Origin of the sequence: Haloactinopolyspora sp., from assembly GCF_027324685.1 — a bacterium.
In the GTDB taxonomy this organism is placed as follows: Bacteria; Actinomycetota; Actinomycetes; order Jiangellales; family Jiangellaceae; genus Haloactinopolyspora.
Genome location: NZ_DAHVSH010000122.1, coordinates 1 through 57,671, shown reverse-complemented (window position 1 = coordinate 57,671; position 57,671 = coordinate 1). Strand labels below are relative to the sequence as shown.

Annotated in this window: 51 protein-coding genes and 1 tRNA gene (1 of these 52 running past the window's edge); 37 read left to right on the top strand and 15 right to left on the bottom strand. The window is 68.7% G+C overall.

The window, feature by feature from the left end; genetic code table 11:
• On the top strand, positions 1-441 hold the 3' end of the coding sequence (locus M6444_RS14060; protein WP_298328504.1) for a (Fe-S)-binding protein. 720 nt of this gene lie to the left of the window's left edge; 441 of the gene's 1,161 nt are visible here — the last part of the coding sequence; its start codon lies beyond the left edge, outside the window; its stop codon occupies positions 439-441.
• 487 nt (positions 442-928) lie between these two features.
• Here M6444_RS14060 and M6444_RS14055 read toward each other — a convergent pair whose 3' ends face one another.
• The 5 genes from M6444_RS14055 to M6444_RS14035 form a co-directional block, all read right to left on the bottom strand.
• Positions 929-3,199, bottom strand: a complete 2,271-nt coding sequence (locus M6444_RS14055; protein ID WP_298328501.1) for an Ig-like domain-containing protein — start codon at positions 3,197-3,199, stop codon at positions 929-931.
• A 272-nt stretch (positions 3,200-3,471) separates the two neighbouring features.
• Entirely contained in the window at positions 3,472-5,781 is a 2,310-nt protein-coding gene (locus M6444_RS14050) for a S1 family peptidase (protein ID WP_298328498.1), read from the bottom strand.
• 152 nt (positions 5,782-5,933) lie between these two features.
• The gene (locus M6444_RS14045; protein WP_298328496.1) at positions 5,934-8,063 is read right to left on the bottom strand and encodes an MMPL family transporter; all 2,130 of its coding nucleotides are present in this window, start codon (positions 8,061-8,063) and stop codon (positions 5,934-5,936) included.
• 230 nt (positions 8,064-8,293) lie between these two features.
• Positions 8,294-8,369 (bottom strand) — tRNA-Arg (locus M6444_RS14040).
• A gap of 91 nt (positions 8,370-8,460) precedes the next feature.
• A complete protein-coding gene (locus M6444_RS14035; protein ID WP_363326372.1) occupies positions 8,461-9,579 on the bottom strand; it encodes a sigma-70 family RNA polymerase sigma factor in 1,119 nt (372 codons plus the stop codon).
• Here M6444_RS14035 and M6444_RS14030 point away from each other — a divergent pair.
• Positions 9,578-10,408 (top strand): alpha/beta hydrolase, encoded by an 831-nt coding sequence (locus tag M6444_RS14030; RefSeq protein WP_298328492.1) that lies wholly within the window; start codon positions 9,578-9,580, stop codon positions 10,406-10,408. The two genes, M6444_RS14035 and M6444_RS14030, sit on opposite strands and share 2 nt — an antisense overlap.
• Positions 10,409-10,434: 26 nt before the next feature.
• On the opposite strand, the gene map is transcribed toward M6444_RS14030, so the two are convergent.
• Positions 10,435-11,202, bottom strand: a complete 768-nt coding sequence (gene map, locus M6444_RS14025; protein WP_298328490.1) for a type I methionyl aminopeptidase — start codon at positions 11,200-11,202, stop codon at positions 10,435-10,437.
• 54 nt (positions 11,203-11,256) lie between these two features.
• Between map and M6444_RS14020 the strand changes: the two genes are divergently transcribed.
• From M6444_RS14020 to lysA, 3 genes are read left to right on the top strand one after another with little or no spacing between them, the layout of a single operon-like run.
• The gene (locus M6444_RS14020; RefSeq protein WP_298328487.1) at positions 11,257-11,550 is read left to right on the top strand and encodes a helix-turn-helix transcriptional regulator; all 294 of its coding nucleotides are present in this window, start codon (positions 11,257-11,259) and stop codon (positions 11,548-11,550) included.
• Positions 11,547-13,205, top strand: a complete 1,659-nt coding sequence (argS, locus tag M6444_RS14015) for an arginine--tRNA ligase (protein ID WP_298328485.1) — start codon at positions 11,547-11,549, stop codon at positions 13,203-13,205. Before M6444_RS14020 ends, argS begins: the two co-directional genes overlap by 4 nt.
• Before the next feature lie 5 nt (positions 13,206-13,210).
• Positions 13,211-14,620 (top strand): diaminopimelate decarboxylase, encoded by a 1,410-nt coding sequence (lysA, locus tag M6444_RS14010; protein ID WP_298328483.1) that lies wholly within the window; start codon positions 13,211-13,213, stop codon positions 14,618-14,620.
• A gap of 352 nt (positions 14,621-14,972) precedes the next feature.
• On the opposite strand, the gene M6444_RS14005 is transcribed toward lysA, so the two are convergent.
• Positions 14,973-15,917 carry a serine/threonine dehydratase gene (locus M6444_RS14005; protein WP_298328480.1) on the bottom strand — a complete coding sequence of 315 codons (945 nt, stop codon included), beginning with the start codon at positions 15,915-15,917 and terminating at the stop codon, positions 14,973-14,975.
• 129 nt (positions 15,918-16,046) lie between these two features.
• On the opposite strand from M6444_RS14005, the gene M6444_RS14000 reads away from it, so the two are divergent.
• The 24 genes from M6444_RS14000 to M6444_RS13885 all read left to right on the top strand — a co-directional run bounded on the left by M6444_RS14000 (position 16,047) and on the right by M6444_RS13885 (position 39,432).
• Positions 16,047-17,024: a trypsin-like peptidase domain-containing protein gene (locus tag M6444_RS14000; RefSeq protein ID WP_298328478.1), complete on the top strand. Its 978-nt coding sequence runs from the start codon at positions 16,047-16,049 to the stop codon at positions 17,022-17,024.
• Between the two features lie 312 nt (positions 17,025-17,336).
• The gene (locus M6444_RS13995; protein WP_363326371.1) at positions 17,337-18,629 is read left to right on the top strand and encodes a homoserine dehydrogenase; all 1,293 of its coding nucleotides are present in this window, start codon (positions 17,337-17,339) and stop codon (positions 18,627-18,629) included.
• 16 nt (positions 18,630-18,645) lie between these two features.
• Positions 18,646-19,716, top strand: a complete 1,071-nt coding sequence (gene thrC, locus M6444_RS13990; RefSeq protein ID WP_298328471.1) for a threonine synthase — start codon at positions 18,646-18,648, stop codon at positions 19,714-19,716.
• Positions 19,713-20,627: a homoserine kinase gene (thrB, locus tag M6444_RS13985; RefSeq protein WP_298328468.1), complete on the top strand. Its 915-nt coding sequence runs from the start codon at positions 19,713-19,715 to the stop codon at positions 20,625-20,627. The genes thrC and thrB overlap by 4 nt, the downstream gene beginning before the upstream one ends.
• Positions 20,628-20,896: 269 nt before the next feature.
• Positions 20,897-23,032 carry a transcription termination factor Rho gene (rho, locus tag M6444_RS13980; RefSeq protein ID WP_298328465.1) on the top strand — a complete coding sequence of 712 codons (2,136 nt, stop codon included), beginning with the start codon at positions 20,897-20,899 and terminating at the stop codon, positions 23,030-23,032.
• 170 nt (positions 23,033-23,202) lie between these two features.
• Positions 23,203-23,424, top strand: a complete 222-nt coding sequence (gene rpmE / locus M6444_RS13975) for a 50S ribosomal protein L31 (protein ID WP_298328461.1) — start codon at positions 23,203-23,205, stop codon at positions 23,422-23,424.
• A 168-nt stretch (positions 23,425-23,592) separates the two neighbouring features.
• Positions 23,593-24,681 carry a peptide chain release factor 1 gene (gene prfA / locus M6444_RS13970; RefSeq protein ID WP_298328459.1) on the top strand — a complete coding sequence of 363 codons (1,089 nt, stop codon included), beginning with the start codon at positions 23,593-23,595 and terminating at the stop codon, positions 24,679-24,681.
• Positions 24,678-25,559, top strand: a complete 882-nt coding sequence (prmC, locus tag M6444_RS13965) for a peptide chain release factor N(5)-glutamine methyltransferase (protein WP_298328456.1) — start codon at positions 24,678-24,680, stop codon at positions 25,557-25,559. Before prfA ends, prmC begins: the two co-directional genes overlap by 4 nt.
• Positions 25,560-25,724: 165 nt before the next feature.
• Positions 25,725-26,561 (top strand): L-threonylcarbamoyladenylate synthase, encoded by an 837-nt coding sequence (locus M6444_RS13960; RefSeq protein ID WP_298328453.1) that lies wholly within the window; start codon positions 25,725-25,727, stop codon positions 26,559-26,561.
• A gap of 15 nt (positions 26,562-26,576) precedes the next feature.
• A complete protein-coding gene (locus M6444_RS13955) occupies positions 26,577-27,686 on the top strand; it encodes an MraY family glycosyltransferase (protein ID WP_298328451.1) in 1,110 nt (369 codons plus the stop codon).
• Between the two features lie 130 nt (positions 27,687-27,816).
• Positions 27,817-28,299 (top strand): hypothetical protein, encoded by a 483-nt coding sequence (locus tag M6444_RS13950; protein ID WP_298328448.1) that lies wholly within the window; start codon positions 27,817-27,819, stop codon positions 28,297-28,299.
• 13 nt (positions 28,300-28,312) lie between these two features.
• Complete coding sequence (locus M6444_RS13945) at positions 28,313-28,525, top strand: hypothetical protein (protein WP_298328446.1); 213 nt, start codon at positions 28,313-28,315, stop codon at positions 28,523-28,525.
• 52 nt (positions 28,526-28,577) lie between these two features.
• Positions 28,578-29,369, top strand: coding sequence for a F0F1 ATP synthase subunit A (gene atpB, locus M6444_RS13940; protein WP_298328444.1), 792 nt, complete (start codon positions 28,578-28,580; stop codon positions 29,367-29,369).
• A 45-nt stretch (positions 29,370-29,414) separates the two neighbouring features.
• A complete protein-coding gene (atpE, locus tag M6444_RS13935) occupies positions 29,415-29,618 on the top strand; it encodes an ATP synthase F0 subunit C (protein ID WP_106535736.1) in 204 nt (67 codons plus the stop codon).
• Between the two features lie 15 nt (positions 29,619-29,633).
• Positions 29,634-30,206 carry a F0F1 ATP synthase subunit B gene (locus tag M6444_RS13930; protein ID WP_298328436.1) on the top strand — a complete coding sequence of 191 codons (573 nt, stop codon included), beginning with the start codon at positions 29,634-29,636 and terminating at the stop codon, positions 30,204-30,206.
• Complete coding sequence (locus M6444_RS13925) at positions 30,206-31,030, top strand: F0F1 ATP synthase subunit delta (protein WP_298328433.1); 825 nt, start codon at positions 30,206-30,208, stop codon at positions 31,028-31,030. Before M6444_RS13930 ends, M6444_RS13925 begins: the two co-directional genes overlap by 1 nt.
• A gap of 67 nt (positions 31,031-31,097) precedes the next feature.
• Complete coding sequence (atpA, locus tag M6444_RS13920) at positions 31,098-32,780, top strand: F0F1 ATP synthase subunit alpha (protein WP_298328430.1); 1,683 nt, start codon at positions 31,098-31,100, stop codon at positions 32,778-32,780.
• Between the two features lie 48 nt (positions 32,781-32,828).
• Positions 32,829-33,794 (top strand): F0F1 ATP synthase subunit gamma, encoded by a 966-nt coding sequence (locus M6444_RS13915; protein WP_298328427.1) that lies wholly within the window; start codon positions 32,829-32,831, stop codon positions 33,792-33,794.
• A 5-nt stretch (positions 33,795-33,799) separates the two neighbouring features.
• On the top strand, positions 33,800-35,257 hold the full coding sequence (gene atpD, locus M6444_RS13910) for a F0F1 ATP synthase subunit beta (protein WP_298328424.1): 1,458 nt from the start codon (positions 33,800-33,802) through the stop codon (positions 35,255-35,257).
• 83 nt (positions 35,258-35,340) lie between these two features.
• On the top strand, positions 35,341-35,715 hold the full coding sequence (locus M6444_RS13905) for a F0F1 ATP synthase subunit epsilon (protein WP_298328421.1): 375 nt from the start codon (positions 35,341-35,343) through the stop codon (positions 35,713-35,715).
• Between the two features lie 38 nt (positions 35,716-35,753).
• Entirely contained in the window at positions 35,754-36,194 is a 441-nt protein-coding gene (locus M6444_RS13900) for a DUF2550 domain-containing protein (RefSeq protein WP_298328419.1), read from the top strand.
• 87 nt (positions 36,195-36,281) lie between these two features.
• Positions 36,282-37,556: a UDP-N-acetylglucosamine 1-carboxyvinyltransferase gene (murA, locus tag M6444_RS13895; RefSeq protein WP_298328417.1), complete on the top strand. Its 1,275-nt coding sequence runs from the start codon at positions 36,282-36,284 to the stop codon at positions 37,554-37,556.
• A complete protein-coding gene (locus M6444_RS13890; protein ID WP_298328414.1) occupies positions 37,549-38,559 on the top strand; it encodes a phosphatase PAP2 family protein in 1,011 nt (336 codons plus the stop codon). The genes murA and M6444_RS13890 overlap by 8 nt, the downstream gene beginning before the upstream one ends.
• 24 nt (positions 38,560-38,583) lie before the next feature.
• Positions 38,584-39,432, top strand: coding sequence for a 3-hydroxyacyl-CoA dehydrogenase family protein (locus M6444_RS13885; protein WP_298328413.1), 849 nt, complete (start codon positions 38,584-38,586; stop codon positions 39,430-39,432).
• Positions 39,433-39,448: 16 nt separating this feature from the next.
• On the opposite strand, the gene M6444_RS13880 is transcribed toward M6444_RS13885, so the two are convergent.
• Genes M6444_RS13880 through M6444_RS13860 form a run of 5 tightly spaced genes read right to left on the bottom strand, consistent with a single transcriptional unit; the run spans position 39,449 to position 44,395 of the window.
• Complete coding sequence (locus tag M6444_RS13880; protein WP_298328410.1) at positions 39,449-40,618, bottom strand: ROK family glucokinase; 1,170 nt, start codon at positions 40,616-40,618, stop codon at positions 39,449-39,451.
• 30 nt (positions 40,619-40,648) lie between these two features.
• Positions 40,649-41,290, bottom strand: coding sequence for a response regulator transcription factor (locus tag M6444_RS13875; RefSeq protein ID WP_298328407.1), 642 nt, complete (start codon positions 41,288-41,290; stop codon positions 40,649-40,651).
• Positions 41,291-41,301: 11 nt separating this feature from the next.
• Complete coding sequence (locus M6444_RS13870; RefSeq protein ID WP_298328404.1) at positions 41,302-42,669, bottom strand: sensor histidine kinase; 1,368 nt, start codon at positions 42,667-42,669, stop codon at positions 41,302-41,304.
• Positions 42,603-43,454 carry an ABC transporter permease gene (locus M6444_RS13865; protein ID WP_298328401.1) on the bottom strand — a complete coding sequence of 284 codons (852 nt, stop codon included), beginning with the start codon at positions 43,452-43,454 and terminating at the stop codon, positions 42,603-42,605. Before M6444_RS13865 ends, M6444_RS13870 begins: the two co-directional genes overlap by 67 nt.
• On the bottom strand, positions 43,451-44,395 hold the full coding sequence (locus M6444_RS13860) for an ABC transporter ATP-binding protein (RefSeq protein ID WP_298328399.1): 945 nt from the start codon (positions 44,393-44,395) through the stop codon (positions 43,451-43,453). The genes M6444_RS13865 and M6444_RS13860 overlap by 4 nt, the downstream gene beginning before the upstream one ends.
• Before the next feature lie 520 nt (positions 44,396-44,915).
• On the opposite strand from M6444_RS13860, the gene M6444_RS13855 reads away from it, so the two are divergent.
• A complete protein-coding gene (locus M6444_RS13855; RefSeq protein ID WP_298328396.1) occupies positions 44,916-45,092 on the top strand; it encodes a hypothetical protein in 177 nt (58 codons plus the stop codon).
• 80 nt (positions 45,093-45,172) lie between these two features.
• Complete coding sequence (locus tag M6444_RS13850; RefSeq protein WP_298328393.1) at positions 45,173-48,115, top strand: helix-turn-helix transcriptional regulator; 2,943 nt, start codon at positions 45,173-45,175, stop codon at positions 48,113-48,115.
• Between the two features lie 25 nt (positions 48,116-48,140).
• On the opposite strand, the gene M6444_RS13845 is transcribed toward M6444_RS13850, so the two are convergent.
• Positions 48,141-48,896, bottom strand: coding sequence for an NAD(P)-dependent oxidoreductase (locus M6444_RS13845; protein ID WP_298328390.1), 756 nt, complete (start codon positions 48,894-48,896; stop codon positions 48,141-48,143).
• Between the two features lie 229 nt (positions 48,897-49,125).
• Between M6444_RS13845 and M6444_RS13840 the strand changes: the two genes are divergently transcribed.
• From M6444_RS13840 to M6444_RS13830, 3 genes are read left to right on the top strand one after another with little or no spacing between them, the layout of a single operon-like run.
• Positions 49,126-50,295, top strand: a complete 1,170-nt coding sequence (locus tag M6444_RS13840) for a mandelate racemase/muconate lactonizing enzyme family protein (RefSeq protein ID WP_298328386.1) — start codon at positions 49,126-49,128, stop codon at positions 50,293-50,295.
• Positions 50,292-51,242, top strand: coding sequence for a dihydrodipicolinate synthase family protein (locus M6444_RS13835; protein ID WP_298328381.1), 951 nt, complete (start codon positions 50,292-50,294; stop codon positions 51,240-51,242). The genes M6444_RS13840 and M6444_RS13835 overlap by 4 nt, the downstream gene beginning before the upstream one ends.
• Entirely contained in the window at positions 51,239-51,967 is a 729-nt protein-coding gene (locus M6444_RS13830) for an SDR family oxidoreductase (RefSeq protein WP_298328378.1), read from the top strand. The genes M6444_RS13835 and M6444_RS13830 overlap by 4 nt, the downstream gene beginning before the upstream one ends.
• A gap of 33 nt (positions 51,968-52,000) precedes the next feature.
• On the opposite strand, the gene M6444_RS13825 is transcribed toward M6444_RS13830, so the two are convergent.
• Positions 52,001-53,062, bottom strand: coding sequence for a 3-deoxy-7-phosphoheptulonate synthase (locus M6444_RS13825; RefSeq protein WP_298328375.1), 1,062 nt, complete (start codon positions 53,060-53,062; stop codon positions 52,001-52,003).
• A 201-nt stretch (positions 53,063-53,263) separates the two neighbouring features.
• On the bottom strand, positions 53,264-54,079 hold the full coding sequence (locus tag M6444_RS13820; protein WP_298328372.1) for an IclR family transcriptional regulator: 816 nt from the start codon (positions 54,077-54,079) through the stop codon (positions 53,264-53,266).
• A gap of 273 nt (positions 54,080-54,352) precedes the next feature.
• On the opposite strand from M6444_RS13820, the gene M6444_RS13815 reads away from it, so the two are divergent.
• Genes M6444_RS13815 through M6444_RS13805 form a run of 3 tightly spaced genes read left to right on the top strand, consistent with a single transcriptional unit; the run spans position 54,353 to position 57,519 of the window.
• Positions 54,353-55,249 carry a sugar ABC transporter permease gene (locus tag M6444_RS13815; protein WP_363326374.1) on the top strand — a complete coding sequence of 299 codons (897 nt, stop codon included), beginning with the start codon at positions 54,353-54,355 and terminating at the stop codon, positions 55,247-55,249.
• Complete coding sequence (locus M6444_RS13810) at positions 55,246-56,154, top strand: carbohydrate ABC transporter permease (RefSeq protein WP_298328366.1); 909 nt, start codon at positions 55,246-55,248, stop codon at positions 56,152-56,154. The genes M6444_RS13815 and M6444_RS13810 overlap by 4 nt, the downstream gene beginning before the upstream one ends.
• A gap of 33 nt (positions 56,155-56,187) precedes the next feature.
• On the top strand, positions 56,188-57,519 hold the full coding sequence (locus M6444_RS13805; protein WP_298328363.1) for an extracellular solute-binding protein: 1,332 nt from the start codon (positions 56,188-56,190) through the stop codon (positions 57,517-57,519).
• The last annotated feature ends 152 nt before the right edge of the window (positions 57,520-57,671 follow it).

Below are 57,671 nucleotides of genomic sequence, written 5' to 3'. Positions count from 1 at the left end.
CTGGTCGAGATCAGCGATTACCTCGTTCGAACCGGATGGAAGCCCGCGGGCCGGCTGATGACGAGGGGTGCGGATGGCCGCCCCCGGCCGATCCGGGTGACCCTGCAGGACTCGTGCCACCTGCGTAACGGCCTCGGCGTGCACCGGCAGCCGCGCGAACTGCTCGAACAGATCGCGGAGTACGTGGAACTGCCGTCGGCGGCGTCGTGCTGCGGGGCGGCCGGGTCGTACTCCATCCTCCGCCCGCGAGACTCCAAACGGGTCCTGGCGCCCAAGCTCGACGAGATCATGGCCGCCGAGGTCGACTACGTGGTTGCTGTGAACCCTGGTTGTCTGCTGCAGCTCAAGCAGGGACTGCTCCCGCGTCGCGCTCGAGGTGCCAAGGTCAAGGCCGTGCACCTGGTCGAACTGCTCGTGCGCGCCGGCTCGCGCGCCGAGTGACCTCGTTCAGTGATTCGTTCGGTGGTTCGTTGGGTGGTGCCGATGGTTGGTTGGTTTCAGGCGCTATAGCGCCCAAAACCAACCAACCATGAGTCGTAGCGGGGAGTGCGTGGGTCCGCTGGGACCGGGTCGTGTAGGTGTCAGGGGCCGGGCGCTGCAGCCGTGGCCGGTCGTGATGATCGTCGTGGTGGGGAGTGCTGATCTGGGCGGTCGTGATGATCGTCGTGGTGGAAAATGCCGCCATAGCCCGGACTTTTGCGCACGACGATCTTCACGACGCGGGGGATCGGCTGTGGGGCGCACGACGATCTTCACGACCCGGGTCGGCGGCCCGATTTTCGTTGCTGGACCGTCACGCCCACAGCCGGCACTGGACCAGCGCGCCCCAAAGCCGGCACGGGCGAGAACGCACATCGGCCCCGGTCCCGCGTGGTGCGGGGGCCGGGGCCGATGTCAGTTGGTGCTCAGCGGCTCACCTGAGGGTGATTCAGGCGGCGCTGCCCTTGCTACGGGCGCGGATGGCCACAGCGGCGCCACCAGCCAGGAGCAGGGCGATGCCGACGTAGATCATCCAGGTGTTGGACGAACCGGTGTCCGGCAGGTCCTCGTCGTCGCCGTCCTCGTCGCCACCGTTGTCACCGCCGCCGCTGGCGACCGTGAACGACGAGCTCGCCTCCGAGTCGGACAGCTGCGGGTCGCCACCGTCGAGCGTGGCCGTGGCGGTGACGGTGTAGTCGCCGTCCTCCAGGGCCTCGTCCGGGGTGAACGTCCAGTTGCCGTCGTCGTCGATGTCGAACTCACCGGCCCACGCCGCGGCGTCGTCGTCCGAGTCGTCCTGGAGACGAAGCCCCTCGTCGGCGCTGTCCGCACCGGCCGGAACGAGCAGCAGCTCGACCGAGGCGCCGGCGAAGGAGGTGCCTTCGAAGGTGACGTCACCGGAGACGGTCGAGCCGTCCTCGGGAACGGAGATCGTCACGTCGTCGGCCTCGATGCCGAGGTCGGCAACGGTGGCCTTCTGCGTGTCGTCCTCGAACTGCTGCGTGATGACGGCGTCGAAGCGAACGCCCACCGGCAGGTCGGAGTCCGGCGTGATGGTCCAGGTGCCGTCCTCGGCGACCTCGGCCTCACCGTAGGTCTTGTCGCCGACGGTCAGCGTGACCGTGGCGCCGGGCTCGCCGGTGCCGGAGAAGTCCGGACGGGCGTTACCGGTGGTCTGGCCGTCAGTGGGGGAGTCGACGACCAGCTCGGTGACCTGGGCCTCTTCGCTGACCACGAACGAACCGCTGTCGGAGTCGGCGGACGTGGTCGCCTGCGAGGCGCCCCGGGCGGTGTGCGACGCCGTGGCGGTGTAGGTGTACTCACCCGGCTCCAGAGCCTCGGTGACCTCGGCGCTGAACGAGCCGTCAGCGGCGACCGTGCCCTCGACCGTCGGGCCACCGTCGATCTCGATGGTGACCGTGGCGCCCTGACCAGCCTGGACGGTGCCCTCGAGCGTCGGGGTCTGGCCCACCGTGGCGCCCTCTTCGGGGGAGCGGACGGTCGGCGTACCGACGTGAATCGAGAGGTTGAAGTCGTCACCGAACAGCGTCTCGGCGTTCGCCGAGCCGCTGGTGACCGCGAAACCACCGCCGGTGTTGACCGAGGGGTCCCAGTTGGACGAGCCGCAGGTGTCGTTGCTCGCAGCGTTGGAGAACGAGTTCACACCCAGGGCGTAGTTACCCGAGACGATCGAGCCACCGCTGTCGCCAGAGAGCATGCAGGCGTTGAAGATGAACGCGGTGACCGCCGCGGTCTCGCCGTCGCCGACGTTGATCTCGACGGTCTCTTCGGCGGACAGGATCTCACCGCAGGTCCAGCCGGACGTGGCGCCGGACTTGCAGGCGGGCTGGCCGACGATGGCGTCGGTGGAGTCGTAGACGTTGACCGACTCGCCGTCGTCCGGCGCGCCGGTGCCGCCGCCCCAGTACGCCACCTGCGGCGGCTGGGTCCAGCCGCCCTCGGTGACGTGCACCAGGCCACCGTCGTTACCGTCGCCCAGGAGCATGGCGCCGTTCTCGCCCAGCGGGCGGTCGGTGATCTCCGGGCCGGCCCAGTTCTGGTCGTCGAACAGCGGGCTGTCGACGTCGAGGTGGAACCACGGGTGGCCCTCCTCGTAGTCCGAGCCGCAGTGACCGGCGGTGTAGAACAGCGGCGAGCCGTCCGCGCCGGTGCCGTTGAAGCCAGCCGAGCAGCGGTTGGCGTACATCGGGTTCTCGATGTCGTCGAGGGTGGCGTAGCCGTAGCCGCCCTTGAAGTCGTCCTTGAACTCGTACTCCTGCGAGTCCAGGTCGGGGAGGTCCAGTTCGGGGACACCGACCTCGGCGGTCGCGCCGGTCGACTCCACGAGCGGGATGTCAGCCTCGGCCTCGACGTAGACCGTGAGTTCCTGGCCGGACATCACCGAGCCGTTGATCGACACGCCAGCGGCCTCGAGTTCAGCCACGACCTCGGTGGCCGACTTGGCAGCGGCGGCGTTGGCGAGGTATTCGGCGGCGGAGAGGCCGAGGTCGCGCTTGACGGCTTCGACCAGGCCGGAGGGGAGTTCCTCGGCCTGGGAGGCGAACGCGTCGGCTGCGTACGTTTGCAGGGTCTGGGTGATCGACTCTTCCGCGGTCGCGGTCGACGTGGCGGCGATCATGCCCACGCACGCGACTGCCGAAGAGGTCAGTACACCCGTGACCCGTGCAACGCCGCGACGGCGCAGCAGGGCTGTGCTCACGTTTACTCCAAGAAAAATGTCATCGACATGGAATGACTCCGGTTCCCCGGACGTCGATCGAGCTGACCCCGAGGGCCGGAACCGTGAGTCACCCTACAGCACCGTTCGCGCGAATATACAAGTACTCGCCGCCCATTGGGCGGAATGTCGACCTCGTACTGGATGTCCGCATTCGACCGCATGTGAGAGATATCACAAAGCAACGAGAACTTGCAGGTGAAAGTTATTGACAGGGAATCAACACGAGCTCGACTTGTTGTCGCGTCAGCGAATTATCCAGAAGTGCGGCGACGTCGCCATGCGGTGCCCGCCACAACCGCCGCGGCGATGAGCAGCACTGCCACGCCCCAGGCCCACAGCAGCGAGGACGTAGCCGAACCGGTGCCCGTCACGCTGTCGCGCCCGGCGAAGCCCTTCAACGTCCCGCCCGAGCGAGTCGTCCCCACGCGCTGATCGACGGCGAACGACACCGCGGCGGACGGCTCGGACCTCAGGCCGTCGACGGACTGGGTGGCCACGACCGTCTGTGAACCGTCCGGCATGGGGCCGGCCAGTTCGACTGCCCAGGCGCCGTCGTCACCGGCCCGAACTCGCGCGTCGCCGCCGTCGGCCTCCGCGGCAGTCTCGTCGCTGGGGTTCAGGTGCAGCGAAACCGTCGCGCCGGGTGCGGCCAGACCACTGATGCGGTGGGTGGCGTCGAGCGCTTCACCGGGACGCGGGCTGGTGATGACCGGAGCGCCTGGCTTGAGCCCGACCTGGCGAACGGTGACCGAACTGGACTCCTCGTCGACTTGCTGTGTCAGCACGACGTCGAAGCGCCCGGCGGCCAGGTGGCTCTCCGGCGTGATCGCCCACGAGCCGTCCTTCGACACCGTCGTGGTGGCACGTACGTCGGAACCGACCCGCAGCTCGACCGTGGCGCCGGGTTGGCCGGTGCCGGTGAAGGTAGGCCGCTTGGTCGTGGTGGTGTCGCCCGCGCGGGGCCAGGTGGGATTCAAGCTGGCCACGGGGGCGACGGTGAACGTACCGGTCACCGTGTCGCCGGTGGCGGCGGTGTCGCTGGTTACGGCGGTGTGCGAGGCGGTGGCCTCGAAGCTGTGTGAACCCGGCTCCAGCGGCTCGGTGACCGGGACGGACCAGCGGCCTTCCGGCCCGACCGTGGTCTCGAGCGGGGCTGCCCCGTCGATCGAGATCTCGACGGTGGCGCCGGCCGCTGCGGCGACCGTGCCGGACATCGTCGGCGTGGCTCCTACGGTCGCCTGGTCATCGGGAGACGTGATCGTGGGCGCACCGACGTGGACCAGCAGGTCCCACTCGTCACCGTAGAGCTTCTCGATGGAGTCGGTGCCACCGGAGACGGCGTAGCCCAGGCTGACATCGGTGCCGGTACTGGCCGGGGACACCGCGCCGGTCGAGCAGTCGGCGGATTGCCAGGTGGAACCGGAGTTGATGCCGAGTGCGTACGGTCCGGTCATGATGGCGCCGCCGCTGTCGCCGGGAAGCACACACGCGTCGAACAGGAAGCCCGTCACGTCGCTGCCGCTGACCTTCGCGCTGGTGTTGGCGGCCAGCACGTGCCCGCACGTCCAACCGGAGGTCGTGCCGGACGAACAGGCGACGGCTCCGGCGATCGGATCGATGGAGTCCAGAACCTGAACCCCGGCGGCGTCGCCGGAGGCCGCCGGTGAGGTGACCTCGGGGCGTACGTCCCAGTCCTCGGCTGTGACGTCGATCAGCCCGGCGTCTTTGCCGTCACCGAAAGCGAAGGAGTCGGTGACGAACTCGCCGACCGGGTCGCCGATGTGCTCGGCCCAGGTGTCGCCGAGCTCTGGCGAAGTGACCACGGCCTGCGGCAAGTCCAAGGCGCGCACGGGGGAGGTGAACAGTCCGTCCTCGGCCGAGCCGCAATGCCCGGCGGTGAGGATCCGAGTCGCTCCGTCCGCGCTGGTGCCGGCGAACCCGGTCGAGCAGCGGTAGTCCATCAGCAGGTCGCTGACCGCGAAGCCGTCGCCGCCGCGCCAGCTGGACTGCGCGGTCAGGCCCGAACGACCAACGGGCTCGCCCTCCAGGTCGGCATCGATCGGCACGACCCGTCCGGCCTCACGATCGATGTAGGCGAGCTTGTCCTGCGCCTGAGCGGCGGCGAGCGCGTCGGTCAGGCCGTCACCCACGTGGACCTCGGCGCCTGCAGCACGGGCGGCGGTGGCATCGGCCTGGGTGTCCACGGCGACGTGCAAGTCGTCTTCGACGAGCCACGCTGACCGTACGGCCGAGCCCAGAGAATCGACGACGGCCGCAGCCCGGTGTGCGGTGGCGGCCCGGGCCAAGTACTCCTGTGCCGACAGGCCCAGGTCGCGGCGGACCGCGGCGACGAGATCCTCGGGCAACAGGCCGGCCCGGTCGACGAAGTCGTCAGGCGAAAAGTCCTGCATCTGCACGGCCGGTGTCTCAGCCGGCTCAGCGGCGGTCGCGCTGTCTGCGGAGTGAACACCGGCGACCGTGAAAGCGCTGGTCAGAAGCGAGATGAGCGAAACGCGGGCGAGGCGGGCGTGAGCGCGATGCCCGTACGATGAACCGCTCACGGGGCGTCTCCTGTTTCCTCTCGGCCGGGTCACACGCAGTCGGCACGGTAGTCGATGTTTCCTCGACGACGGTACCGAGGGCGCGCGCAGACGGTACAGGGTTGTGCCGAAGCTCACCCATATGGCCGGTGGGGTGTCGTCCGTGTGTGAGCTCACCCGAGCGCCGGGCGACGCGGCGGCACCGGCTGCGGAGCGCGCTCCGGGTCGAGATGCGGCAGCAGGCGGTCGAGCCAGCGGGGCAGCCACCAGCAACGCCGGCCGAGAATGAACATCGCGCTCGGCACGACGAGCAACCGGATGATCGTCGCGTCGATCAGCACGCTGATCCCGAGGCCGAGCGCGAGGATCTTGATGACCGCCACGTCGGAGACCAGGAAGGCGAAGAACACGCTCATCATGATCAGCGCGGCCGAGGAGATGACGCGGGCGGTGACAGCGATCCCGGTGGCCACGCTCTCCTGGGTGTCTCCGGTGGCGGTCCAGGCCTCACGGATCCGCGACAGCAGGAACACTTCGTAGTCCATCGACAGGCCGAACACGATCGCGAACATGATCACGGGCACGTACGACTCGATCGGGACGGTCTCGTCCAGCCCCAGCAGGTTGCTGCCCCAACCCCACTGGAACACCGCGACGATCACGCCGTAGGCGGCCGTGATGGACAACAGGTTGAGAATGGCGGCCTTGAGCGCCAGGACCGGGCTTCGGAACGTCACGAGGAGCAGGAGGAAGGCCGCGGTGACGACGACGCCGATGACCTGTGGCAGCCGTTCGGAGACGATGTCGCGGAAGTCCAGCGCCGTTGCCATGGCGCCGGTGACATACGAGGTCGCTCCGGAGCCGGACAGCACAGTGGGCAGCGTGTCGTCGCGGAGCCGGTTCAGCAGGTCGTCGGTCGCCGCTGCCTGCGGGCGTGAGCTCGGCGTCACCGTGGACACCAGTACGGCACCGTCCTGACTGGGCACGGCGGGTGTGGCGGATGCGACGCCCGTGGTGTTCTCGAGTGCGCGGTGCACATCGGTGGACAGCTCGTGGGTCTGGTCCTGGGTGGCCGACGAGGACGGCTGGACCACGACGGTGAACTGGCCGTTGGTGCCCACGCCGAAACCGGAGGTGATGTCGTCGTAGGCGGAGCGGGTCGTCGTGCCGCGCGCGCTCGCGCCGTCGTCGATGTGCCCGAGTTCCATCCAGAACACCGGCACGGCCAACAAGCCGGCCACCGCAACCCCGGCGGCGAGGAACCGCCAGGGGTGACGGGCCAGCAGGTCCGCGTACCGGCGCCACGTGTCCGACGAGGTGTCCGTGGAGTGTTCGGCGACCGGCTCGCGAACCCGCCATCGGTCGATGCGGCGCCCGATCAGCCCCAACAACGCTGGAGCCACGGTGATGGCGGTGATCACCGCGACGGCGACGCCCAGAGCCGCGGCGAGGCCGAGCTTGCCGATGAACGTGATGCCGACCGTGTACAGCCCCATCAGGGCGATGATCACGGTGCACGCTGCGATGATGACCGATCGCCCGCTGGTCGACACGGTGCGGCCCGCGGCGTCGACCCGGTCCACGCCTTCGAGCATCAGCTGGCGGAAGCGAGTGGTGATGAACAGCGCGTAGTCGATCCCGACGCCCAGGCCGATCATGACGGCGATGGTGGTGGCGGTGGTGCCGAAGGTGACCTGGGTGGCCAGCAGACCCAGCAGGCCGAGCCCGGTGACGACCCCGAGCCCCGAGGTGACGATGGGCAGCCCGGCGGCCAGGACGCTGCCGAAGGCGGCGAGCAGGACCAGCACCGCGACGCCGATACCGATCAGCTCCGAGCGGCGGTCGTCCGGTGCCGGTTCGGCCGCCTGCCCCAGCGAGCCGGTGTAGTTGACGTCCACATCTGCGGCCCGCGCAGGCTGTACCGCGTCGTCGATGTCGTCGACGAAGGTCTCGCCCAGCGAGCCTGGATTGTGGTCGAACTGGACGGTGGAGTAGGCGACGCGACCGTTGCTCGACGTCGTGGCGTCGGACAGGGGGTCGGAGGCTGTGATGACGTGATCGACGGCGTCGAGGTTCTTGACGGCCTGCTCTATCGCATCGTGATGCGAGCTCAGTTGCCCGGAGTCGACGGCGAAGACGATCCAGGCCGAATTTCCGCTACGGATGACGTCGTGCTGTTCGAGCAACGTGGTGCCCTCGGCAGACTCGGTGCCGGTGAGGTCGAAATCGTCGCTGTAGGTGCCACCGGCGATCTGGTTGGCGACAGTGACACCGATCATGATCAGCACGGCGACCACGATCACTGGCCAAGGATGCGCGGCACATCTGCGTCCGATGCGTTCGAGTAGCGCGGGCCGTGGGTCCGACGTAGGCGTCGGCGTGGGTCCGTTGCCCTCGGTCGACATCGTGTGAGCGTCGCAGTGCAGACACCGTGGGCACAGGGCCGAAGGTCCCAGCGGCTGGAGCGCCGGGGGTGACGGCAACCGGATGGAGATCAAACCGCGAAAGGATGCAGGTTCGAACACGGCCTAGCTGGTGCCCTCGGCAGGATTCGAACCTGCGACTTTCTGCTCCGGAGGCAGACGCTCTATCCCCTGAGCTACGAGGGCTCGGGCTGGAAAAGGCTACCAGCATGCCCGCGCGCCGGGCGAACCAGCCGGCAGCTACCGGCTCGCCTCGGACGTCGGCGATGTGGCGGGCTCAGGGCAGCGAGTCGGGCAGTCCGAACGGCTGGAAGTGCTCGGCGCCGATGAACGAGGTGATGGCGGCGATCCGGTCGCCGCGCAGGGTCAGCACGTTGATCGACCACGCGCGGTGCAGGCCGGTGGGGTCGTCCCAGAGGTAGGCCCCGATAGCTGGCTGGCCGTTCGCGCTGGTCGCTCGATGCCGCCACGAGCCGCAGCTGGTCAGTGGTACGCGAACGGCGAACTCGGTGACCGTGTCCAGCCCGTGGTACCAGTGCGGCAGCGGAGGCATCGACCACGTGACGTCGTCGGTGAGCATCGCCACCAGCAGGTCCGCGTCGCCGTGTTCCAGCGCTGTCATGTAACCGGTGACGATCCGGCGCACCCGTTGGTCGTCGATCTCGCGCAAGGTCTGCTGCTGCGTGGCCTGCGGGATCCGGTCGGACACGATGCGGCGGGCTCGTTGTAGCGCGCTGTTGATCGAGGCGACGGTGGTGTCCATCATGGCGGCGATCTCGGCGGCAGTGAAGCCGAGAACCTCGAACAGCAGCAATGCCGCACGCTGGTTGCCGGGCAGATGCTGGAGCGCGGCGACGAAGGCGACCTCGACGGCTTCGCGTTGCTCGTATCGCGCGCCGGGACTGGCGGGACTGTCGGTGAGCCCTGCGTCGGGGTACGGGCTCAGCCAGGCGACATCGTTCGACGGCACGTCATGGACGACGACGTGACTGCTTGCCGGGCCGAGGTCCATGGGCACTGCGTGCCGTTCTCGGCTCTTGAGGAGGTCGAGGCAGGTCCGGGTCGCCACCGTGTACAACCACGAGCGCAGCGAACTGCGTCCCTCGAACCGGCCAAGGCCCTGCCAAGCCCGCAGCAAGGCGTCTTGGAGCGCGTCGTCAGCGTCGTGGGTCGAGCCGAGCATGCGGTAGCAGTGCGCGTGCAGCTCCGCCCGTAACGGCGCGACCAGCCGATTGAAGGCGGCGTCGTCGCCGGCGCGCGCCCGGGCCAGCTCGCCAGCCTGTTCGCCCTGGCCGCGAGCCGCAGAAGAAATTCTGCCCACAACCGATGATTCTGCCGCACCACCGGAGTCTTCATTGCGGACAGAACCCACCGATGCTCCCGAGGAGACTCCCATGAACCAGACGTCCGCCGTTCCCGTCGTCGCCTCTATTCTCGAGGTTCCGGGCGCGCGGCTGCACTACGAGCTGCGCGGCACCGGTCCGCTGGTGCTGCTGGTCGGAGCGCCGATGCACGCCGCGCAGTTCGCGCCCCTGGCCGACCTCCTCGCCGTCGACCACATGGTTCTCACGACCGATCCGCGTGGGGTGAATCGCAGTCTCGTCGAAGACCCGGACGCCGACTCAACGCCACAGATGCGCGCCGACGACCTGGCTCGTCTCATCGCCCACGTTGGTGCCGGGCGCGCGGCGGTGTTCGGCTCCAGCGGCGGCGCGGTGAGCGCGCTGGCATTGGCCCAGGCCCACCCCGAGCACGTGCACACCGTCGTCGCGCACGAGCCGCCGCTGATCGAGCTGCTCGACGATCGCGAACGGCGGCGGGAACTGACCGAGGATTACGTCGCCACCTACCTGTCCGGCGACGTGGTGGGGGCGTGGCGGAAGTTCCTGGCTCACGCCAACATCGACCTACCCGACGAGGCGTTCGAGCAGATGTTCGCCGAGCAACGCGATCCGCAACAGGTGGCCGACGAGCACTTCTGGTTCGCGCACGAACTGCGTCCGTCGGCCTATTGGCGCCCGGACGTCGCGGCCTTGCGGGCCGGACCGACGCGGATCGTCGTCGGTATCGGAGCGGACTCGACGGGGGAGGTGTGCGACCTGACTGCTACCGCCCTGGCTGGCGCTCTGGGTATCGAGCCCACCATGTTCCCCGGCGGGCACATCGCTTTCGTCGACGATCCCGCCGGATTCGTCCCCCGGCTGCGCGCGGTACTGGATAGCTGACGCAGGAACGTGCCGGCGGGCCCGGCTTACTGGACGGTCAGGATGCGCGGGCCGTCCTCGGTGATGGCGACGGTGTGCTCGACGTGGGCGGAGCGGCTGCCGTCGGTGGTGCACAGCGACCAGCCGTCGTCGGCCATCCGGTAGTCGTCTCGCCCGCCGGCCATCAGGCTCGGTTCGATGGCGATGACCAGGCCAGGGGTAAGCTTCAGCCCACGCCCGGGCACGCCCTCGTTGGGGACGAAGGGCTCCTCGTGCATGGCGCGCCCGATGCCGTGCCCGCCGAAGTCGTTCTGCATGCCGTAGCCGGCTGCCCGGCCCACCGTGGACATCGCGTGCGCGATGTCGCCCATCCGGGCGCCTGGCCGGGCGGCTTCGATTCCGGCGGCCAGGCACCGTTCGGTGGCCTCGATGAGCGCCAGGTCCTCCGGCTTCGGCTCGCCGACGACGAAACTGACCGCAGCGTCGGCATGCCACCCGTCGACGTAGGCGCCGCAGTCGACGCTGAGCAGGTCACCGTCGCGGAGGCGATAGTCGGTGGGCAGGCCGTGGAGCATGACCTCGTTGACCGAGGTGCAGATGACCCCTGGGAACGGTGTCGCGCCGAATCGGGGGTGGTAGCCGAGGAAGGACGAGCCGGCACCGGCGCTGTCGATGACCTTGCGCGCAACCTCGTCGAGCTCGCGCAGTGTGACGCCGGCGACCGCGTGTGCCTTGACTTCGGCGTGCACCGTCGCGACGACGCGCCCGGCCGCGCGGATCATCTCGATCTCGGCAGGTGACTTGAGTTCGATCACGTTGGATTCCCAGGAGTAGCAGACGATAACTATACCGGTATTAGTATCACATCCATGGTACGAGTTCCGTTGACGATCTCCGAACGCGAACGCGGTGAGCGGCTGGGCAGCGTGCTGCGCCGGGCACGCGGTTCGCGCAGCATCGTGGACGTGGCGACCGAGGCCGGCATCTCGCCGGAGACCCTGCGCAAGATCGAGCGTGGGCGCATCCCGACCCCCGCATTCTTCACTGTCGTCGCGGTCGCGGACATCCTCGGCATGTCTGTGGACGCCTTGCTGGCCGAGGTTGCTCAGGTTCCGGACGCACGTCACGACGGCGAGCAGGTCGTAGCTACGCTGGCCCGGTGACCCCCGAGCAACTGTCCACCGCCGTGCGCGACGTCCTCGCGGCGGCTGTCGAGGCCGGCGACGTCTCCCTGCCCGACGGCGTGCCCGCCACCGTCGTCATCGAGCGCCCGCGCAACCGCGATCACGGCGACTACGCCACCAACGTCGCCATGCAGCTGGCCAAGAAGGCCGGCACGAATCCGCGTGCGCTGGCCGAGCTCCTCGCCGTCCGGCTGCGTGAGAGTGACGGCATCGAAGCCGTCGACGTCGCCGGTCCGGGGTTCCTCAACTTCCGGGTCGCCGCGGCCACCCAGGGTGAGCTCGCCCGCACCATCGTCGAGGCCGCGGCGTCGTACGGCCGCAGCGACGTGCTCGCCGGAACTCGCGTGAACGTCGAGTTCATCTCCGCCAACCCCACTGGTCCGTTGCACCTGGGGCATGTCCGGTGGGCGGCGGTCGGCGACGCCATGGCCCGCGTCATCGACGCGGCTGGGGCCGAGGTCACGCGCGAGTTCTACATCAACGACCGCGGCGGACAGATGGACAAGTTCGGCATGTCCATCATGGCCCGCGCCCACGGCCGCGACGTGCCCGACGACGGCTACCACGGGGATTACATCACCGAGCTCGCCCAGGCCATCGTGGCCGAGCAGCCCGACATCCTGGACCTCCCCGAGGCCGAGCAGCTCGTGGCGTTTCGCGAGGCCGGATACCGGCTGCAGTTGGCCGAGCAGCAACGCCAGCTCGAGGAGTTCCGCACCCGGTTCGACGTCTGGTACTCCGAGCGAGACCTGCACGAGCAGGGTCGCGTCGAACACGCCCTGGACGTGCTGCGCAGCAAGGGCCACGTCTTCGAAGCCGATGGCGCGGTGTGGATGCGCACCACCGACTTCGGCGACGACAAGGACCGCGTGCTCGTCCGGTCCGACGGCACCTACACCTACTTCGCCTCGGATGCCGCGTATTACGTCGACAAGCGCGAGCGGGGCTTCGACGTCTGCATCTACCTGCTCGGCGCCGATCATCACGGCTACGTCGCCCGGCTCAAGGCGCTGGCGGCGTGCGCCGGCGACGACCCCGACGCCAACATCGAGGTTCCCATCGGGCAGATGGTCAAGATCCTCGACGGCGGCACGGAGCTCAAGCTCTCCAAGCGCGCCGGCACCATGGTCACGCTGGGGCAGGTCGTCGAAGCCGCCGGCGTCGACGCATTGCGGTACTCCCTGTGCCGTTATCCCACGGACTCCCCACTGACCCTCGACGTCGCGCAGATCACCAAGCAGACCTCGGACAACCCGGTCTTCTACGTGCAGTACGCGCACGCCAGGCTGTCGTCGATCCTGCGCAACGCCACCGAGCTGGGCATCGACCGCGGTGAGCTGCGCCCGGAGCTGCTCGACCACGAGCGCGAGTCGGTGCTGCTCGGCGCGCTGGCGGAGTTCCCGCGGGTGGTGGCCACGGCGGCGGAGTTGCGTGAGCCGCACCGCATCGCGCGCTACCTGGAGGACACGGCGGCGACGTTTCACAAGTTCTACGACGACTGCCGCGTGTTGCCGATGGGTGACGAGGACGCCACCGACGTGCACCGTGCCCGGTTGTGGCTGGTCGACGCGACGCGGGTCGTACTCGCCAACGGCCTCGGGCTGCTCGGCGTCAGCGCGCCGGAACGGATGTAGGCACCATGCGTGCACACGAAGCCGGGGCCCTGCATGCCGAGGCCGGGCACCGCGGGCCGTCGTGGCTGCAGGCACCCGACGACGTCAACGCGCTGTATCCAGGTCTCTGGCCGGACGGGGTGACCCGCGACGACGACGGTGTGCTGCGCGTGGCCGGCATGGACGTACGAGCGTTGGCCGCACAGTTCGGAACCCCCGCCTACGTGGTGGACGAAGCCGACTTCCGGGCGCGGGCGCGCGCCTTCCGGGACGCATTCGCCGGTGTGGCCGCCGGTGCGCAGGTGTATTACGCGGGGAAGGCGTTCCTGTGTACCGAGGTCGCGCGGTGGATCGCCGACGAAGGGCTGGGCCTGGACGTGTGTTCCGGCGGCGAGCTCGCCGTGGCGCTGCGTGCGGGGTTTCCGCCAGCGGCGATCGGGCTGCACGGCAACAACAAGTCGCGTGCCGAGCTGGCCCGGGCGCTCGACGCCGGGGTGGGACGCATCATCGTCGACTCGTTCCACGAGATCACCCGGGTGGCCGAGCTGGCCGCCTCGCGGAACATGCGCGCGCGGGTCCTGGTGCGGACGAAGGTCGGCGTCGAGGCGCACACGCACGAGTACATCGCCACCGCGCACGAAGACCAGAAGTTCGGCTTCTCCATCGCCGGGGGAGAAGCGGGCGAGGCGGTGCGCCAGATCCTGGCCGCACCCTCGCTGGAACTGCTCGGCTTGCACTCACACATCGGGTCGCAGATCTACGACACCTCCGGGTTCGAAGTCGCCGCGCGCCGCGTACTGGGCTTGCAAGCGCAGATCCGCGACGAGCACGGTATCGGTCTTCCGGAGCTCGACCTGGGCGGCGGCTTCGGTATCGCCTACACCAGTCAGGACGACCCTCAACCGCCTGACGTGCTCGCGGCCGGTTTGCAGGCCATCCTCGAGCACGAATGCCGAGCCTACGGGCTGGCCGTCCCGAGACTCATCGTCGAGCCGGGCCGGGCGATCGCCGGCCCGAGCACGTTCACGCTCTACGAGGTGGGCACGGTGAAGACGGTGGAGCTCGGCGGTGGCGCACAGCGGCGGTACGTCGCCGTCGACGGCGGCATGAGCGACAACATCCGTACCGCCTTGTACGACGCCGATTACTCCTGCACGCTGGCCTCCCGCGCATCCGCTGCCGACCCGGCGCTGTCGCGGGTGGTCGGCAAGCACTGCGAGAGCGGCGACATCGTCGTCAAGGACGAGTTCCTGCCCGCCGACGTGGAGCCCGGCGACCTGGTGGCCGTGCCCGGCACCGGCGCGTACTGCCGCAGCATGGCCAGCACGTACAACCACGTGCCGCGCCCGCCGGTGGTCGCTGTGCGCGACGGTGTGGCTCGCGAGATCGTCCGGCGCGAGACCGAGGACGACCTGCTGGCGCTCGACGTCGGCTGACCGTCGGCGTCGGTCACCGGAACGGGCGACGCAACGTCAACGACTGGAACGCAAGGCCGTCCGGCACACGGTGACGGTGTAGTCCGCGCCACGCGTCTGCCGTCCACGCCCGTCTACCGTCCACGCCCGCGCAAACGCCCGCTACCACGCGTCTGCCGTCCACGCCCGCCTACCGTCCACGCCCGCGCCACGGTCGTGAAGATCGTCGTGGCGGAACATGCCGCTATATCGCGCACTCTGCCGCACGACGATCTTCACGACCGGCAGAAAGCGGCAATTCCCCGCACGACGATCTTCACGACCACCGCGCCCGACCGGCGTACCCCGGTAGGACGGCGGCATCTGTCCGGCATCACGGGATGGTCGGGTTGTTCCCACCGCTGACGACGACGGCGACCACGGCACCCGGCGCGGCGACGTACGCGCCGGACATCAGCGCGGCCAGGGCGGTGCAACCACCCGGCTCGGCCAGGACGCGGCAGCGCTGCCACAACCACCGCCGTGCGGCGACGATGTCGTCGTCGCTGACGAGCGGCACCTCGATCCCATCGGCCCGCGCCAGCTGGAATGCCGTCGCGCCGATCTCGGCGGGCCCGAGCGAATCGGCGGCGACTCCGCCGACCTCCACCGGCACCGGCCGTCCGGCGGCAAGCGCGGCGTGCAGGTTCGCGCAGCGTTGCGGCTCCACCGGAACTACGTGGACCGCCGGGGCGATCGCGGTGCGCAGTCCCGAGTAGAGGCCCCCGCCGCCGCATGCCACCAGCACCGCGTCGGCGTCGGGCACCTGCTCTTCGAGTTCCAGCCCGAGCGTGCCCTGGCCGCACATGGTGTCCACCTGCTCGAACGGATGAATGAGGTGCACGCCGTGCTCAGCGGCCCAGGGCACGCCCGCGGCGAATGCGTCCGGCACGCCGCCCTCGACGATGTGGGCACGTCCGCCGTAGCCCCGAATCCGCTCGATCTTCTCCGGCGTCGCCGTGGACGGGACGAACACGTCGGCGTCCAGTCCGGCGCGCGTGGCCGCCCACGCCACCGCGGCGGCGTGATTGCCTCCCGACACCGCGGCGACGCCGCGCTCGGTGCCGGCACGCAGGACGGAGTTGAGCGCGCCGCGTGCCTTGAACGAGCCGGTGTGCTGGAGCAGTTCGAGCTTGAGGACGACTCGCGCCGCGACACCGATCTCGTCGCCGTCGATCTCCACGACCGGCGTGCGGCGGACGACGGGCCGAACGCGCTCGTGGGCGGCCTCGACGTCGGATCTGGTCAGGTGCAGGGCCTGGGGTGGCGCGTCGGTCATCTCGACATTGTGACCGGAGCGGTCACCGATGGCGTGACCGAGGCGCGATTGCGCTCACGGCGTACACCGGACTCAGCCGGAAACTGGCAGTGTTGAACCGCACACGCCCAACAGCGGGGGAGGTGTGCCATGAGCACGAACAGCGAGCATCCCGTCGACCGGGACCTGGCGGCACTCGATGCGTACTCGCAGGTGGTCAGCGGGGTGGCCAAGCGGCTGCTGCCCGCAGTGGCCGCGTTGTCGGTCACCGGCCAGCGAGGTGGACGTCGCGGCGTGGTCGGCGCGGGCTCGGCGGTGGTGTTCACCGACGACGGCTTCTTGCTCACCAACGCGCATGTCGTCGGTTCGGCCGAGGGTGGTACGGCGTCGTTCGGCGACGGTACCGAGGTGGGTTTCACCGTGATCGGACGTGATCAGCTGTCGGATCTTGCCGTCGTCCGTACCGACGGGGCGACTCCGCCCGCGGCGACGCTCGGCGATGCCGACCAGCTCACGGTCGGGCAGCTGGTCGTGGCGGTCGGCAGTCCTCTCGGATTGTCCGGCTCGGTGACCGCGGGCGTCGTCAGTGCGCTCGGGCGGTCGATGCCGGCCCAGAGCGGGCGAACCGTACGCATCATCGAGGACGTCATCCAGACCGATGCGGCGCTGAACCCGGGCAATTCCGGCGGTGCGCTGGCCGACTCGTCCGGGCGCGTCGTGGGCATCAACACCGCGGTGGCCGGCGTCGGTGTCGGGCTGGCGGTGCCGGTGAACGCGACCAGCACGCGGATCATCACGACCCTACTGCGCGACGGCCGAGTGCGGCGGGCGTTTCTCGGGGTGGCCACCGCGCCGGCACCGGTGCCGCCGAACCTGGCCGAACGCATCGGGCGTTCGCGCGGGGTGCGTATCGTCCACGTGGAGCCGGGCAGTCCGGCCGAGGTCGCCGGCTTGCGCGAAGGTGACCTGATGGTGACGGTGGCCGGTGAGCCGGTCGTCGATGCTCAGGCGCTACAGCGGCGCATGTTCGCCGAAGCGATCGGCGAGCAGTTGCCCATCACGACGTTCCGCAACGGCGCGATGGTCGACGTGATCGCCCGGCCGGTGGAGCTCACCGATCAGCGGTGACCGGCAGGCGGTGACGTTCGCGTTGATGCCGAGCGGGTAGAACGTCGTCCAGTGGGGTCGGTATCGGCTACGTTCTCCTCGGTCGGTGTCGATGACGCCTCGACGCAGGCACATCGTCGGCCGGAGGCGAATCGCGTCGCCTCTCCTGTGCGGGTGAGCCGGACGGGACGGACCGGGGGAGTTCGGACGGAACGGAGAATCTACGGCGTGCGGGTAACGCTGTGAGACAGATGTCTCGCATGATGGATAGTTCGCGCGAGATCGTCCATGCCTCGAACAGACTTGAGCACCGGCGAAGGAGGAGAGGTTTCGATGGCCAGCGTGCGGATAGCACTCCTCGGCTGTGGTGTCGTCGGCAGTGAAGTCGCGCGCCTGCTCGACGAGAACGCCGACGAATTGGCGAACCGGGTCGGTGCCAGGCTCGAATTGGCTGGAGTCGCCGTGCGGCGTCTCGGCCGCGACCGGACGATATCAGGCGTCGATCCCAGCCTGTTCACCACGGACGCCGCTGGGCTGGCCGCGCGCGACGACGTTGACGTCGTCGTCGAAGTGATCGGTGGCCTCGAGCCGGCGCGTGGGCTGATCCACACCGCCATGGAGCACGGCTCCTCGGTCGTCACCGCGAACAAGGCGCTGTTGGCCGAAGATGCCGTCAGCCTGCACACCGCGGCGGAGAAGCACGGCGTCGACCTGTACTACGAGGCCGCAGTCGCCGGTGCCATCCCACTGTTGCGCCCGTTGCGCGAATCCATGGCCGGCGATCGCGTCAAGCGCGTGCTCGGCATCGTCAACGGCACCACGAACTACATCCTCGACCAGATGGACTCCGCGGGCAGCAGCTTCACCGAGGCACTCGAGGAAGCACAGGCGCTGGGCTACGCCGAAGCCGACCCCACGGCCGACGTCGAGGGCTATGACGCGGCGGCCAAGGCGGCCATCCTGGCCGGCATCGCCTTCCACTCGCCGGTCGGCTCCGGCGACGTCCACCGCGAGGGCATCTCCGAGGTCACTGCCGCCGATGTCGCTTCGGCCAAGGCCATGGGGGCCGTGGTCAAGTTGCTGGCGATCTGTGAGCTGTCCGAGGACGGCAACAGCGTGGGTGTCCGGGTCCACCCGGCGATGCTGCCGCGGACGCATCCGCTGGCCGGTGTACGTGGCGCTTACAACGCGGTGTTCGTCGAAGCCGAGGCTGCGGGCCAGCTGATGTTCTACGGCCCCGGAGCCGGTGGTGCGCCCACGGCCAGCGCCGTGCTCGGCGACGTCGTCACCGCCGCGCGTAACCGGCTCGGTGCGAGTCTGGGGCCGCGCGGATCGTGGTACGCCGACCGGCCGCCGCGGTCCATGGGCGACACCGTGACGCGCTATCACATCAGCCTCGACGTGACCGACCGTCCCGGTGTGCTGGCGGCCGTGGCCGCAGTGTTCGCTCAGCACGGCGTGTCGATCGAGACCGTGCGCCAGAAGGTCGAGGGGCCCGACGACGCCGAACTCGTCATCGTGACCCACCGCGCCACCGACGAAGCGCTGACCGCGACTGTCGAGGGTCTCAACGACCTCGATACGGTTCGAGATGTGCTGTCGGTGATGCGAGTCGAAGGCGAGTGAGGCCGTGGAATCGGTGATGACGACGTCTCGGTTGTGGCGCGGAGTGATCGAGGAGTACCGGGAGTGGCTGCCGGTCACCGAGTCCACGCCGGTGGTGACGCTCCGCGAAGGCGGTACCCCGCTCGTTCCGGCCCCGTGGCTGTCCGCGCAGACCGGATGTGACGTCCACCTCAAGGTCGAAGGGGTGAACCCCACCGGGTCGTTCAAGGACCGGGGGATGACCGTCGCCGTGTCCAAGGCGGTCGAGCAGGGCGCCGAGGCCGTCGTGTGCGCCTCGACCGGCAACACCAGTGCGTCGGCCGCGGCGTATGCGGTACGGGCTGGTCTACGGCCGGTCGTGCTGCTGCCCGACGGCAAGATCGCCGGGCCGAAGTTGGCCCAGGCCGTTGTGCACGGCGGTGTCATCGCCTCGGTCGAGGGCAACTTCGACGACTGCCTCCGGCTTGCTCGCGAACTGGCCGACACCTACCCCGTCGCGCTGGTGAACTCGGTCAACGCGTATCGGCTGGCCGGGCAGAAGACGGCGGCGTTCGAGATCGTCGACGACCTCGGCGACGCCCCCGACCTGCACGTGCTGCCGGTGGGCAACGCCGGGAACATCTCGGCCTACTGGATGGGTTATTGCGAATATCACGAGTCCGGCCCGGCCACCAGCCGGCCCCGGATGTGGGGTTTCCAGGCCGCCGGTGCGGCGCCGTTCGTCCACGGCGGCCCGGTGACCTCGCCGGACACTGTGGCCAGTGCCATCCGCATCGGGTCGCCGGCGTCGTGGGACCTGGCCATCGCCGCGCGCGACGACTCCGGCGGGCTGATCGACGCCGTCACCGACGAACAGATCCTTGCCGCGCAGCAGGAACTGTCCGGGCGTGAGGGCCTGTTCGTCGAGCCGGCCTCCGCGGCGGGTGTGGCGGGGTTGCTGCACTACAGCCGAACTGGGCGTCTCGACCCCGGCCAGCGGATCGTCGTCACGGTGACCGGACACGGTCTCAAGGACGTCGACACCGCGAGTGCCTTCTACGGCGAGATCCGCCCGTACGTGGTGCCGGCCGATGTCTCGGCGGCCGCGTCGGCGCTCGGGCTGGCGTGAGCGGCGCCAGCAGCCGCACGGTCACGGTCCGCGCGCCGGCGACCAGCGCCAACCTCGGCCCAGGGTTCGACGCGCTGGGCCTGGCGCTCGAGCTGTGTGACGAGATCGAAGTCACCGCCGAGTTCGGTGGGCTGCAGCAGCCGGTGGTCGTCGACGTCGAGGGACCAGGCGCGAGTGGTGTGCCGCGTGACGAGGGGCACCTGGTGGTCCGGGCGATGCGCGCGGCCTTCGCCGAACTGGGCGAACAACCGTCTGCACTGCGGTTGACGTGTCGCAACGCGCTGCCGCACGGGCGCGGTCTGGGGTCGTCGGCAGCGGCGATCGTCGCGGGCGTGGCGGCGGCAGCCGAGCTCGCCGAGCCGGGCAAGCTCGACCGGCAGAACATGCTCGAGTTGGCTGCTCGGCTCGAAGGACATCCGGACAACGTCGCGGCGTGCCTGCTCGGTGGCCTCACCGTCGCGTGGTCGAACTCTGCAGGGACGGCGAGTGCGACCCGCGCCGACGTCCATGCGGACGTCACGCCGGTGGTGTGCATTCCGCCGGAGGCGGTGTCGACCGAGACGGCTCGCGGCCTGCTGCCGGCGACCGTGTCGCACCAGGACGCAGCGATCAATGCCGCGCGCGCCGCCTTGCTCGTGCAGGCCTTGACGCGCCAGCCGGAGCTGCTGCTCGTGGCCACCGAGGACCGGTTGCATCAGGCCTACCGCGAACCTGCCATGCCGCAGACGATCGCTTTGATCGAGCGATTGCGAGCCGACGGTCTAGCGGCCGTCGTGTCCGGGGCGGGGCCGTCAGTGCTGGTCCTGGGCGCGGCAGTGGACGTCGGCCAGGTGCGGTCGCACGCTCCGGACTGGGACGTGCGGGCCCTGCCGGTACGGCGCACGGGCGTCGCGGTGCTCCGGACGGCATGACTCACACGATCACCGCGGCGGGTGTGGGTCAATCGGGCTGCGGCGTGCTACGCTCACTGTGCACCGACGTTCTGCTGGTCGGTCTGCCATGGTGGCGATGTTCATCGCCATGGGCCATGGATCTTTAGTCGCCTCCCAGAGTTCGCCTGCGCGGGCACCGAGGTGACGGACCTTACAGCTGCGTCGAGTTGTATCCCCTCGGGGAAACACCCTCGAGGCGTTCGATGCACCGGCAGTCTGGCCGGTGCCGGTCCAGGGAAGGACCCTGAGTGACTAACACCGAGATTCCCGGCGTCACGGAGACGCCGAACGATCAGGCGGCGGCGTCGGCAGACGAAGCTGCCGCGCCGGCGAAGCGCCAGCGTCGCCGTGCCCCTGGCCTCGATGGCATGGTTCTGGCCGAGCTTCAGCAGCTGGCCACCAGCCTGGGTCTCAAGGGCACTGGCCGGATGCGCAAGGGTCAGTTGATCGAGGCCATCAAGGCAGCACAGTCCGGCGGCTCGGCGCCGGCCGAGGGCCATGCTCCGGCCACTCGTGACAACACTGACCAGACTTCTCGTATCGACACCGGCGCCAGCCAGGCGGCTGTGCCGGCCGGTGGCGCACCGGAGCCGGCGGCCACTGAGCCCGCTGCCGGCGCAGCGGCCGCGGAGCCTCGCCAGCGTCGGCGCGCTCAGCGTCCGCAGGCGGCCTCCGAGCCGCGTCTCGACGAGGTCGTCGCCTCCACCGATCACGCGGACCGTGAGCAGGCTCGCGCCGATGAGAGCCGCCAGACCTCCGGCGACGAGCACCAGGACGCGCGCGGCGACAGCCGGGACGCGCGTAGTGACAGCCAGGACGCGCGCAACGGCAACGATGCCAACGACCGCCGCCAGGACCGCCAGGACAGCCGCCGACAGGGCGGTAACCGGCAGGGTGACAACGGCAGCCGGGACAACCGGCAGGACAACCGGGACAACCGGCAGGACAACCGGGACAGCCGGGACCGGCAGGACAACCGGTCCGGCGACAACGGCAACCGCGACCGGCAGGACAATCGCGACAACCGACAGGACAACCGAGACAACCGACAGGACAACCGGGACAACCGGCAGGGCAACCAAGGCCGTCAGGACAATCGTCAGCACGATCGCGACGACGACGATGACGACCGCCGGTCGCGCCGCCGGCGTCGCGACCGGCGCGGTAACAACCGCGACCGGCGGGGCGGCCGCGAGCGTATCGAGGAGCCGCAGATCGCCGAGGACGATGTCCTGATCCCGGTGGCCGGAATCCTGGACATCCTCGACAACTACGCCTTCGTCCGCACGTCGGGCTACCTGCCCGGACCCAACGACGTCTACGTGTCCCTGGCGATGGTCCGCAAGTACGGACTGCGCAAGGGTGACGCGATCACCGGCGTCGTGCGGCAGCCGCGTGAGGGGGAGAAGCAGCAGAAGTTCAACGCGCTGGTCCGCGTCGACACCGTCAACGGCGCCGACCCCGAGGCCGCTGCGAATCGCCCGGACTTCAGCAAGCTCACGCCGCTGTACCCGCAGGACCGCCTGCGGCTCGAGACCGAGCCGGGCATCTACACCACGCGGATCATCGACCTCGTCGCCCCCATCGGTAAGGGGCAGCGAGGGTTGATCGTCTCCCCGGCGAAGGCCGGTAAGACCCTCATCATGCAGGCGATCGCCAACGCGATCACCACGAACAACCCCGAGACCCACCTGATGGTCGTGCTCGTCGACGAGCGGCCAGAAGAGGTCACCGACATGCAGCGAGCGGTGAAGGGCGAGGTCATCGCCTCCACCTTCGACCGCCCGGCTGAAGACCACACGATGGTCGCGGAGCTGGCCATCGAGCGCGCCAAGCGTCTGGTGGAGCTCGGTCACGACGTCGTCATCCTGCTGGACTCCATCACCAGGCTCGGCCGGGCCTACAACCTGGCCGCGCCGGCCAGCGGCCGGATTCTCTCCGGTGGTGTCGACTCCAGCGCCTTGTACCCGCCGAAGCGGTTCTTCGGTGCCGCACGCAACATCGAGAACGGCGGCTCACTGACGATCATGGCCACCGCGCTGGTCGAGACCGGCTCGAAGATGGACGAAGTGATCTTCGAGGAGTTCAAGGGCACCGGCAACATGGAGCTCCGGCTGCGCCGCGACCTGGCGGACAAGCGGATCTTCCCGGCCATCGACGTCGACGGGTCCGGTACTCGACGCGAGGAGATCCTCGTGTCGAAGGAAGAGCTGGCCATCATGTGGCAGCTGCGCCGGGTGCTCTCGGCGCTGGACAACCAGCAGGCCATCGAGTTGCTGCTGGATCGGCTCAAGAAGACCAAGAGCAACGGCGAGTTCTTGATGACCGTCCAGAAGACGACTCCGTCGATCGGCGGCAACGGGAACTCGAAGGAAGCCGACTAGCAACGCCACTGGGGGTACGCCGTGCTCGAAGATTCGGGCACGGCGTACGTCTCGTGAGCTGGTTTGGCTCGCATGCCGCCGAGCTGGAATACTTGACAGCTGGTCCCGGTTCACGATCGGACGGCCGTCTGGTCGACCCGGAACCCTTGTCGATTGCAGGAGTCACACTGATGAAGCCCGAGATCCACCCGCAGTACGTGGAGACCACGGTCACCTGTACCTGCGGCAACACGTTCACCACTCGCAGCACGGCGGCCAACGGCGTGATCCACGCCGACGTCTGCTCGGCCTGCCACCCGTTCTACACCGGTAAGCAGAAGATCCTCGACACCGGTGGCCGCGTTGCCCGGTTCGAGTCGCGTTACGGCAAGAAGAAGGCCGACGCCAAGTAGCTGTTCGGCGGGGACGCCTGTCCTGCTCTGTCGGCTCCGTCGAATCCGGCGGTGAAGCATGCCGATTCGACGCTTTGGACGCCTAGGCAGCAGGACAGGCGGCCCCGCCTGTTCATGTTGCTGCTGCGATTTGATTGGCCGTACGAGTCTCGAGGGAGGTGTGTGGCGGTGTTCGAGGGTGTCCAAGCCCTGGTCGCCGAGCACAGTGAGCTCGAGCAGCGGATGGCCGACCCGGCCGTGCATGCCGACCCGGGGCTCGCCCGGCGGCTCGGACGCCGATACGCGGAGCTGACGGCCATCGTCACCACGTACGAGCAGTGGCGCAGGGCGGGTGAGGACCGCCGCGCGGCCCTCGAACTCGCCGCGGACGATCCGGTGTTCGCTGCCGAAGCCGACGAGAACGCGCGGCGCGAAGAGGAACTCGCCGAACGGCTGCGCAAGCTCTTGCTGCCCCGTGACCCGAACGACGACCGCGACGCGATCCTCGAGATCAAGGCCGGCGAAGGTGGCGCCGAGTCGGCGCTGTTCGCTGCCGATCTGCTGCGGATGTATCTGCGTTTTGCCGAACGGGCCGGCTGGAGCACGCAGGTTCTCGACGCCGAAGAGTCCGACCTCGGCGGGTACAAGGACGTCGCGGTCGCCATCAAGGCGAAGGGCACCCCCGAACCCGGGACCGCTCCGTACGCCCGGCTGAAGTACGAAGGCGGCGTGCACCGCGTGCAGCGGGTGCCGGTGACCGAGAGCCAAGGACGTATCCACACCTCTGCGGCCGGCGTCCTGGTGCTGCCTGAAGCCGAAGACGACGCCGAGGTCGAGATCAACCCCAACGACCTGCGCATCGACGTCTTCCGCTCGTCCGGTCCCGGCGGGCAGAGCGTCAACACCACCGACTCTGCGGTACGGATCACCCACCTGCCCACCGGCATCGTCGTGTCGTGCCAGAACGAGAAGAGCCAGTTGCAGAACAAGGAGCAGGCGTTGCGCATCTTGCGGGCCCGCCTGCTCGCCGCCGCCCAAGAGGAGGCCGAGCGCGAGGCCGCCGATGCGAGGCGCAGCCAGGTCCGGACCGTCGACCGGTCCGAACGCGTCCGTACCTACAACTTCCCCGAGAACCGGATCTCCGATCACCGAGTGGGCTACAAGGCGCACAACCTCGACGCCGTACTCGACGGCGACCTCGACGCCGTGGTGCAGGCGCTCGTCGACGCTGACACCGAGGCCGCCCTGGCCGCGACCGGCGAAACGCGCCCGGCATGACGACGGTCGCGCTCAACGACCGGATCCGCGCAGCAGCCAGCCGCCTGGCCGCTGCCGGCGTCGCGTCCCCACGCCACGATGCCGAGGTGCTAGCGGCGCACGCCTTGGGCGTCGAGCGTTCTGCTCTTTTCACTCATCCCGACCCGGATGATGTATTCGACGCCGCCTACGACGACCTCATCACCAGGCGGGCCAACCGGGAGCCGCTGCAGCATGTGACCGGGCTGGCGCACTTCCGCCACGTCACGCTGCACGTCGGTCCCGGGGTCTTCATCCCGCGCCCGGAGACCGAACTGGTCGCCGGTGCGGCGGTCGACGAGGCATCGGCCCTGGTGGCCGCGGGCCGGGTCCCGGTGGTCGTCGACATGTTCGCCGGTTCCGGCGCCATCGCGCTGTCGGTGGCCGGCGAGGTCCGCCCATGCGTCGTGCACGCGGTGGAGAGCGAAGAAGACGCCGTGCAGTGGTTGCGGCGCAACGTCGCGGGCGCCTCGATCGTGGTCCATCACGACGACGTGGCCGGGATCGTCGAGCGCAGCATGTCGATGCTGCTGGGCATGGTGGACGTCGTCGTGGCCAATCCGCCGTACGTGCCGGTCGGCGCGACTGTTCGCGACCCGGAGGTGGCCGAACACGACCCGGCTGCCGCGCTGTGGTCGGGCACCGACGGGCTCGACGCGATGCGCGAGCTCGACCGGGTGGCCGCCCGATTGCTCACGCCAGGCGGGCTGTTGATCGCCGAGCACGCCGACGTCCAGGGTGAATCGGCGCCGGAGGTGTTCCGCGCCGGCGGCGCGTGGACCGATGTCGCCGATCATGCTGACCTGAACGGCCGCCCGCGCTACGTTACTGCCCGGCGTTCTCCCGTGGCGAGCGCCTGAAATGATCATGTTCACTAGGCAATTCCCAAGCCAACCATGCGTACACGCCTCGTGATGCAGCACAAGTCCTAGTGGTGCACGGTGTCCGTCGACGGCCTGCATCGAAAGCCGATGACTGTCGGCCCCGCCAGCACCGGCCGCGACGGCGCGAGAGAGGATGGCGGAGTGAGCCCGCTGTATGACTGCTCAGACGAGACCAAGCGGCAACGCGGCGTCGGCGCGGCCAGACGCGCGATCCGCAACGGCAAGCTCGTGGTCATGCCCACCGACACGGTGTACGGGGTGGCCGCCGACGCTTTCACTGCCGACGCGGTGGCCGCGTTGCTCGCAGCGAAGGGCCGCGGCCGCGACATGCCGGTTCCGGTGCTGGTCGGCTCGGCCGAGGCGCTCGCCGGCATCGCCGTCACCAACCCGACCGTCGACGCGCTCGTCGAGGCGTTCTGGCCCGGCGGACTGACCCTGATCTGTGCTGAACAGCCGTCGCTGGCGTGGGACCTCGGTGACGCCGGAGCAACTGTCGCAGTGCGCATGCCCGACCACGACGTCGCGCTCGAAGTGCTCGCCGAGACCGGGCCATTGGCCGTCAGCAGCGCCAACGTGACCGGCAAGCCGCCGGCCCGGTCGGCCGCCGAAGCGCGCGAGCAACTCGGCGACGCCGTCGCCGTCTATCTCGAAGCGGGTCCCACCAGCGACGACACCCCGTCCACCATCGTCGACGTGAGCGGTGCGGTGCCGCGGGTCCTGCGGGACGGGGCGATCAGCCTAGCGGCCTTGCAGGCCGTCATCCCCGAGATCCGAGCCGACGGGACTGACGACGGTGCCGATGGGACGGACGACGGCGCCGACGAGGCCAACGAGGCCGATGGGATGGACGACCGCGCCGACGAGGCCGAAGGTTCCGACGAGGCCGACGGTTCCGACGACGCCGCACGCTCGGTCGACCCGCCTGCGGAGTCTGCTCAAGACGACGAGCCGGGTGCACCCCGGTCGCCGGACGCGTAGGAGGCAGCGCGACCAGTGCGCGAGTATCTCCTGACCTTCTTCGTGGCGGCCTCGGTCACGTACTTGGTCGTCGGGCTGGCCGGCCGGTTCGCGTACTGGGTCGGTGCGGTGCCGCCCACCCGCGACCGGGACGTGCACCGCGAGCCGGTGCCGCGCCTGGGCGGTATCGCCATGCTCGTCGGCATGTTGGTCGCGATGCTGGTGGCCAGCTATCTGCCCCGGCTGCGCGGCGTGTTCGAGGAGTCCAGCGACGCGTGGGCGCTGATCGCGGCGGCATCGGTGATCTGCCTCGTCGGGGTGGCCGACGACATCTGGGACCTGTCGGCGTTGACGAAATTCGCCGGGCAGCTTCTCGCCGCCGGATTGCTGGTGGCGCTCGGTGTGCAGTTGCTGTGGCTGCCGTTGCCGGGCGGGACGTTCATCCTCGATCAGACCCAGGGTGCGCTGCTGACGGTGTTCCTCGTCGTCGGGGCGGCCAATGCCGTCAACTTCGTCGACGGGCTGGACGGCCTCGCCGCCGGGGTTGTCGGTGTCGGGGCCGCGGCGTTCTTCTCATACGCGTACCTGCTGGCCGTGGAGAACAACATCAGCCGGATGAGTACGCCGGCGCTGGTGTCGATCGTGGTCGTCGGCATCTGCGCAGGGTTGTTACCGCACAACGTGCATCCAGCGAAGATCTTCATGGGCGATTCCGGCTCGATGCTCATCGGCATGCTGCTGGCCGCGGGGTCCATCAGTCTGACCGGGCGGCTGCCGAGCCAGGAGGTCGAGGCGTCGAGCTTCCTGCTGACGATGCTGCCGTTGGTGCTTCCGCTGGCGGTCATTCTGTTGCCGTTCCTGGACATGATGCTCGCCGTCGTCCGCCGCACGCGGGCGGGCCGCTCTCCGTTCTCGCCGGACAAGCGTCACCTGCATCATCGACTTCTGCAGGTGGGTCACTCACAGCGCAGGGCGGTGGCGATCATGTGGGTGTGGGCCGCCTTGGTGTCGTTCGGCGTGGTGGTCATCGCGATGATCGGCGGGTGGACGACGTACGTGCTGCTGGCGGCCGGGGTGCTGGCGATGGCTGCGTTCACGACGGGGCATCCGCGACGGCTGTTCCAGCGCGGCCCGCGAAGCGCCTGACGCCGTCACACCACCAGGATTGCTGTCGCATCACCATGCGTGCACGGGTGGTGGCGCAGGCAATTGGGTAGTGAACATGATCATTCAAGAATTGGCCGGTCATGGCGGGGCTGCATAGACTTGCTCGGCCATGACGACCACCCAGCGACCCTTCATGCGACGCTTCCGGCGACCCGCCTCGGCCGGACCCGGCGCGCCGGCACATGTCCTGGCCCGCCGTGCTTGCCTCGCGGTCGGCACGGTCTGCTCGCTCGTCGCCTGGGCGACGGTCGGCACCGGCGGCCTGGTCAGCGGCTTGACGGCGACAGCGGTCGTCGTGGCGTTCTTCTGGTCGGGGATGGTCCCGCTGTTCATCGTCCGAGAGTTGCGCACCGGCGCCGGGACCGGGATGGCCCTGCTGCTGCTCACCTACACCCTCCGGCTCGCCCTGGTGCTGATGGCCCTGCAGATGGCGCGACAGATCGAAGCGTTGGACGGACCCACCATCGGTGTGACTATTGTCGCATCCGCCTCGACATGGATCGCTGTGCACGTGGCTGCGTCTGTACACAGGCGTTCGGCCCGTCCGGGCCCCGCTGGCCCCGATTACGTGACCGGGGAGACGACCCCGTAGTATCTGACGTGCCATGAGCTCGGACGAAGACGATGACCTGCGTCGTCGAGAAAACGCAGGTGCATGGGACTCTGTCGGGCTGATCGCATCCGGTGTCACGGTCTGGGGTGGCGCGGGCTGGCTCGTCTCCGAGTGGCTCGACCACACCGTCTACCTGATGCTGGGCCTGCTGACAGGTATGGGTGCTGCTCTGTACCTGATCTGGGTCAGATACGGTAAGGCCTGACCCTGGCTATCCCCGTCGACGCGCATCCAGCGCGCTGAGAGGAAAGGACCCCGTGAGCACTCGGATGCTTGTCGCTGAGTCGTCGGAGTTCCACAGCCCCGGGCCGGCGGACTTCGAGTTCCCAGCGCTGTTCGGCGAGGGGACGTTTTTCACCAAGCCCATGCTCGTGATCGTGCTCGGCACGATCGCGGTGGGCGCTTTCTTCTACTTCGCCGCGCGTCGGGCGACGCTGGTGCCCGGCAAGCTGCAGTTCGCCGCTGAGAGCTTCTACGGCTTCGTCCGCAACCAGGTCGCGATGGACGCCATCGGCCGAGAAGGCATCAAGTACGTGCCGTATCTCGTGACCCTTTTTGCGTTCCTGGTCGCGCTGAACATATCGGGCATCATTCCGATTCTGCAGTTCCCGGCTACGTCGAAGATCGCTATTCCGCTGTTCCTGGCCGTGATCTCCTGGATCATTTTCAATTACGTCGGAATCCGGCGGCAGGGATTCGGCGGGTACTTCAAGAACATGATGTTCCCGCCCGGCATCCCGAAGGCGCTGTACCCGCTGCTCGCGCCGTTGGAGTTCCTGTCCACCGTGGTCTTCCGGCCGGCCACGCTCACCCTGCGACTCACGTTCAACATGTTCGCCGGGCACTTGGTGCTGCTGCTGACGATCCTGGGCGGAGAGCATCTACTGACCGAGACGCAGGGCCTGGTCGGCTACGCCGCGGGCAGTGTGTCGCTGCTGTTCAGCATCGTGCTGACCTTCTTCGAAGGTTTCATCCAGCTCCTGCAGGCCTACGTCTTCACACTGCTTTCCGCCATCTACATCGGCGGCGCGCTCACCCACGAACACTGAGCGTCATCTCCTACGAGCTTCACCACCACAAGGAAAGGAAAAATGATGGAAGGCTCCCTGAACATGGTCGGTTACGGCCTCGCGGCCATCGGCCCGGGTGTCGGTATCGGCCTGATCTTCGCTGCCTACATCAACGGCGTCGCCCGCCAGCCCGAGGCCCGCAGCGTGCTGCAGGGCATCGCGATTCTGGGCTTCGCTCTGGCTGAGGCGCTGGCCATCATCGGTATCGGCCTCGCGTTTGCCCTGTAGGTGCCCATGTCGAGCATGACGATCCTGGCAGCGGAGGACGGGCCTAGCCCGCTGTTGCCGCACACGTCCGAGCTGATCGTCGGCCTGGTTGCGTTCGCGCTGCTGTTCTTCTTCCTGCGGGCCAAGGTCTTCCCGATCTTCGAGCGGACCTACGCCGAGCGGGCGGCGAGCATCGAGGGCGGCGTCAAGCAAGCCGAAGAGGCCCAAGCCGAGGCGCAGCGGTTGCTCGAGGAGTACCGCAGCCAGTTGGCCGACGCCCGCAGCGAGGCGGCTCGGATCCGCGAAGACGCCAAACAGCAAGGCCAAGCCATCATCGCGCAGATGCGCGAGGAGGCGCAGGCCGAAGCCGACCGCGTCACCGCTCGTGCCCACGCGCAGCTGCAGGCCGAGCGCGAGCAGGTGCTCCGGTCGCTGCGTGACGAGGTCGGTACCCTGGCCACCACGCTCGCTGGGCGGGTCGTGGGTGAGTCGCTCGAGGACGACGAGCGTTCCAATCGCGTCGTCGAGCGGTTCCTGGCCGAGCTGGAGTCCGCTCAGGCGGACGACGCGGCCGTCGGAACGGCAGGTACCTCCGGTAAGGATGGATGATGTCTGAGGTTGACGGGCAGAGCCACGCAGAGCTGCGCTCCCGGTTCGAGTCGGCCGTCTCCCAAGCTGGAGGCGACGCGGCGAAGATCGGCGACGCGCTGTTCTCGTTCGCCGAACTGCTCGATGCGCGGCCGTCGGTGCGACGTGCTCTCACCGACACCGGGCGCGGGCCGGCCGATCGCGAAGCGCTGCTGCGGCGCCTGACCGGCGACCGTCTCGACGCCACCTCCGTCGACCTGCTCGCGGCATGCGTGTCCGAGCGCTGGGCCAAACCCGGTGAGCTGACCACCACGATCGAGGAGTTCGGTGTTCTCGCGCATCTGTTCGCCGCGCGGGCACACGACCGGCTCGACACCGTGGAGGAAGAGCTCTTCCGGTTCGCCCAGGTCGTGCGGCGCGAGCGAGACCTGCGTTCGGCGTTGCTCGATCGCGCGGCGCCGCCTGAGGCACTGTCCGGACTCATCCGCCGGCTGCTGGACGGGCGCAGTGCTCCTGAGACCGTGCGGCTGGTCGAACACGCTGTGCTCGAGCGGCGTGCGGGTAGCCTGGAATCGGAGCTGGAACGGGTCAGCGAACTCGCGGCGCGCCTGCGGGCGCGGCGCGTAGCCGTCGTGCACGTCGCTGCCCCGCTTGCCCCGGAACATCGCGACCGTCTGGAGCGCGCGCTGAGTGTGCGTGCCGACGGTCCGGTGCAGATGAACATCGTCGTCGAGCCAGGTCTCGTCGGCGGGATCAAGGTCGAACTCGGCGACGAGGTCGTCGACGGCACCGTGGCGAGTCGGCTCGAGGGCGCTCAGCGCCAGCTGGTCGCCAGTACTCAGTAGGCCGCCGATCTGATCCTCAACCAATGACCGACCTCACGATCCACGAGACAAGAGAGCAGGAGCAACGATGGCGGAGCTGACCATCCGTCCCGAGGAGATCCGCGAGGCGCTCAACGCCTTCGTCGAGTCGTATCAGCCGGCGGCCGCTGCGCGTGAGGAAGTCGGCCATGTCGTGATCGCCGGTGACGGCATCGCCAGGGTCGAAGGCCTGCCGTCGGCGATGGCCAACGAGTTGCTGGAGTTCGAGGACGGGACCCTCGGACTGGCACTCAACCTCGACGTCCGCGAGATCGGCGTCGTGGTGCTCGGTGACTATGACGGCATCGAGGAAGGCCAGACGGTGCGCCGCACCGGCGAGGTGCTCTCGGTCCCGGTCGGTGACAACTTCCTCGGGCGCGTCGTCGACCCGCTGGGCAAGCCCCTGGACGGGCTCGGCGAGATCGAAGCCGAGACGCGTCGCGCCCTCGAGCTGCAGGCCCCCACGGTCATCCAGCGCAAGAAGGTCGAAGAGCCGCTGCAGACCGGCATCAAGGCCATCGACTCGATGACCCCGATCGGCCGCGGCCAGCGCCAGCTCATCATCGGTGACCGCCAGACCGGTAAGACGACGGTGGCGGTCGACACCATCCTCAACCAGGTGGACAACTGGAAGAGCGGTGACCCGAAGAAGCAGGTGCGCTGCATCTACGTGGCCACCGGGCAGAAGGGCTCCACCATCGCCGGTATCCGCCAGCAGCTGGAGGAAGCCGGCGCGCTGGAATACACCACGATCGTGGCTTCCCCGGCCTCCGACCCCGCCGGGTTCAAGTACCTGTCGCCGTACACCGGCTCGGCCATCGGCCAGCACTGGATGTACCAGGGCAAGCACGTGCTCATCGTCTTCGACGACCTGTCCAAGCAGGCCGAGGCCTACCGCGCGGTGTCGCTGCTGCTGCGTCGTCCTCCGGGTCGCGAGGCTTACCCCGGTGACGTGTTCTACCTGCACTCCCGGCTGCTCGAGCGGTGCGCCAAGCTCTCCGAGGAACTCGGCGGCGGATCGATGACCGGGCTGCCGATCATCGAGACCAAGGCGAACGACATCTCGGCGTTCATTCCGACCAACGTCATCTCGATCACCGACGGGCAGTGCTTCCTCGAGACCGACCTGTTCCACTCCGGCGTCCGTCCGGCCATCAACGTCGGTGTCTCGGTGTCGCGTGTCGGTGGTGATGCGCAGATCAAGGCGATGCGCAAGGTCACCGGTACCCTGCGTCTGGACTTGGCGCAGTTCAACGAGCTCAAGGCGTTCGCTGCGTTCGCCTCGGACCTCGACCCCACCAGCCGCGCCCAGCTCGACCGTGGTGAGCGCCTCACCGAGTTGCTCAAGCAGCCACAGGCGGCGCCCATGCCGGCAGCCAAGCAGGTCGTCTCGCTGTGGTCGGGCACCTCGGGCAAGCTCGACGAGGTTCCGGTCGAGGACGTGCGGCGGTTCGAGAGCGAGTTCCTCGACTACGTCGTGCGTGAGCACGCCGACGTTCTCGACTCGATCGACCAGACCGGGCAGATGTCCGACGAGAGCCTGGCCACGCTCGAGAAGGCCGTCGACACCTTCAAGCAGCAGTTCATCACCGCGTCCGGTCAGCCGCTGATCAAGGACGAGCCGGTCGAGGCGCTCGGTGAGGACGAAGAGGACCTGACGGTCATCCGCCGGCGTACGCGAGACCAGGACGACATCCGCGAAGCGGCGCGACCCGACGCCGGAGACGAGTGACGGTGCGCGCACCATCGGAGCAGGCACCGAGAGGAGGTCACCCCAGCCATGGGAGCCCAGCTGCGTGAACTTCGACGGCGCGTCCGCTCTGTCGAGTCCATCAAGAAGATCACCCGTGCGCAGGAGCTGATCGCCACCTCGCGGATCGCCAAAGCGCAGCAGTATGCCGAAGCCGCTCGTCCGTACTCGCGCACTCTGGTCGCGGCGCTGGAGGCCGCGGCCGAGCGCGCTCGGCTCGACCACCCGCTGATCGAGAGCGAGGGGCAGCCTCGACGGTCGGCCGTGCTGATCGTGACCAGTGACGGCGGTTTCGCCGGTGCGTACTCGGCGAACGTCATCCGGCAGAGCGAAGCGCTGGCGGGGCTGTTGAACGAGCACGGTCAAGAGACCATCCCGTACGTCGTGGGCCGCAAGGGTGTCGCGTGGTTCCGCTTCCGGGGCCGTGAGCTCGGCGGCGAGTACACCGGGTTCACCGGCAAGCCGACCTACGCCGACGCGCGACGGATCGCCGACGACTTGTTGGCGGCCATCAACACCCCCACCGACGAGGGCGGCGTCGACGAGATCCACATCGTGTCGACGCACTTCCGGAACATGGTGTCCCAAGAGGTCCGCGCCCGCCGGCTGTTCCCGATCATGGTCGAGGAAGTGCCGGCCGAGATCCACGCCGCGGAGACCGCGACCCAACGCGCGGGTAACGGCGCGGGTGGTGACAACGGCCGCTCGCGTGAAGGCGCGGTGCCGCTGTACGACTTCGAGCCGTCCGCGGACGAGGTCCTCGACGCGTTGTTGCCGCAGTACGCGGGAAACCTCATCTACACGGCTCTGCTCGACGCAGCCGCGTCGGAATGGGCGGCGCGTCGGCGCGCCATGAAGAACGCCACGGACAACGCCGGGGAGTTGCAGGAGAGCATCACCCGTCAGGCCAACTCGGCCCGCCAGGCCGAGATCACCCAGGAGATCAGCGAGATCGTCGGCGGCGCAGACGCGCTGGCGGCCGCAGGGAGCGAGTAAGACACATGACTGCCACGGTTGCAGAAGACACAGCAGGGACGTCCGCTGGTGCCACGGGCCGGGTCGTCCGGGTGATCGGACCGGTCGTCGACGTCGAGTTCGGCAGCGGATACATGCCCGCCATCTACAACGCGCTCGAGACGGACGTCGAGCTGGGCGAAGAGGCCGGCGGTAAGCGCACGCTCACCTTCGAGGTAGAGCAGCACATCGGTGACGGCCTGGTGAAGGCCATTTCGATGCAGCCCACCGACGGCCTGGTTCGCGGCGCCCTGGTGCGTGACACCGGGGCCGGCATCACGGTGCCGGTCGGCGACGGCGTCAAGGGCCACGTGTTCAACGCGCTCGGCCGCCCGCTGGACGTCGAGGAGTCGCAGATCCAGGCGGATGACCGGTGGGAGATCCACCGCGACCCGCCGCCGTTCGCCGACCTCGAGGGCAGCACGCAGATGCTCGAGACCGGCATCAAGGTGCTCGACCTGCTGACGCCGTACATCCGCGGTGGCAAGATCGGCCTGTTCGGTGGTGCCGGTGTGGGCAAGACGGTGCTCATCCAGGAGATGATCACCCGTGTCGCCCGCAACTTCGGTGGTACCTCGGTGTTCGCCGGCGTCGGTGAGCGCACGCGTGAGGGCAACGACCTCTGGGTCGAGATGGGCGAGGCCGACGTCCTCAAGGACACCGCCCTGGTCTTCGGCCAGATGGACGAGCCGCCCGGTACCCGTATGCGGGTCGCGCTGTCCGCGCTCACGATGGCCGAGTATTTCCGCGACGTCCAGAACCAGGACGTGCTGCTGTTCATCGACAACATCTTCCGGTTCACCCAGGCCGGGTCGGAGGTCTCCACCCTGCTGGGCCGGATGCCGTCCGCCGTCGGTTACCAGCCGACGCTGGCCGACGAGATGGGTGAGCTGCAGGAGCGCATCACCTCGACCCGCGGGCACTCCATCACCTCGATGCAGGCGATCTACGTGCCGGCCGACGACATCACCGACCCCGCGCCGCACACCGCGTTCGCCCACCTCGACGCTCGTACGGTGCTCTCGCGGCCGATCTCGCAGCTGGGTATCTACCCGGCCGTCGATCCGCTGGACTCCTCCAGCCGGATCCTCGACGCCGCGTACATCGGCGAAGACCACTACCGCATCGCCACCCAGGTCAAGCAGATCCTGCAGAAGTACAAGGAGCTGCAGGACATCATCGCCATCCTCGGTGTCGACGAGCTGTCCGAAGAGGACAAGGTGACGGTGAACCGGGCGCGGCGACTGCAGCGGTTCCTCTCGCAGAACATGTTCGTGGCGGAGTCGTTCACCGGCCAGCCGGGTGTGTTCGTGCCGCTGTCGGAGACGCTGGAGTCGTTCGACGCCATCACCAAGGGCGAGTACGACCACCTGCCCGAGCAGGCGTTCAGCTTCGTCGGGAACATCGAGGACGCCGAGAAGCGGGCGCGGGAGCTCGCCTCTTGAGGTTTCGCTGACCACCACGGGGCCGTCGGGCGCGGTACGCCGGCCCGATAGTGTCCGCGTAACGCGGTGAAGGGAAGGAAGTAGTGGCCGACGAGCTGAACGTCGAGGTGGTGGCCGCCGACCGGCAGGTCTGGTCCGGCCCCGCCTCGATCGTCATCGCCAGGACACCGGACGGCGAGATCGGCATCATGCCTGGTCACGAATCGATCCTGGGCCTGCTCGTGGCGGGGCAGGTGACGGTGCGGACGACTGACGGATCCGCCGTCGTCGTCGCCGTGGCTGGCGGGTTCTTGTCGGTGTCGGAGGACCATGTGGCGATTCTGGCCGAGATGGCCGAACTCGCCGACGAGATCGACGTCGCCGCTGTGCAGGCGGAGCTCGCCGAGCTGGGCGACGACGGCTATGAATCCGCGCGGCGCTGGGCACAAGCCCGCCTCGACGTCGCGGCCAGCCGATAGATCTGAGAAGATCGGGCCACGGACGGGGGAGGTGATCGGTGGCCCTGGTGTCGTGGACCCTGGTCGTCCTGGTCGCGCTCGCGCTGGTCGCCGTACTGGTCCTGCTCGTTCTGTACGCGCGGCGCAGCTTCCTGCAGCGCGACGGTGGCTTCGACATGTGCGTGCGCGGCGGTAGCCACGAGGGTTGGGCCGGTGGTTGGGCCTTCGGCATCGGTCGCTTTCGTGGCGAGTCGCTGGAATGGTTCCGGACGTTCAGCTTCACCACCTGGCCCAAGCGGTCCTTCCCGCGCAATGCGATGTCGGTAGAGAACCGTCGCGAGCCGGACGCCGACGAGCGCGCGGAGCTTCCGGCCGGGCATGTCGTGCTGATCTGTGCGGTCGATGAGACCGAGGTGGAGGTCTCCATGACCGAGGCGGCGGCGACCGCGTTTCTGGCTTGGCTGGAAGCCGCTCCGCCGGGGGGCCAGTTCGTCGATTGACGGGGTGTCGGCGTACCGTTTCGCAGAACACGTCAGGTGGGCATGACGGGGTGAGGCGGGCAGCCCGGACAGCGAAAGGGCGGCGGAGTGGAAAGATTCCGGGTCGTTGGCGGCAGTTCCCTGCGCGGGTCGATCCGAGTCAGCGGCGCCAAGAACAGTGCGCTGAAGTTGATGGCTGCGGCGTTGCTCGCCGAGGGCCGCACGACGTTGTACGACGTGCCGTCCATCACCGACGTCGAGTACATGACCGAACTGCTTCGCCGGCTCGGTGCCGAGGTCGAGCGCGACGGCACGACCGTCACGATCGACGTCCCGGCGAAGATCGGTCACGCGGCGCCTTATGAGCTGGTGCGGCGGCTGCGGGCCTCGATCTGCGTGCTGGGCCCGTTGCTGACCCGCTGCGGCGCGGCCGATGTCGCCCTGCCCGGCGGCGACGCCATCGGCTCGCGCGGACTCGACATGCACATGAGTGGCCTGGTCAAGCTCGGTGCCGAGGTCGGCGTGGAGCACGGATTCGTCGTGGCGCGAGCACCGGACGGACTGACCGGCGCCAACATCTGGCTGGACTTCCCGAGCGTGGGGGCGACGGAGAACATCCTGATGGCTGCTGTGCTGGCGAAGGGCACGACGGTCATCGACAACGCCGCTCGCGAGCCGGAGATCGTGGACATCTGCCACATGCTCATCGACATGGGCGCACGTATCGAGGGCATGGGCACGTCCACGCTGCATGTCGAGGGCGTCGAGCAGATGCGACCGACCGAGCACGTCACGGTGCCGGACCGCATCGTCACCGGCACCTGGAGCATCGCCGCGGCCATGACCCGCGGTGATGTCACCATCACCAACGGCAAAGCCGAGCACCTCGAGATCGTCCTCGACACGCTGACCGCAGCTGGGGCCGAGGTTCACACCGAGCCGGACGGCCTGCGGGTGGCGATGTCCGAGCGGCCCACATCGGTGGACGTCGTCACGCTGCCGTACCCGGGCTTCCCCACCGATCTGCAGCCGATGATCATCGCGCTGAACGCCATCGCCGACGGCACGGCGATGATCACCGAGAACGTCTACGAAGCGCGCTTCATGTTCGTCAACGAACTGGCGCGCCTGGGCGCGGAGATCCGGGTCGACGGGCACCACGCCATCGTGCGCGGGCGCCCTACGCTGTCCGGCGCTCCGGTGGTGACCACGGACATCCGGGCCGGTGCGGGCCTGGTCCTGGCCGGTCTGGTCGCCGAGGGCGAGACGCTGGTCTCGGCGGTACACCACATCGACCGCGGGTATCCGGATCTGGTCGGTCAACTGCGGCGCCTCGGCGCCGCCGTCGTTCGTGAACCGGACCCGGACCGATTCGATGACTGACGTCGACAGCGCTGCGGCGTCGGACGGGGCGGCCGAAGCGGACGGCACCCCGCCGGCGCGCTCGCTGTCGGACCGCCGTGCGACCCTGGCGCGCCTGGTGACACCTGGACGGGTGGGCCTGGCCGTGTACGGGGTCGTCCTGCTCGTCTACTGCGCCACCCAGGGCATTCCGATGGATCGCATCGGCCAGACCGGTTGGATCCTCATCGGTATCGTGGCGGGCAAGTTGGGCCAGTCGTGGCGTGCGCACGTGCGTACGTTCGTCGACTGGCTGCCGCTGCTGGCTGCGCTCGTGCTCTACGACCACACCCGCGGGGTCGCCGACGGGCTCGGCATGCCGGTGCGGGTGGGTGAGCTCGTCGACATCGAGCACGGATTCTTCGGCGGCACGCTGCCGACGGTTTGGTTGCAGACGCACCTGCTCGAGGAGTCCGTGCGTTGGTGGGACGTCGGCGTCGCCATCGTGTACTTCACCCACTTCGTGGTGCCGTGGCTGTTGGCCGCGGCGTTCTATCTCTACTCCCGGCCGCGCTGGGTCACCTACATCCGCCGGGTGCTGCTGTTGTCCTACGCCGGCTTGCTGACGTACGTGCTGCTGCCGGCGGCGCCGCCCTGGTACGCGGCCCGCGACGGTCTCATCACCGAGCCGGTGTACCGACTGGTGGGCCGGGGCTGGGAAGAGCTCGGGCTGCGCAGCGCCGACGAGTGGCTGGCCGGTGCGCAGGCGCAGGCGAACCTCGTGGCGGCGATGCCGTCGTTGCATGCGGCGTTCGCGCTGCTGGTCACGGTGACGTTGTGGCCGCTGGCCCGGCACTGGGCGCTGCGCGTCGTACTGGTTCTCTTCCCCCTGGCCATGGCGTTCTCGCTGGTCTACGGCGGCGAGCATTACGTGATCGATGTCGTGCTGGGCTGGGCTTACGTCGCGGTCGTGCACGCCGCGGCGTGCTGGTGGGAACGCCGTCCGGCCCGGCAGCTGGAGTCGGCAGCCCAGCCTGCCGTCTAGGAACACTTCGAGGAGGCAGTGAGTATGGCGCGTACAGTCGCGGTGATCGGCGCGGGGTTGATGGGCTCCGGAATCGCCCAGGTGGCGGCGACGGCCGGGTGGGACGTGGTGCTGCGCGACGTCGACGACGACGCCGTACGGCGCGGCATGAAGTCCATCGAGTCCAGCACGGCGAAGTTCGTCCAGAAGGAGCGCTTGACCGACGCCGAGCGCGACGCCGCACTGGCTCGAATCACCACGACGACCGACCTGGGCGCCGCCGGCAGCGCCGACATCGTCGTCGAAGCGGTGTTCGAGCAACTCGAGGTCAAGCGGAGCCTGTTCGCCGAGCTGGACGCCGTGTGCCGCGACGAGGCCGTGTTGGCCACGAACACCAGCGCGATCCCGATCACCAAGATCGCCACGGCCACGAGCCGGCCCGAGTCGGTCGTCGGAACACACTTCTTCTCACCGGTGCCGATGATGTCCTTGTGCGAGCTCGTCCGCGGCCTGCGGACCTCGGACGACACCCTGGCCACCGCCCGCTCGTTCGCCGAGTCGGTCGGCAAGACGTGCGTCGTGGTCAACCGCGACGTCGCCGGTTTCGTCACCACGCGCCTGATCACGGCGCTGGTGATGGAGGCCGTACGTCTCTACGAGTCCGGCGTCGCCTCGGCCGAAGACATCGACACCGCGTGCCGGCTCGGCTTCGGGCATGCGATGGGCCCGCTGGCCACCACTGACTTGACCGGCGTCGACGTCTTGCACCATGCGACGTCGAACATCTACGACGACACCGCCGACAGCAAGTTCTTCCCACCAGAGCTACTCAGCCGGATGGTCGAAGCCGGTGCCCTCGGCCGGAAGACCGGGCAGGGCTTCTACGAGTACTGAGCGCGATCAGCCGTCGTCAGACGATGTCGCCGGCGCGGCGCCGCCCGCCGTTCAGGCGCCGCGTCGAGGGGCCGGGCGTGAGCGCGGTGCCCGAGGCATGCTCGGGGTTGTCGTTCACCCGGGTGGAGTTCTGGTTGTTCAGCCGGCGCGGCAGCAGCAGCCGGGTGGTGACGAGCTTGGCCCGGTCGCGTCTCCGTAGCCGCTCACGCCGGGCGAGGTCGGCGGCGCCGATGAGCCCGGCCTCGTTGCCCAGGGCCGCGCGTACCACGCCTGCTTCCGGGCGGAAGCCGCGGCCGGTGAGGGAGCGGCGAAGCGACGCGGTCGCCGGGGCGAGCATGAGTTCACCGACGTCGGAGACGCCGCCGCCGATCACGAACAGGCCGGGATCCAGCGCTGCGGCCAGGTTCGCCAGTCCGGTACCCAGCCAATGCCCCACCTCCTCGAGCAACTCGACGGCGGCGGGATCACCTTCGCGGGCGAGGTCGCTGATCATCGGCCCGGTGATGCGCCGGTAGTCGCCGCCGCAGGCTTCGGCGATGCGATGCCCGACCGGCGAGCCGTTGACCACGAGCTCACGCGCTTCGCGGACCAGCGCGTTGCCGCTGGCGTACTGCTCCCAGCAGCCGCGGTTGCCGCATTCGCAGCGATGCCCGCCCGGTACGACCACCATGTGCCCGAACTCACCGGCCACGCCGAACCGCCCCCGGTGCAGCACGCCGTCGAGGACCAGCGCACCACCGATACCGGTGCCGAGCGTGACGCAGACGACATGCGACTCGCCTTGGGCTGCGCCGAAGCGGCACTCCGCCCAGGCGGCGGCGTTGGCGTCGTTGTCGACGACCACCGGCAGCCCGACGCGCTTGCGGACCGCATCGCGTAGCGGTTCGTTGCGCCAGGCCAGATGAGGTGCGAACAACACCGACGACTGAGTGCCGTCGACGAACCCGGCGGCGCCGATGCCGACGGCCAGCACATGGTGCCGGCCGGCGAGTTCGGCCACGATATCGGCGATGGTGTCTTCGACCACCTGCGCACTCTTGCTCTTGCTCGGAGTTTCGCGGCGGGCCCGGTCGATGACTTGGCCATCGACGTCGACCACCCCGGCGGCAACCTTGGTGCCACCGATGTCGATGCCGATGGTCGGCCGCAACGCCAGCCGCGCGACTCTCGCGCGAGTTGGAGACATGACATCCAGTATGGCGGGATAACCGATGAGCTATGTCAAGGGCGGCGGTGTCAGGATCCCGCGCGCGTACGCGGTGGTCACCGCTGCGGTGCGGTCGTCCACGCCCAGCTTGGCGAATACGCGCAGCAGATGGGTCTTCACCGTCGCCTCGCCGATGTGCAACGCCGCGGCGATCTCCGCATTGGACCGGCCGGTGGCGACGGCGGCGAGGACTTCACGCTCACGCGGTGTGAGTTGCGGGGAGGCCGGGGCGCGCAGCTTGCGGACCAACCGAGCGGCCACCGGCGGGGCCAACACCGTCTCGCCTCGATGAGCGGCGCGGATCGCCTCGGCGAGCTCGGCACGCGGGGTGTCCTTCAGCAGGTAGCCCGCTGCGCCGGCCTCCACCGCCCGGACGATGTCGGTGTCGGTGTCGTACGTGGTCAGGACGAGGATCTTGGCGTTGGGATCAGCCTCGAGAATCAGCTTCGTGGCTTCGGCGCCGTCGACGCGCGGCATGCGCAGGTCCATGAGCACGACGTCCGGGCGCAGCCGGCCGGCCACGGTCACCGCCTCGTCGCCGTCGCCGGCCTCGCCGACGACTTCGATGTCGTCTTCGGCGGCGAGCATGCCCGCCAACCCGGTGCGGACGACCGGATGGTCGTCCACCAGGAGCAGGCGCAGTGTTGTCACGGGCACCCAGACTACGGGTTCAGGTCTGCCGCCGCGCTCGGCGGCAGCGGCAACGTGGCGCGCACGGTGGTCCCGGCTCCTGGCGCGCTGACGACGTCGAGCACGCCGCCGGCCTGCAGCACTCGCGCGCGCATGCCGTGCAGGCCGTACCCGAGCCCAGCGACGTCGTTCGGGTCGAATCCGCATCCGTCGTCGATGACGGCGACGGTGACAGAGCCGGGGGAGCCGGGCCCGCCGTTGCGAAAGCGCAAGGCGACCTGGACTCTCGAGGCCGCTGAGTGTCGACGGACGTTGGCCAGCGCCTCCTGCGTGGTCCGGAGCAAGACGACCTCGTCGTTGGCCGGAAGGGACCGCGCTTCGCCCTCGGCCTGGAACTCCGCCGTCATCTCCGTCTCACGGCCCACGCGCTCCACCGCCCGTCCGATCGCTTCGACCAGGGTGGCGTCGTGCAGGCTGACCGGCGCCAGGGCGTTCACCAATGCCCGCGCCTCGGCGAGATTGTCCCGCGCGGTCGACTCCACCAGCGCCAACCGTTCTCTCGCGGCTGGCGGGTCCCGGTCGAGGGCCACCTCGATGGCCTGCGCCAGCGTCAGGATGCTGGTGAACCCCTGCGCCAGCGTGTCGTGGATCTCGTGCGACAGCCGCTCTCGCTCGGCGAGCACGCCGCGCGAGTGTTCGATCTCGGCCAGTTCGGTGCGGGTGCGCCGCAGCTCGTCGATGAGTGCCGCACGCCGTTCGGCCTGGATGAACACGCTCGTGATGAACAGACCCATCAGCAACGACAGGCCGATCTGCATGCCGATCTGCGGCGCGACCGCACGCAAGGTGGTGGTGCTCCAGCCGTCCTGGGCGAAGACGACCAGTGCCAAACCGATCGACAAGACGAACGTCGACGCCACGGCCCACCGCGTCGACAGCAGGATCCATAGGTGCGGGATCAGCCCGAACAGCAAGAAATACGCGCTGTGGATCTCGACGCCGATCAGCAGATAGAGCCCGGCCCAGCTGACCACGACCTGGACCGCCGTACGCCAGTCGCGGTCGGTTTCGGTCTCCACCTGCGGGCGGCCGGCCAGCGCGTAGACGACCGCCATGACGGCGACGACGATCAGCCCGGTCAACCGGTCTTGGCTGGACAGGTCGCCGGAACTGCCGATCAACAGCGCCAGCAGTCCCAGCAGACCGAAATAGACGACGTGAAAGCCGATGGCCGTGCGCTGCCAGAAGTTGTCCAAGTCGACCAGGCTGCTTTCGGGTGTGATGGCACCGCCCGGGCCGGCCTGGGGTGGCTCCGCCGGCGCCTCCGCCGCCGTCAGCCGTCGTCCCGCCGCTTCCACCGGAACGTCCGCACGCAGACGACCAGGCCCACGATCAGCCATGCCGACAGAATCAGCACGATCAGACCGTGCTGCCATGATCCGGACACCTCCAGGCTCTCGAACTGTTCAGGCAGGAACACCGACCGCATGCCTTGCGCCAACCACTTCAACGGGAACACCGATGCGACGTTCTGCAACCAGCTTGGCAGGTCGGTGAAGACGAAGAACACACCGGAGATGAACTGCAGGATGATCAACGGTCCCACGACCACCGCCGAGGCACTCTTCGCCGATTTCGGCACGGACGAGAACGCGATGCCCAGGACGGTGCCTGAAGCTGTTCCGAGCACGTAACACCAGGCGAACGTCAGCCACTTGCCCGCCTCGGTGGGCAAGTCGGCGCCGAGGAGCAAGGCGGCCACGGCCAGCAGGACGGCGATCTGGGCGACGCCCACGACCAGGATCATCCCGATCTTGCCGAGGAAGTACGCCACCGGCGGCAACGGGGTGCCCCGCAGGCGCTTGAGCGTGCCGTCCTCGCGTTCGATCGCCAGCGTCAGCGCCATCGTCTGGAAGCTGACCAGCGCGATGCCGGAAGCAACCATGCCGGGGAGGAAGTACTGGGCGAAATCGACTTGATTCCCGTCCGGGCCGACCTGCTCGCTGAAGGCCATCGCGAAGATGCCCAGCAGGGCGATCGGAAACAGGAACGAGAAGATGACGGCGTCGCGCTCGCGGAAGAACGTCATCAGTTCCAACCGGGTCCGGGCCAGAACGATACGGGCAAGGCCGGGCCGAGAAGGCGTAGCGCGTCGGTCCGGGGCCGTGCGGGTGAGGGTGCTCATGACGCCATGTGCTCCTGTTCGTCGGTGATGCGGCTCGGGCGGGTGTGCTGGCCGGGCTGGGCCGTCGCCGGCGTCGAACCCGTTGAATCCCCGATGAGCCGCAGGTAGACGTCCTCCAGCGTCGGGCGGCTGATGGTGAGCGAGGGCACCTCGCCACCGAAGCGAGCCGAGAGCTCGGTCACCAGCGCCGTCGGTTCGCTGGTCTGCGCGGCTCGTACCGCACCGTGTTCGGTCCAGGTCAGGACCGCATGTTCCTGGTCTCGCCCGCCCAGGCGCGCCGGCGTGTCCAGCGCGACGATCCGGCCGGCGGTGATGACGCCGACGCGGTCGGCCAGATGTTCGGCCTCGTCCAGATAGTGGGTGGTCAGGATGATGGTGGTGCCGCCGTCGGCCAGCGAGGCGATGAGGCCCCAGAACTCACGGCGAGCCTCCGGGTCGAATCCGGTGGTGGGTTCGTCGAGGAACAGCAGGTCGGGATCGCCCAGGATGCCCAGCGCGACGTCGAGCCGACGGCGTTGCCCCCCGGACAGGTGCCGGGCCCGCGTCTTTCGCTTGTCGCCCAGCCCGACGGCCGTGACGACCTCGGCGGGGTCGCGGGCGTCGGGGTAGTAGCCCGCGAAATGGTGCACCAGCTCCTCGACGGTGATCTCGTCGTGGCCCGTGGAGCTCTGCAGCACGATGCCGATGCGCTCGCGCCAGCCCGCGCCGGGCCGTTGCGGGTCGTGGCCGAGGACGCTGACCTCGCCGGCATCCCGATCGCGGTACCCCTCGAGGATCTCGACAGTGGTCGTCTTACCGGCACCGTTCGGCCCGAGCAGCGCGAAGACCTCGCCGGCGCGGATGTCGAGGTCGAGGCCGTCGACCGCGGCGACATCGGCGTACGTCTTGCGCAGGCCACGGATCCGGACCGCGTGCTCCGCTGTGGTGGCAGTTGTCGTCATGGTCACCACCCTGACCGCCGGGCACCATGCTGCGACAGCATCGAGCGGTGGGATCTGTTGTCCACCGAGTGGTGGACCCCAGGTCGTGGTCGCTGGTGGGCGCGGGTGCGGCTGATCGGGATGGTGCGTCCGCTGGTGTCGTGTCTGGCCGGTCGTGAAGATCGTCGTGGGCGAGATCGCCGTTATATCGCGCACTTTCCGGCATGACGATCTTCACGACCCGAGCGGGTCGGCTGCGGGCCGCACGACGATCTTCACGACCCGAGCGGGAAGAGCCGTCCACGTGGCTTTCTCCGAACCGGATCTCCCCGGTGGCCGCCCCCGCTGTCCGGAACAGCACGGCAGCCTTACCCCGCCTCAGCGCGGCCTTATCTAGCGACGCAGACGGATAAGCCTCCACCTAAGGCATCCTGAGCAGCGAAGATGAGGCACTCGCCCGATGCGCGCACCCCCGCCTCAGCGCGATTCTCGAATGTATCGGCGCACGAGCCGCGCCGCATAGGTCGAGGAGTTGGACGTCATGAGCATCTACGGGGACTACGCGGCACAGATCATTCAAGGTCAGCGGGCGAAGGACCTTCAGGCCCAGGCGCGGCGTGATGCCGCCGCCCGCAACGGCAGGCAGAAGAGCGACCGCAACGACCAGCGCGCCCGCGGCGCCCGATCCGGTAAGGCCGGCCGCGCACGCGTGGCCTGATCTGGTCGACGGCCCGTGATGGACCTCGCGCTGGGAAAACGCCTACAGGATTGTCGGTGCCGGGTGGCACTATGAACGATGTGAGCATTCGTGTCACCGGTCCGGCAGCCCTCGTCGGGCGTAGCGAGCAGCTGGCGGACTTGCGCAGGGCGTTCGAATCCGCGCGGTCCGGGCTGCCGGGCACGGTGCTCATCGGGGGAGAGGCCGGTATCGGCAAGAGCCGGCTCGTGGAAGAGTTCACCGCCGAAGCAACCACCTCCGGAGCTCGGTCCGTCGTCGGGCAGTCGATGCCGCTCGACGGGGAAGGTCCGGCCTTCGCGCCCATCGTCGGCATCGTGCGGGGGCTACACCACGAGTTCGGCACCGATCAGCTGTTCCAGCTCGCCGGACCCGGTGGCGAGGCTCTGGGCAGCTTGCTCCCTGAACTCGGCGTCGCACCGGTCGACGCCGCTGAGGGCCGCGGTCGGCTCTATGAGGTCGTCACGTCGCTGCTCGAACGGGTCGCCGCCGAGCGACCACTGGTCGTCGTGGTCGAAGACCTCCAGTGGGCCGACAGCGCCACGCGTGACTTGTTGCGTTTCATGGTGCGCGGGCTCCGGGACGCTCGGCTACTGCTGCTGGCCACGTACCGCACCGACGAGTTGCGCCGTGGCCATCCGCTGCGTCCGTTGCTGGCCGAGCTGGACCGGCTGCGGCAGGTGCATCGCATCGAAGTCCCCAGGCTCGGCCTTGACGATGTCCTCATCCAGGTTCGCGGTCTGCTCGGGCGCGAACCCGAGCGCGAGCACGTCGAGCGCATCCACCGTCGAAGCGAAGGCAATCCGTTCTTTGTCGAAGAGTTGACTTATGTCGACGACGACTGTGGCTGTTCGGAACTGCCGGAATCCCTCCGCGACCTGCTGCTCGTGCGTGTCGAACCGCTGTCCGAGGACACCCAGCGGTTGCTGCGCCTGATGGCGGCCGCGGGCAACCGTGTCGACCATGCCGTCCTGGCTGCGGTGTCCAGTAAACAGACCTCGGAGCTGGAAGCGTCGCTCCGGGAAGCCGTCTCCGGCGGCGTCGTGGTCGTCGACGGTGACGGTTACGCCTTCCGGCATGCGCTCCTACGCGAGGCTCTGCATGAAGACATGCTGCCCGGTGAGCACGCGCGGATGCACGCGCGTTACGCCGAGGCGCTCGAAAATCAACCTGACCTGATGCTCAACACCCCGACCGCGGCCGAGATCGCTCATCACTGGCATTCCGCGCATGACGTCGAGCGGGCTTTCAGGTGGTCGTTGACTGCGGCTGACGAAGTCGTGCGTTCCTACGCGCATGCCACGGCCCAGCAGATGCTGGAGCGGGCCCTGGAGCTGTGGGACCGCGTCGCCGAGCCCGAGGCGATCAGCGGTGGCGACCGCATCGACCTGTTGTCGCGCGCGGCCAACGAAGCCCATGAGGCCGGCGACTTCGAACGTACGCTGTCGCTGTTGAAAGAAGCGCTGCGCCTGGTGGACGAGTCTGCCGAGCCCGCTCGCGCCGGGTGGTTGATCGCCCGTCGGGCCGATGCTCAAAGCCGGGCCTCGCGCCCGGGCGCCATCGAAGGTCTCACTCGTGCGCTCGAGTTGATCCCCGCCGACGGCGAGGCCGCGACGTGGCGGGCCGAAGCTCTCGACCGGTTGGCCATCTTGTTGATGCTCGACTGGCGATTCGACGAAGCCTTGAAGACCGTCGACGAAGCCGAGTCGATGGCACGGAAAGCCGGCCTCGACCATTACGTGGCGTCTGCAGGAATCACTCGCGGCACCATATGGGTGCACACCGGCGCCCCTGAGAAGGCCATCGCCGAGATCAAACGATGCCATGCCCCGGTGCGGGCCGAACCGAGCCTGCTGTTGCGGTACTACGTCAATCTGTCCGATGCCTACAATCTGGTCGGGCGTTACCGCGACGCTGTGGACGTGGCGACCGAAGGGTACGCGAAGGCCAAGAAACTCGGCCGCAAGCGCACCGTCGGCTCCATCATGACCGGTAACGCCGTTGAACCGATGCTGGCGCTCGGCGATTGGTCGCGCGCCGAAGGCCTCATCGCCCGCGGTCTCGAGCAAGGTGCGCCGCACAAGCACGAGCGCCACGTCCGTACGTTGAAGGCCTGGCTGGCGTTGTGGCGCGGCGATGTCGCCGCGGCTGCCACGATGCTCGACGAGCTGAAGAGCATGGGTACTCGGCGGGTCGTCCTCCCACAGGACCGCCACCTCGTGGCCAGGCTCGCCGTCGACGTCGCCATGGCGCAGGACGACCCGGACCAAGCCTGGAACGAGGTCGTCGCAGCGATCGGCCCCACCGGCGAAGAGGCTCGAGCTGCTGGATACGACCTGCCCCTGATGGCCACCGCCGCGCAGGCTTTGGGAGCCCGCCACCGCCGGGCGGCCGGGCCGGGTGGGGTCCCGGACGACAGGCTCGAAGCCGATGTGGCGCTGGTCCGGCGGCTGACGGCACAGATGTCGTTGGCGTGGCCGGGCACGGTGTGGCCAGACCTGGTCGATGCCGAGCTGGCGGACTACACCGGCGCCGATCCGGTTGCGGCTTGGTCGGCCATGCTCGACGTGCTCGGTGCCGCGGAAGGCCCGGTGCATCTCGTGCCGTACTCCGGCTATCGATTGGGCAAGGCCTTGCTCGATGCAGGCGATCGTGATCAGGCGGGCGAAGTTCTGCGTTGTGCTGCCGACAAGGCTGACGAGCAGGGTGCGCTGTTGTACACGCGGTGGATCGACGAGCTGGTCCGGCGGGCTCATCTGCCGATCCCGAGCAAGGTGACCACGGCCGAGACCGAGCTGCCCGGGCTCACCGCGCGCGAATACGAGGTCCTCAAGCTGGTCGCCGAGGGTCGCAGCAATCGTGAGATCGGCGACGCGCTGTTCATCAGCGCGAAAACCGCCAGCGTGCATGTGTCGAACATTCTGGCCAAGCTCGGTGTCGCCGGACGGGGAGAGGCAGCTGCCGTCGCCTATCGGACCGGCTTGCTCGACCGCGCCGCGTCATGACCCGGGATCCGCGGCCGCCTGAGGGCTACGTCTCCAACGGGGTTATGCGGCACAAGCCGCCATCGCCTTCGGGAAGATCGGCGGCGTAGGCCTCCGAGTCGTGGCGCGGTTCGTAGCCGAGTTCGGCGCGGGCATTGGCGATGTCGAATGCCGTGCGCGTGTTGGCTGAAACGCCGAAGTACGTGCCGGTTCGAACGTCGGCCTCCAGGCAGCGGCGGACAAGTTGCTGTAGGTCCTCGGGGGCGAGCCAGCCGGGCGCGGAACCGGAGTCCACGGGCCGCGGCAAACACGCGCCGAGGCGTAGGCAGATGACCGACATGTCGGTGGTGAGGGCGGTCATGCGCCCGTACGCCTCGCTGAAGGCTTTCGTGGCGCCGTAGCGGCAGCATGGCCGGACCGGCCAGTCCGGCTCGACGACCACGCCAGGACGGACGTACCCGCCCATCGCGTGCACGGAGCTCGCGAGCACCACTCGTCGGACGCCGGCTCGGTTCGCGGCGTCGACGATGTTGACCAGCGCCTCGACGTTGGGCGCACGCAGGTCGTCCCACGACGCGTACGGCGCAGGATTGGCCGCGAGGTGCACGACGACGTCGACGCCGTCGACGACCTCCTCGGCAAACGGCCGGTTCGCCAGGTCGCCGACGGCCGTTTCGTGGCCGGCGTCGGCGGGTAGGTCACCGCGGTCGACCGCGCGGATGTGCACGCCGTCGAGCCCCGCGCGGAGCATCTCGGCGACTCGCCCGCTCGCGCCGGTCACGAGCACCTTGCGTTGCGCCACTGTCGCAGTATCTCAAGGGGCTGATGCAGCGGAGCCGCGCAGGTCGCTCCGGTGGGGCTTGGCCGAGCACCACGAGGGGAACTGTCGCGCCGAGAGGGATGCACGGGTGGTGGACCAGGGAAACACCTAGTGAACATGATCATTTCACTCACCCGCGTTGAACTTGTCGTGCATGATGTGGGAGAGTTACGCACATGTTGCATAAGCGGTGGGTTGGATCGGATGGGTCATGAAGATTCAGGATGTAGAGACCTTCGTCCTGAAGATCGCCGGCGACGAGGCCTACCTCGGCCCGCTGCGCGACGGCAGTGAGATCGGCCCGGAGTACACGGTGCGTGCGCCGTGGCGCAGCCTGTACTCCTCGCGGTTCGAGACCATGCTGGTGAAGATCACTGCCGATGACGGCACCGCGGGGTGGGGCGAAGCCCTGGCGCCGGTAGCTCCTGAGGTTCCGGCCGCGATCGTCAACCGGCTGCTCACGCCAGTCCTCACAGGCATGGACGCCACTCGGCCGCGCCCCGCGTGGGCGCAGCTGCGTGATCTCATGCGGGAACGCGGCCACCTCGGCGGGCACCAGGCCGACGCACTCGCCGCCGTCGACATCGCGCTGTGGGACCTGGCCGGCAAACTGACCGGCCGCCGCGTCGCCGACCTCGCCGGCGGCGCCTTCCGCGAGCGCCTGCCCGTCTACGTCTCCGGGCTGCCACGCAGCACCGATGCCGAACGGGCGGCGCTGGCCGCCGATTGGGTGCAGCGGGGCGCGCGCTCGATCAAGCTCCATCTCGGTCACGGCATCGATGCCGACCTCGCCACCTTCGATGCCGTGGCTGCCGCCGCGCCGTCGCTGCGTATCGCCGTCGACGCGCACTGGGTGTACACCGTGCCCGAGGCGGTTCAGCTCGCCGACGAGCTCGCTGATCGAGGTGCCTGGTTTCTGGAAGCGCCCCTCGCGCCGGAAGACGTCGTCGGCCATGCTGAGCTGGTCGCGCGGGCCCGCATCCCCATCGCCGTCGGCGAGGCGATGCGCCACCGCTACGAATTCAGCCAGTGGATCGGCTCGCGAGCCCTACGCATAGCCCAACCGGATGTGGCGCGCACCGGTATCACCGAAGCGCTGATCGTCGCTGAGCTCGCCGGCGCTGCGCACGTGCCCGTAGCGCCGCATCATTCGACCGGGATGGCCGTGGCCTGGGCCGCAGGCGTGCACTTGAGCGCGGCCATCGAACACTTCGAAGCCTTTGAATACCAACCCACATCCGCCGACGTCGGCGCCCGCATCCTGCGGCAACCACTCGAGCTGACACCGGCCGAGTTCACTCTGCCTGACGGCCCGGGCCTGGGGATTGACGTCGACGAAGAAGCAGTCCGCCGATACGCCGAGGAGTATGCGCTGACATGACCGACACCGTCCGCGGCCTGGTGCCGATCTTGGCCACCCCGTTCCAACCTGACGGCACGCTCGATCGTGCCGGGCTACGCCGGGTCGTGGAGTTCCAGCTCGACAGCGGCGTCGACGGGGTCGCCACGTTCGGTATGGCCAGCGAAGGATTCGCGCTGACGTCGGCGGAACGGCGGGTGATCCTCCGCGACATCGCCGAGGTGGTCGCCGGCGCCGTGCCGGTGGTCGCGGGCGTCAACGGCACGTCCAACGCCACTGCGCTCGAACAGGCACGAGAGGCCGCCGAAGGTGGCGCTGGGACGATCATGGTGCTGCCGCCGTTCATGGTGAAGCCCGCGCCGGATCAGATCGTCGAGTTCTACGGCCTACTCGGCGAGTTCGCCGCATCCAGCGGGATCGAGGTGATGATCCAGGACGCGCTGGGCGTGACCGGCGTGGCCATGTCGCCATCGCTGTTGGTGGAGCTCAGCAAGCTCGACGGCGTCACCTCGGTCAAAGTGGAGTCGCCGCCGACGGTGCCCAAGGTCGGCGCGGTTGTCGACGCCATCGGCGACGAGAGCGAATTCACGGTGCTCGGCGGGCAGAACGCTCAGTTCGTCCTGGACGAGTACGCCCGCGGATCCGTCGGCACCATGCCGGCGTGCGAGTTCCCCGATCTCCTCGCGCCCATCCTCACCGATTGGACGGCCGGACGGCGCTCGGACGCACGAGCAGCGTTCGCCCGCATCCTGCCGATGATCGTGCACGGCCTACAGCCGGGCCTGGCGTGGGCGGTGCACAAGGAGATCCTCGTCCGACGCGGCATCATCGAGCATGCGACCGTTCGGGCGCCGGCGCGCCCGCTCGACGCAGCAGGCCGGGCGTTGCTCGACGACGTACTCGCTCCGCTTCAGCTGTCGCGCCCCGGGTCGAACGCCGGGGCAGGAGGTGGGGTGACCGCGTCGTGAAGGTCGTGGTCGTCGGGGCCTCGTCGCCGATCGGGACGGCGATCGCCGAACGCTTCGCTGCTGCGGACGGGTCCGTCGTCGGGATCTCGCTGGAACAGGCTGGCGTCGAGGCTCTGACGGCCGACCTCACGGCGGATTGTTCGGTGCCGCAAGAAGCCACCGCGGCCATCGAGGAGGCTGTGGGCGTGCTCGGCGGGCTCGACGTGCTCGTACCGGCGGCGGGCGTCATGCCGGTGGCTACGCTGCAGCACACCTCCGACGAGCAGTGGCGACGGGCGCTGGCGGGCTGCCTCGACACGTTCGCGTTCACCGCGCGGGCGGCGCTGAGCCATCTGTGCGCTGGTGCCGGCGGTGCGATCGTGGCCGTGTCATCGGTGAACGGGTTTCTGGCCGCGCCGTGGATGGCCGCTTATGCGGCGGCCAAGGGCGGCGTGGACGCCTTGGTCCGCCAACTGGCTCTGGACTATGCCCGGCGCGGCGTGCGGGTCAACGCCGTCGCGCCGGGCCTGGTCGGCGGCGCCCAACTCCCGGACGCCGCGGGCGGCTATCCGCGCGGGCAGACCATCACCCCTGCCGAAGTGGCCGAAGCGGTCGCGTTCCTGGCCAGTCCGGCGTCGTCGGGCATCACCGGGGTGGTGCTACCCGTGGACGCCGGACTGTCGATCACCTCGCCGGCCACGTTCGCTCGCGCGGATCTGAGGGCACGGCTCGACGACCAGGGGTGAGGAGCTGGCGGGCGTCCCCCAGTCGACAAGGGGTCAGCCGCGACGGGCGCGGACGGCGGCGGCGAGCTCACCGAGCAACGTCTCGGTGGTGTCCCAGCTCATGCACGCGTCGGTGACGCTCTGGCCGTAGGTCAGCGGGCGGTCGTCGATGTCCTGACGCCCGGCGACGAGGAAGCTTTCGAGCATGACGCCGGCGATGCCGTCCTGCCCTGCGGCGATCTGGGCAGCGATCTCGCGGGCGACCACGGCTTGCCGCTCATGGTCCTTACCGCTGTTGCCGTGGCTGGCGTCGATCACCAGCCGCTCCGGCAGATCGGCCTTGTTCAGCAGCGCGAGCGCGTCCCGGACGTGGCCGTCGTCGTAGTTGGGGCCGGCCTGACCGCCGCGCAGGATCACGTGACAGTCCGGGTTGCCCGCCGTGGTGACCGCGGCCGCGCGGCCGTCCTGGTCGACGCCGAAGAAGACGTGTCCGCTCCCGGCGGTCGTACACCCGTCGACGGCGGCCTTGACGTCGCCGCTGGTGGCGTTCTTGAACCCGACCGGCATCGACAAGCCCGACGCGAGTTGACGATGCACCTGGCTCTCCGGCGTCCGGGCCCCGATGGCGCCCCATGAAACGGTGTCGGCGATGTACTGCGGGCTGATCGGCTCGAGGAACTCGCACCCGACCGGCAGTCCGGTGTCGAGCACGTGGAACAGCAGGCGGCGCGCGATGCCCAGACCGCGCTGTACGTCGAACGTCCCGTCGAGCCCGGGGTCGTTGATCAGGCCTTTCCAGCCGACCGTCGTCCGGGGCTTCTCGAAGTAGACGCGCATGACCACGCGGAGATCGGCACTGAGCTCGGCTGCGACCGGCGCGAGGCGTCGGGCGTAATCGAGAGCAGCGTCCGGGTCGTGCACCGAGCAGGGGCCGACGACGACCAGGAGGCGGTCGTCGTCCCCGGCCACGATCGCGCGGACTTCGCGACGTGTGTCCTGGACGAGCGCTGCGTGCTCGGCGTCCATCGGCAGCTCAGCCAGCATCTGCGCAGGTGGCGTGAGCGGCTGGAACTGCGTGACGCGGAGGTCACCGGTAGGGGACGGGGACTGGGACATGTCTGCAACCGTTCTTCCGTGGGGAGCGGACCGCCGGTCCTGTACCCGAGCCGGCCCGCCTCATGACGAAGGGCAGAGACTCGTGATGAGTCTCTGCCCTGCTGGCTCCGGGTGGTTCGATCGGTCAGCGCATGATGCGCCAAGCTCCACCCGGAGCCTGCGCAAAATACCGATACCGGCGAACCGCATCCATGCAGCCGACTATATCGGATCGGCCGCGATGGACCGCACGCTGGCGTGATAGCCCAGACTCGACGAGACCTGGTCGGCGTGTTCGATGACCGTCATCGACAGCTCGTCCTGGCGGTCCGGAAGGTTCATCGCCGACAGCGGCCCGGACACCGACAGTGCGGCCACGATCCGCCCGGAGCGGTCGCGAATCGGTGCGGCCAGGCAGGTCCGTCCGAAAGCCAGCTCCTCCAGCTCGGTCGCGTAGCCGCGCTGGCGAACTTCGTCCAGCGCTGCGCGCAAGCCGTCGAGTGCGGTGATGGTGTGCGGGGTGTAGCGGGGGTATTCGGTGCCGATGAGTTCGATGATCTCGTCTTCGGGCAGTTCACTGATCAGTGCCTTGCCCAGTGCGGTGGCGTGCAGCGGGCCGCCCCGGCCGATCAGTGTGGATGGGCGGGCAGCGTTGACCCCCTCGAAGTGACACAAGTAGAACAGGCTCGCCTCGTGCCGTTCGGCCACGTTGACACCGAGCCCGAGCGACGCGGCGAGGTTCTGGGCGAGTTGGCGCGACTGCTGGTGGATGGCCGACCGGTTCAGGCCGATGCCGGCGAGCGTCACGACTCGCGGGCCGATGCCGTACAGGCCGCTGCGGTCGTCGTGGACGAGGAAACCGAGATTGACCAGTGCGCCGACGAGCCTCGACACGGTGGACTGGCCCAGGCCGGTCTCCGCGACGAGCTCTGAGATGCGGCGTTCGGGATGCTCTTCGGTGAATGCCGAGAGCAGTGACAACGCGCGCTCGACACTCTGGGTGCCGCCGGCCGACTCACGAGCTTGGGCTCGGGCCACTGCTTACCTCCGTCGCCTATAGGTTTCCGGAACCGTTATCCACATAGTAGATGATGGCAGCACCACGAGGCGTTCTGCTGCACTACCAGGCTTGCATGGGTGGTGACGTTGGGAAATACCTGCTGAACATGATCATTTCAGAGTCCGCGGTGGGGCACTGCTGCTTGACACGTCGCAACATGTGCGTAACCTACTCACATATTGCATGTGACCTCCAACTAGTGCATGGGGTTTCAGGTGACACGAGCGGATCGCGTCGCGGGCGAATCGAGTGTGTATTCACCCCCGCCGGAGCGTCGCCGAATCGGTGACGGCGCGTTCGCTGTGGTTCTCACGCTGCCCGGGTTCGCGCTGTTGGTGGCCGTCGTCCTCTACCCGCTGATCTCTGCGCTGGTCACCGCGTTCTTCGAGCAGAGCCTGGTGATCCCGGGACGCGAGTTCGTCGGGTTCGACAACATCCGCGATGTGCTGGCCGGTGACTTCTGGCAGATCCTGCGCCAGACGATGGTGTTCACCGTCGGCTCGACGGCACTGCCGTTCGTCGTCGGCTTCGGCCTGGCGCTCGCCTTGAACACCGGTATCAGGGGACGGCGAGTGTTCCGCGGAGTCCTGCTCGTCCCGTGGCTCGTCCCCGGCGTCGTCGTGTCGTTCCTGTGGATGTGGATCTTCAACGCCAATTACGGCGTCGCCAACGGCGTGCTGGAGACCATCGGCGTCATCGACGAACCGCAGGCCTGGCTGGCCAGTCCCGGCACCGCCATGGCCGCGGTCATCATCGCCAAGACGTGGGCGAGCTTCCCCTGGATGATGGTGATGCTGCTGGCCGGACTGCAGACGGTGCCCAGCGATCTGCACGAGGCGGCCGAGGTGGACGGCGCGGGCACCGTACGCCGTTTCTCCTCCATCACCGTGCCGCACCTCAAGGGGATCATCGGCCTGGTGCTGCTGCTGGAGTTCATCTGGAACTTCCAGCACTTCGACATCATCTATGTGCTGACCGGCGGCGGTCCGGCCGGTACCACGCAGACGTTCGCCACCTCGGTCTACGAGACCGCCTTCCGGGGCTTCGACCTCGGGCACGCCGGCGCGCTGGGCCTGCTGTGGATGGTGATCCTGCTCGTGCTCGTCGTGATCTACGTCCGGTTCTCCGAGCGAGGTGAGCAGTCATGAGCGCGGCACTGTCCACGCGCCCGGAGACGTCGTCGACGCAGACCGCCGCGTCCGGCCGCCAGCGCCGGCGATCGCCCAGGGACCGGCGCGGTACCCGGGTGTCGGCGTGGATCGCTGTCGCGGTGTTCGGCGGGTTCGGGCTGCTGCCCGTGTACTGGCTGCTCGCGACCGCGCTCAGTCCGAACGACCAGGTGTTCCAGTACCCGCCGAAGCTGGTGCCGACCGAGATCACGTTCGAGCACTTCGCCGACTTGGCCGACGACCCGAACCTGTTCGGCTACCTGGTCAACAGTGTGATCGTCTCGGTGATCACGGCAGTGCTCAGCGTGCTCGTGTCGGCTTACATGGGCTACTCGTTCTCGAAGTTCCGCTACCGGGGCCGGCGCTCGCTGATGTACCTGGTGCTGTCGTCGCAGATGTTCCCGCAGGCGTTGCTGCTGGTGACGCTCTACGCGGTGTTCAGCGCATACGGCTTGCTCAACACGTACGCCGCGCTGGTGCTGTCGTTCACGACCTTCACGCTGCCGCTGTGCGTGTGGATGTTGAAGGGATTCTTCGACACCATCCCGGACGAACTCGTCGAAGCGGCCCGGGTCGACGGTGCGTCGCGGATGCGGATCATCCACTCGATCGTCCTGCCACTGTCGGCGCCGGGCCTGGTCGCTGCGGGCCTGTTCGCCTTCGTCCGCGGTTGGAACGACTTCATCTTCGCGCTCACCCTCGCCGGACCGGACAAACAGACATTGCCCCCCGGCCTGGTGAACACGTTCGTCGGCGAGGCGCAGACTGCCTGGCCGCAACTCATGGCGGCCTCACTCGTCGTCTCGCTCCCTGTCGTCATCGGCTTCGTCATCCTGCAGCGTTACCTCGTCGGCGGCCTGACCGCCGGCGCCGTCAAGGGCTGACCGGCAACAGCCCCCGCAATCTCGGAGGTACCCGTGTCCACCACCTACTCCCGCCGCAACGTCCTCAAGCTCCTGGGCGCCGGCGCAAGCGCAGCCGGACTCGGCGGTCTGGTCGCTTGTGCACCGTCAGCCAGCAACGACAGCAACGACAGCAACGACACCGACGACGGGGGCGAGTCCGCCGGCGGCGACAGCGACGGCGGCGGCGCGCAGGACTTCTCGTTCTCGTCCTGGTCGCTGACCGAGGAAGCGCCGAAGCCGGTGATCCAGGGCATGATCGACACCTTCGCCTCGGATCAGGGCGTGTCCATCGACACCGTCACCTACCCGTACAACGAGTACCTCAACCAGCTCACCCTGCAGGTCCGTGGTGGCCAGTTCAGTGGCGCCGCACAGCTGGACATCGCCTGGCTCGGCGCCCTGGCAGCGCTGGGCAAGCTGCGTGACCTGGGCTCCTACACCGAGGGGATCGACTACACCCCGGCGGCGCTGGGCGCCGGCTCGTACGACGGCCAGCAGTTGGGGCTGCCCTGGACCATCGGGGCGATCGGCTTGGTCGCGAACTCCGAACTGCTCCAGCAGGCGGGCATCACCGAAGCGCCGCAGCGCATCGACGACTTCGAGGCCGCGCTGGTCGAGCTCAAGGGGCTGGGCAACGGCGTCATCCCCTACGCGGCGATGACCAAGGTGGCCCAGCTCAAGGACATCTTGATCTGGATGCAGACGTTCGGCAGCCCGATCATCGAGGACGGGACCGTGACGATCGGGGACGACGCCAGCGTGGAGGCGGTGACCTGGTACAAGAAGCTCTACGACCAGGGCCTGATCGCGCCGGACGTCGACCGCTTCGACGCCCGCGCGTTGTTCGGCCAGGGCAAGGCCGCGATCTACGACGACGCCGTGGTTGGCAAGAGCGCCGTGCTCGCGGACTCGCCGGACCCGGACTTGGAGAGCAAGCTCGACCCGATGGCCCGTCCGGTACTCAACGCCGGTGACGACCCGTGCGCCCAACTGTGGGGCCACGTGATCGCGGTCGTGGAGGGCGACGGCGCCGACACCGCCGCGGAGTTCGCCCAGTGGATGACCTCCGACGAAGCGACGGTGATCGACTTCTTCGACCAGCTGTCCCTGCCGCCGACCACCGAGACCGCCCTGGCCTCCGACTCCGTCGCCGGCGACACGTTCACCGCGGCGTTCACCGAGCGGATCACCGCCACGGCCACTCCGAACCCGTTCTGGCAGTTCCCGCAGTACGCCCAGATGGAATCCGCAGTCGCCGAGCAGGTCCAGGCCGTGCTGGTCGGCAGTGCCTCGCCGGCCGAGGCGATGAAGGCCGCGGGGGAGGCCGTACAAGGCCTGATCTGACCCGTTCCGCCGCGCCGGGGGAGGTGGCGGACGCACCAAAGGCGCGTCCGCGAACGATGCTGCGCGCCTGCGCATGACGAGATCCACAGCGACTTCAGGTCCGAGACCGATGACGTCGGAGGAGAGATCCCATGACAGCGAACAGCGCCAGA

Excerpts from the sequence above, each read along its gene's own strand:
- M6444_RS14030 (WP_298328492.1), top strand. The coding sequence starts at position 9,578 with ATGAACCAGACGTCCGCCGTTCCCGTCGTCGCCTCTATTCTCGAGGTT.
- M6444_RS14035 (WP_363326372.1), bottom strand. The coding sequence starts at position 9,579 with ATGGGAGTCTCCTCGGGAGCATCGGTGGGTTCTGTCCGCAATGAAGAC.
- M6444_RS14020 (WP_298328487.1), top strand. The coding sequence starts at position 11,257 with ATGGTACGAGTTCCGTTGACGATCTCCGAACGCGAACGCGGTGAGCGG.
- lysA (WP_298328483.1), top strand. The coding sequence starts at position 13,211 with ATGCGTGCACACGAAGCCGGGGCCCTGCATGCCGAGGCCGGGCACCGC.
- M6444_RS14005 (WP_298328480.1), bottom strand. The coding sequence starts at position 15,917 with ATGACCGACGCGCCACCCCAGGCCCTGCACCTGACCAGATCCGACGTC.
- M6444_RS14000 (WP_298328478.1), top strand. The coding sequence starts at position 16,047 with ATGAGCACGAACAGCGAGCATCCCGTCGACCGGGACCTGGCGGCACTC.
- M6444_RS13995 (WP_363326371.1), top strand. The coding sequence starts at position 17,337 with ATGGCCAGCGTGCGGATAGCACTCCTCGGCTGTGGTGTCGTCGGCAGT.
- thrC (WP_298328471.1), top strand. The coding sequence starts at position 18,646 with ATGACGACGTCTCGGTTGTGGCGCGGAGTGATCGAGGAGTACCGGGAG.
- rpmE (WP_298328461.1), top strand. The coding sequence starts at position 23,203 with ATGAAGCCCGAGATCCACCCGCAGTACGTGGAGACCACGGTCACCTGT.
- prmC (WP_298328456.1), top strand. The coding sequence starts at position 24,678 with ATGACGACGGTCGCGCTCAACGACCGGATCCGCGCAGCAGCCAGCCGC.
- M6444_RS13950 (WP_298328448.1), top strand. The coding sequence starts at position 27,817 with ATGACGACCACCCAGCGACCCTTCATGCGACGCTTCCGGCGACCCGCC.
- M6444_RS13945 (WP_298328446.1), top strand. The coding sequence starts at position 28,313 with ATGAGCTCGGACGAAGACGATGACCTGCGTCGTCGAGAAAACGCAGGT.
- atpE (WP_106535736.1), top strand. The coding sequence starts at position 29,415 with ATGGAAGGCTCCCTGAACATGGTCGGTTACGGCCTCGCGGCCATCGGC.
- M6444_RS13930 (WP_298328436.1), top strand. The coding sequence starts at position 29,634 with ATGACGATCCTGGCAGCGGAGGACGGGCCTAGCCCGCTGTTGCCGCAC.
- M6444_RS13925 (WP_298328433.1), top strand. The coding sequence starts at position 30,206 with ATGTCTGAGGTTGACGGGCAGAGCCACGCAGAGCTGCGCTCCCGGTTC.
- atpA (WP_298328430.1), top strand. The coding sequence starts at position 31,098 with ATGGCGGAGCTGACCATCCGTCCCGAGGAGATCCGCGAGGCGCTCAAC.
- M6444_RS13915 (WP_298328427.1), top strand. The coding sequence starts at position 32,829 with ATGGGAGCCCAGCTGCGTGAACTTCGACGGCGCGTCCGCTCTGTCGAG.
- atpD (WP_298328424.1), top strand. The coding sequence starts at position 33,800 with ATGACTGCCACGGTTGCAGAAGACACAGCAGGGACGTCCGCTGGTGCC.
- M6444_RS13890 (WP_298328414.1), top strand. The coding sequence starts at position 37,549 with ATGACTGACGTCGACAGCGCTGCGGCGTCGGACGGGGCGGCCGAAGCG.
- M6444_RS13885 (WP_298328413.1), top strand. The coding sequence starts at position 38,584 with ATGGCGCGTACAGTCGCGGTGATCGGCGCGGGGTTGATGGGCTCCGGA.
- M6444_RS13880 (WP_298328410.1), bottom strand. The coding sequence starts at position 40,618 with ATGTCTCCAACTCGCGCGAGAGTCGCGCGGCTGGCGTTGCGGCCGACC.
- M6444_RS13870 (WP_298328404.1), bottom strand. The coding sequence starts at position 42,669 with ATGGCTGATCGTGGGCCTGGTCGTCTGCGTGCGGACGTTCCGGTGGAA.
- M6444_RS13865 (WP_298328401.1), bottom strand. The coding sequence starts at position 43,454 with ATGAGCACCCTCACCCGCACGGCCCCGGACCGACGCGCTACGCCTTCT.
- M6444_RS13860 (WP_298328399.1), bottom strand. The coding sequence starts at position 44,395 with ATGACGACAACTGCCACCACAGCGGAGCACGCGGTCCGGATCCGTGGC.
- M6444_RS13855 (WP_298328396.1), top strand. The coding sequence starts at position 44,916 with ATGAGCATCTACGGGGACTACGCGGCACAGATCATTCAAGGTCAGCGG.
- M6444_RS13840 (WP_298328386.1), top strand. The coding sequence starts at position 49,126 with ATGAAGATTCAGGATGTAGAGACCTTCGTCCTGAAGATCGCCGGCGAC.
- M6444_RS13835 (WP_298328381.1), top strand. The coding sequence starts at position 50,292 with ATGACCGACACCGTCCGCGGCCTGGTGCCGATCTTGGCCACCCCGTTC.
- M6444_RS13825 (WP_298328375.1), bottom strand. The coding sequence starts at position 53,062 with ATGTCCCAGTCCCCGTCCCCTACCGGTGACCTCCGCGTCACGCAGTTC.
- M6444_RS13810 (WP_298328366.1), top strand. The coding sequence starts at position 55,246 with ATGAGCGCGGCACTGTCCACGCGCCCGGAGACGTCGTCGACGCAGACC.